Source organism: Azorhizobium sp. AG788 (genome assembly GCF_943371865.1).
In the GTDB taxonomy this organism is placed as follows: domain Bacteria; phylum Pseudomonadota; class Alphaproteobacteria; order Rhizobiales; family Xanthobacteraceae; genus Azorhizobium.
Genome location: NZ_CALRWL010000056.1, coordinates 1 through 41,429 on the forward strand (window position 1 = coordinate 1; position 41,429 = coordinate 41,429).

Sequence of the window (41,429 nt, forward strand, 5' to 3'; positions counted from 1 at the left end):
GGGCGGAGTGGTGCGGCCCCTGCCGCATGGTCGGCCCGATCCTGGACGAACTGTCCGGGGAGATGGGCGAGAAGGTGAAGATTGTGAAGCTGAACGTGGATGAGAATCCCGTGACGGCGTCTAAGTACGGCATCATGTCGATCCCGACCCTTCTGCTGTTCAAGGACGGCAAGATCGCCTCCCGCCAAGTCGGCGCGGCCGCCAAGGCCAAGCTGGTGAGCTGGATCAACACCGCCGCCTGAGCGGCAACGGTCAGCAGATCCAAAGGCGGGCTTCGGCCCGCCTTTTTTCTTGTCCGCCCCTGTGCCCCCGCTCACACCGGAGCGCGGCTTCGCTCTTGATTATATTCATTCTGAATGCATATATTTGCGGATGTCATCCGATTTTATCCGCACTGCCAATCTCGTCGGCGCCCTGGCCCTGGTTCTCACGGATCGGCAGGAGGCCGCCGCGCGTGCGGCGTCCGGACTTGGAGGCAGTGCCTGTGCGGCACTGGTGCTGGTCGGGTTTCATCCCGGCACGACCATCGGCACCGTGGCGCAGGTGGCCGGGGTCACGCACTCCGTGGCCGTGCGGCTGGTGGAGGGGCTGGAGCAGGCGGGGCTGTTGGTGCGCGCACCGGGTGAAGACGACAAGCGTAAGGTGGCGCTGCGCCTCACCCCCGCCGGCACAGCGCTGCGCCGGTCGATCCTGGCCGCACGCGCGGCGGTCCTGTGCGACAGTCTCGCGGCCGTGCCGCCCGACATGGCAGATGCATTTCGCAGTGTCGTGGAAGCCATGCTGGAGCGCGTGACGGTGGGGCGTCAAAGCGCGGATCATATCTGCAGGCTGTGCGATGAAGGGGTGTGTCCCGCTGAGACCTGCCCGGTGGAGTGCGCCGCCGTCCGGCAGGCAGCACCGCAATGACCAGGGCTGCGCAGCGCTCGACCGCTCCGACGGCTGACGTCGCGCCGCATGCAGGTCCGCGGCAGCGGCGCCTGTGCGGGAGCGGGCCGCGCGCCACGCCGTGCCGGCAGTCTCCCGTCCGATGATGCCGCGGCCTGCCCTTGGCGGTCTCGCCGCCGGTGGCGCGCTGGTGCTGGCCGCGGCCTGCTGGGGATTCGCCACCGTGCTGTCGAAGCAGGCATTGGACAGCCTGCCGCCATTTGCCCTCCTCGCCCTTCAGGTCAGCGCCAGCACGGGTTTCCTGTGGATGGCGGCGGCCGTCACGCGCACGCCGGTGCGGCTGAGCGGGAACAACTGGAAGGCGCTGGCCTCGGGCCTGTTGGAGCCGGGGCTGGCCTATGCGGTGGCGCTGCCGGGATTGGCCCTCACCAGTGCCGGCAGTGCCAGCGTCATCGGCGCGGCGGAGCCCGCCTTCATCTGTGCTCTGGTCTGGGCGCTGACCGGCCGGCGGCCGCGCACCGGCGTGCTCCTGGCATTGGGGGCTACCAGCATGGGCGTGGTGCTGGTGACCACATCCGGCCCGGCTGGCGTGGCCGTCGGGAGCCCCAACCCCTTGCTCGGTAACGCCCTGATCTTGTTGGGGACGGGATGCGCCGCCGTCTATGTGGTCGCTTCCCATCGGCTGGTCAGCCACATGGCGCCCCTGCCGCTGGTGGTGCTGCAACAGAGCGCGGGGCTGGTGTTTGCCTTGGGGCTCTGGGCCGCGGCGGTGGCGAGCGGCGTCGAAGCCCGCCCGCCCCCGCTGACCGCCGCACTGCTGGCGGTGGCCGCTCTGTCGGGCATCCTGCAATACGCGCTGGCGTTCTGGCTGTATCTCTACGGGCTGAGGCGGGTGCCGGCGGAAACGGCGGGGGTGTTCCTGGCTTTGGCGCCCCTGTTCGGCCTGAGCGGCGCGGCGCTGGTTCTGGGCGAGATGCCCGGCCAGCTGCAACTGGCCGGCGCTCTGCTGGTCGTGTTCGCCGTGGCCGCCCTGTCACGGTCTGCGAACCAAGCCTGATCAGGGGGCGAGGCGGCGGAAGCCGCGGGACCAATAAAGCAGCGGCTCGGCGTGTTCCGACAGACGGGTGGCAACCACCCGCCCCAGCACGATCATGTGCGAATGGCGCTCGATTACCTCTTCCAGCCGGCAATCAAAGCTGGCCAGCGCATCGTCGAGCACCGGGGCGCCGGTGGCCAGCGTGGTCCAGTGACCGCCGGTGAAACGCGCCGCGCCATGCAAACCGCCCAGGCCGGCAAATTGCTCGGCCAGCGCCTGCTGCTCGGGCCGCAGCACATTCACCGCGAAAACCCCGCCGCGCAGCAGTTCCGGCCGGGCAGATGAACTGCGGTTGATGCAGATCAGCAAGGTCGGTGGGTCTACCGAAAACGAGGTGAGCGAACTGGCGGTGAGGCCGGTGCGGGACTCACCCTCGCCCACGGTGAGAATGCTCACCGCCCCCGCCAGATGCCGCATGGCGTTGCGGTAGTCCTGCGACAGGCCGGCATCGGCTGCTTCGGGATGGATGTTCACGCGGCCCCCAGGAGTTGAAACAGGGAAGGGCGGCGGTGAGGGAGAGGCATGGGGCGTTCCGAAAGAGTGCCGTGGTCGCGGGTCATGCCGCCACTACCAGCCAAATGTAGGCACCGCACTGCGCAATTGCGAGATCGAGCACACGTGAGAGGGCGAACCTTGCCGGGGGGCCTGGGCGTGTGCGCATGATCAGCCGTGCCGAACGGCTTTCGCATCCCTATTCGTGCGAACCGGCAGGCGCGCCAGAAGCGGTATCCTCGCATCTCTGGGGCCGTGCCGGTCCCGGCTGGCGTCCGCAGGCGAGGGAACTTTGATATTGCTGCTATTTTCTGCCATTGGCAGCATCGATGCGGGCCGCTATCACTAGCGCGCTCTTGTGCTTGCGAGGAACATATGTCGACAGTCCGTGGTGTCCGAAACCTGTCGCTCCTGTGCCGCTCTGGCCTTCTGGCAGCGACGCTCGCCGCAGCGGCGGTGACCACCAGCGGCGCCTGGGCCCAGTCGACACCGCCCGCCACTGCTCCCGCCGCCAAGAAGCCCCCTGCCGCGGCCCCCGCCGCAGCCGCGCCCAAGACTCCCGGTCCGGCGCTGGGCACCAACGAGGACAGCGGCCCGACCCGCACCACCGCCACCTATGACGATTGGGTCGTGCGCTGCGAGCGCAGTGACGTGGTCGGCGGCGCCAAGGTGTGCGAAGCCGCCCAGACGCTGCAGATCGGCAATCAGCAGCAGCAATTGGTGGCGCAGGTGGTGTTCGGCCGCCTGACCAAGGAGGCGCCGCTGCGTCTGGTGGTCCAACTGCCGGTGGGCGTGTGGCTGCCGGCGGGCGTGCAGTTCGCCTATGGCGAGAAGCCGCGCACGGTGACGTCGCAATACAAGTTCTGCATCCGCGCCTGCATCGCCGACGTGGAACTGTCCGCCGATGACGTCGCTGCGCTGACCGCGGCGCCGGGACCGGGAAAGCTTGATTTCCTGGATCGCAACCAGCAGCCGGTGTCGCTGCAGATTTCCTTCAAGGGCCTCGCCGCGGCGCTCGCCGCCCGCGACAAGGGCTGACCATACCTCTGCCCATTGCGGCCCACCCGCGCGGGTGGGCCGCCCCAGGAACCGGGCTGATGCCCGGCGCGGTTATGCCCACCCCGGCTGATCCAACGGCCGGGGCGGGGCTTCGTAGCTGATGAGGGATGCCAGGTCGCCGCCCTGGAGCGGCGCGGCCATGGGGCAAGCCATGCCGGGCATGACCACCACGTCGAACAGTTCGCGAATGGCGCCGTCGAGGCGGATCCACTCCACCACGTCGCCAGTGGCCAGATTGATGATCTGCACCCCGCACCACGGCGCGCCGCCACGGCACGCGATCTCCTCATCCAGCGGCAATCCCTTGAAATTCAGATAGCGTGGCAGCGAGAGCGTGACCACCGCATGGCCATTGTGCAGAGCCAGCCCGCGCATGAAGCCGGGGCAGAAGGCGATGTCCTCCCGCGCGCCGGTGGCGGGATCGATCCGCACCAGTGCTCCACGGCCGGAGTCCAGCACATAGAGCTGGCCATCATACAGGCGCGGGGAATGCGGCATGGACAGGCCCTCCGCCACGATCGCATCGTCCGCCACCGCGATCACCACCCCGCCGCCGGTGCGGTGATCGCGCCAGCCGTCCACCACATCGGTGCGGCTGACGGCGGTGACGAAGCGCGGCTGCCCCCCATCCATGCACAGGCCGTTGAGATGGCAACGATCCTCCGCCGCCAGCTTGGAGATGAATTTCGGCTTCCATAGCGGCTGGAAGGAATGCACCAGGCTGAAGGTGGCGAGGCATGAGAATTTGGTGTTCACGAACACCACCCGCCCGCTGCCGTCCACGGCCAGCTCGTGGGCATCGATGTCGCCGGTGATGCGGGCCATGCGCGGCACGAACAGCCGGTCGAAATGCCCGTTGGCGCGCTCGTGGGAGGCGAGGATGTTCTCCAACCGCCACACCTGCAGCATGGAGGCCAGGAACAGCCGGTTCGGCTCGTACCAAAGCCCCATGGCTCGCACGAAGTCGCGCTGGTGAAACGAGACACCGCCCTCGGGCGTGCGCCCGATCAGGAACAATTGTCCGGTCTGGTAGGACGAGAAGGCCAGGCTGGTGTCGTGCAATTCCAGCCATCGGGCAAAGCCCCGCGAGCAGGTCAGTTCAGTCGTCGCCGGCGCCGCAGGCGCGTCCCGCTCGGGGGCGGCATCCTGGGGAGCGAGCGAAGCCAGATCGGGCGTCGGGCCCGGAGACAGTGTGTCGATCATTGCCGGGACAGGGCCATCCGTTCACGCATCATCAGAAATGCACCGCCACCCGGGCCATGCCCATCTGGCTCAGGAAATTATCCGCTGCGCTGAGCCCGTATTCCAGCTTGAATTCCCATTTGCTGTTGGCAACTGCCTGAAGGCCGAAATCCAGATTGCCCACGACGCCGGGCATCACCGTCACGGTGTTGAAAGTCCCCGATCCGGACGGCGCACCGATGAAGCTGGCGGTGGTCATCCAGGTATCGTTGGAGGCGATGGACAATCCGGTGCTCGCATAGGGCCGCAGAACCAGGCCGTTGCCCAGGTCCAGCCGCCCGCCCACTTCGATGGTCGGGGTGAAGATGAACGTCGTCTGGCTGGCGCCCCGGATGTTGAGTTCGGTGCCTGTGGTGCCGCTCTCGCTGTATCCGGGCGCGTTCACATAGGCGATGTCGAGATCCGCATAGGGCCGCAAATACCAATTCTGGAACGGCAGCTCATAGGCGAGACGCAGCCGGCCGGTGGCATTGAACACATTCGTCGTACTCTGCGGTGCGCTCACGGCGCCGGCGATATTGCGCTGATTGTTGGATTGCACCCAGCCAAGGTCCAGGGCGCCCGCGAACAACCAGGGGCCTGCCTGATACTTCAGTGCGGCGCTGACATCGCCGCCATTGCTGGAACTGGTGGTCGTGGAGCCCGATCCGGTGAGCCAGCCTTGGGTATAGGCCATGGACAAAGCGCCGAACCAATTGTGACCCAGTTCCATCTGCACGCCGGACTGCATGGTCAGGCTGTCCTGGGTGAAGCCCTGCGCTTGTGCCGTGGATGTTTCCGTGGTGCGGCCGAGGATCAGCCGGGTCCAGCCGCACTGGTCTTCGTTGAGCTGGGTGCTGTCGGCCACGAACACGGGGCAACTCATCGTGCGGTTCAGAACACCGCGGCTCTCATGGGTGCGATTGGCGGCGGGCGCGGCCACCAGTTCCGGCGAGAGGGCGGTCAAGGCCCGTTGATATTGCGGGCCATTGGAGGTGGTGAGGAAGGAGTTGAACAAGGCGTTGCTGGCGTCGTTCCCGCCCACATTCCACATCTGCTGGAAATGCTGCGCCACCGCCTTGGCATTGCTGGACAGGGTCACACCGGTGGGGGTGAAATTGGCGCTCGGGCTCAGACTGACGCTGCCGCCCGAGGTACTCGCGGTCCATTGATAGACGATGGAATCGTCCTTCACCTCCGCGGTATTGGCGATCAGCGTCCCCGCATTCAACACCGTGAACGCGGTGTTTGGTGCGATGTTGAGGACATTGGCGCGGATGGTGCCGGCGATGGTGGCGGCCCCGGAGATGTTGAGCAGGTCGGAGGCGTTGCGTTTGGCATCCAGATCGAATGCCAATACGCCGGAGGACGACAGCGCTCCGGTCAGGGTGGTGGTGGCAATCTTGCCGGCGCCGCCGGGGTCCACCGTGCCGAAGTTCACCAGGACCCCATTGCCGAGATTGACCACCTGGCCGCTCTCGAACAGGCCGCCGCGGGCATTGGTGAACAGGTTGGTGCCGCCGCCCAGGATCACGCTGCCCACCACGGTGCCGGAATTGGTGACCGTGGTGTTGCCCGGGGCCGCCGCCAGTCCCGTTCCGGTCAGTATGGCGAGGCCACTTTTGGCGCTGACCTGCGCTTTGTCGGCGATGGCGATAGTGTTGTTGGCTCCGCCCGACAGGACGATGCCCGCACCGGCCCCGGTGCCCCCGCTCACGCTGGCTCCGCTATTGAGCGCGATGGCAATAGTTCCGGCTCCAAGCCAGCCGCTGCTGGTGGCGAACACACCGACGGAATCCGTGCCGTCGGCAATGGCGGATCCAGACACGGTCACGCTCACAGCCCCACCGTTGCCGAGGCCGTTCGTGCCGATGATCGCCGTGCTGCCGGACTGGATGATGCCGCCTCCGCCGCCGATGGACTGGGCGTTGACCGCCGCCGTATTGGCGCCAAGGGTGCGCACGGTGCCGTTGACCACGATGGATACAGCCCCGCCGTCGCCGCGGCTGCCGGTGTCGCTGAGCACATTCGCCGTCGGGGAGAATGCCACCGTGGCCGCATTGCCCACGATGCCGCCGCCGCCGCCGATGGATTGAGCCAGGATGCCGCTGGCCCCGGCGCCGGTGGTCAGGATCGCCCCATCGAGGGTGAAGGTGACGGCGCTCGCATTGTTTCCCGTTGCCGCGCCGCTTCCGCCGCCGAACGAGACTGTGCTGATGGTGTCGGTGGCGCTGGAACCGACGATCCCGCCACCGCCGCCAATGGATTGCAGCACGGCGCCATGGGCATTGGTGCCCTGGGTCTGGATCGCCGCGCCGCTGGTCAGTGTCGCCTGCACCGGGCCGCCGGTGGTGGTGGAGGCCGATCCGCCGATGGTCACCGCCAGGGTGGTGGAGGAGGGGCCGGCACTGGTCTCCACCAGGCCGCCACCGCCGCCGATGGACTGGGCCAGCAGGCCGATGGCATTGGCTCCGCTGGTGGCGACCGTTCCGGCGACGGTGAGGGTGACGGCGCCGCCATTGCCGAGGGGGGTGGTCCCCGGCTCCAGCGCGCTGGTGCCGGCCCCCAGGGTGATGGTGCCGCTGGTGGCGCCGTTGGTCTGGGCCTCCAGGGCTGAAAGCTTGCCGCCACCGGCGCCGATGGATTGCGCCACGATGCCATTGGCCGACGCGCCGCTGGTGACGATGCTGCCCTGTTGCGACAGGCTCACGCTGCCGCCATTGCCGCTGACCCTGCCGGCCGCGCCGAGGGTGGCAATCAAGCTGGTGGTGGGCGCCACACTGGCCCCGTTGGCGAGCACCGCCGTGCCGCCGCCGGCCCCGATGGATTGCAGCAGCACGCCGTCGGATCCGGCGCCCGAGGTGCGGATCGCGCCGGCGACGGTGGCGTTCACCGCGCCGCCGCTGCCGCCCGCATTCTGGGTGCCGCCGAGGCTGGCGGAGAGCGTGGCGGTGCCGCCGGCGCTCGACGATCCCAGCATGCCTTTGCCGCCACCGCCGCCGATGGACTGGGCGACGATCCCGGCGGCATCCGCGCCGGTGGTGACGATGCCGGTGGTGCTGGTCACGGTGACGGTGCCGCCGTTCCCGGCCGAGCCGCTGGCGGACGCGCTGGCGCTGCCGCCGCCAATCTTCAGGCTGAGCGAGACACCGCTCGCGCCGGCACCGTCCACCGTATCGGTGCCGGATCCCGCTACGCCGCCGCTGCCGCCGATGGATTGGGCGAGGATGGCATCCGCCATGGCGCCGCCGGTGGAGAGGCTGCCGCTCCCCGTGCTGGTCACGGTGACCGCATTGCCCTGGCCGCTGCCCCCACCGCCGCCCGCCACGGCGCCGCCGATGGCCAGCGTGCCGGTGGCCGCATTCTGTGTCGCTGCCCCCGCACCACCGCCCCCGCCGAGGGACTGGGCGAGAATGGCACTGGCGCCACGGCCGGTGGTCCCGATGCTGCCGGTATTGTTCACCTGCACCTGACCGCCATCGCCGCCGAAACTGTTGGTGCCGCCGAGGGCGAACGACACGGTGGCGCTGCCGCCGCTGCCGGTCGCGCCGGTGAGCGCCGCGCTGCCGCCGCCGCCGCCGACCGATTGCGCCAGGATGCCGGCGCCGAACGCCCCCTGGGTGGTGATGGTGCCGGAATTGGCGACATTCACCAGACCGCCGGTGCTCCCCGCGCCGCCGCTCCCGCCAGGGTCGCCGAGAGGGCCACGTCGGTCTTCTGGTCCTTGGCGAGGCTGGTGGCCACAACCGCTCCGCCGCCGCCGCCGCCGATGGACTGGGCCAGGATGCCGTCCGCATGGTCGCCTGCCACCGCGATGATATTGGCATTGATGACGGTGACCGAGCCGGCGGAATTGCCATTGCCGCCTGTACCGCCAAGGCTCGCGGCCAGCGAAGCCGCGCCGCTGCCGCCGGTCGCCGACGAGGCCGAACCGCTCTTGCCCCCACCGCCACCGATGGATTGCGCCACGATGCCGCTGGCCCCGACGCCCAGCGTGCTGATGGCGATCCCTTGGGAGCCACGGGGGCCGTTGATGACGAGGACGCCGCCGCCGGTGCCACCCGAGCCGCCGCTGCCGCCAAGGCTGGCGCTCAGCGCCACGCCGGTGCCGCCCGCCCCGTCGGCCTTGCCGCTGCCGGCGCCGCCATTGCCGCCCCCGCCGCCGATGGACTGGGCCAGAAGACCGTCGGCCGCATCTCCGGTGGTGGTGATCTTGCCGCTGGTGGCATTGGCCAAGGTCACTGAGACGTTGCCACCGGTGCCGCCATAGCCGCCGGCCGCTCCAAGATTGGCGCCGAGCGCGATCTTGCTGGTGCTGGCGGACGTGGCGCTGCCCGCATTGCCGCCGCCCCCGCCGATGGACTGGGCCAGGATACCCGTGGCCCCTTGGCCCGCGGTATAGATGGAGCCCGCCAGGGTCACATTGACCTGCCCCCCGGCATTGCCGGCGCCGCCGGCACCACCGAGGCTAAAGGCAAGACTTGCATGGCCGCCGGCGCCCGTGGCGCCGGCGATGGCGGCGTTGCCGCCCCCGCCGCCGATGGACTGGGCGATAAGGCCCATGCCGAAGGCGCCGCTGGTGACGATGGTGCCGCTGTCATTGAGCTGAACGCTTCCGCCCATGCCGCCGCCGCCACCGCTGCCGCCCAGGGTGGCGGCGAGGGTGACGTCGCTCTTGGCGCCGTCGCTCAGGCTGCTGGAGACCGCCGCATTGCCGCCGCCGCCGCCGACGGATTGGGCGATGATGCCGCTGGAGTGGCTGCCGGCGGTGACGATCTGCCCGCTATTGTTCACCATGATGTCGCCGCCGGACGACCCTGTGCCGCCGGCGCCGCCGATGGAGGCGGACAGCGAAGCCACGCCCGTACCCCCAGAGGCGGAGGAGGATGCGCCGCCGCGTCCGCCGCCACCGCCGATGGACTGGGCCACGATGCCGTTGGCATTGTCGCCGGCGGTGCGGATGGCGATGCCGCCACTCCCGCCGCCGTTTTGGACGGTCACAAACCCACCGGTGCCGCCGGACCCGCCGCCGCCGCCCACGGCCACGTCGAGGCTGACGCCGTCACCGCCGGCGCCGTCCGCCTTGCCGTTGCCGCTGGAGGCATTGCCGCCGCCGCCGATGGACTGGGCCAGAACCGCGTCGGCACCCACCCCCGTGGTGACGATACTGTCCGAGGGTAAGCTGCTGCTCAACTGCACCTGGACCTGCTGCCCATTGCCGCCGGACCCGCCGCCGCCGCCGATGGATCCACCCAAGGCGATCTTGGCGGTGCTGGCATTGTTGGCGCTGCCGCCATTGCCACCGCCGCCGCCGATGGATTGGGCCACGATGGCGATGGCATTGGCGCCACTGGTGGCAAGGCTGCCTCCCGATTGCACCGTCACCTGGCCCGCGGTGTTGCCAGAGCCACCAGAGCCGCCGAGGCCCAGGGACACGGAGACCTTGCCGCCCTTGCCAGCCTCGCTGCTGGCCGCGGCACTGCCGCCGCCGCCGCCGATGGACTGCGCCAGGATGCCGATGCCCGCTTCGCCCTGGGTGACGATGATGCCCCAGTTGGTCACCTGAACAGTGCCGCCCACGCCGCCGCTGCCACCGGACCCGCCAAGGGTGGCGCCCACGGTGGCGTCGGCCTTCTGGTCCGCCGCCACGCTGCTGGACACGCTGGCATTGCCGCCACCGCCGCCGATGGATTGCGCGATGATGCCGCTGGAATGCGCGCCGGAGGCGACAATGCTGGCGTAGTTGGTCACGCCGACCGTGCCGCCGTTGCCGCCCGCGCCGCCGCTTCCGCCCACCGCGGCGGATAGCGCCGCAATGCCGGTGCCTCCAGAGGACGAGGTGGAGGCTGCACCCTTGCCACCGCCGCCACCGATGGATTGCGCCAGGATGCCCGCAGCACTTTTGCCGGCGGTGGAGATCGTGGCGGTGCTGCCGGAGGTACCGTTGGCAATGGTGACGTTGCCACCATCCCCGGCGGACCCGCCGCCGCCGCCCACGGCCACCGCGAGGCTGACACCGTCCCCTCCCGTGCCATCCGCCTTGCCGGACCCCGCCCCGCCGGCGCCGCCGCCGCCGCCGATGGATTGCGCGAGGATCGCGTCCGCGGTCTCGCCGGTGGTGGTGATGCTGCCGCCGTTGAAGATGTTGATCTGCCCGCCGGTGCCGCCGCCCCCGCCGGCGCCACCCACCGCTGCGCCGACTCCGATCTTGGCATTGGCGCTGTTGGTGGAACTGCCGGCATTGCCGCCGCCGCCGCCAATGGACTGGGCCATGATGGCTGTGCCGCTGGCGCCCGCGGTAAAGATGGTGCCGGTATTGTTGACCATGACGTTGCCGCCGGCATTGCCTGCGCCGCCACTGCCCCCAAGGCCAAGGCTGATGGATGCCGGCCCACCCTTGGCAGTCTCGTTGGTTGCCGCCGCGCTGCCGCCGCCGCCGCCCACCGATTGTGCCAGGATCGCGACGCCGAAAGCGCCCTCTGTGTCCAGGGTGCCGGCGTTCAGCACGACGACGGTGCCGCCGGTGCCCCCATTGCCACCGCTGCCGCCGAGGGTGGCGGCGATGTTCACCTTGCTCTGGGCATCCGTGGCCAGGCTGCTGGAGACCGCGCCATTGCCGCCGCCGCCGCCGATGGACTGGGCCAGGATGGCATCGGAATGCCCCCCCAGCGTCTTGATGAGACCGAAATTGCCCACCGACACCATGCCGCCGGCATTGCCGCTGCCGCCGCTGCCGCCCAGAGACGCGGACAAGGAGGTGATGCCGCCGCCGCTGGAGGTGGAGGAAGAGGCGCCGCCCTTGCCGCCGCCGCCGCCGATGGACTGGGCCACGATGCCGTTGGACATGGTGCCGGTGGTGTAGAGCAAGGCACCGGCCTGGCTGGCGGTGCCATTGGTGATGGTCACCGTCCCACCCACGCCGCCGGAGCCGCCGCTGCCGCCCAGCGCCACGGCCAGGCTGACCCCGTTGGTGCCGGAGCCGCTGGCGGAACCGGACCCCGATGCGCCGTTGCCGCCGCCTCCGCCCACGGACTGGGCCAGGATCGCATCGGCGCCCTTGCCGGTGGTGGTGATGCGGGTCTGGGTGGCGCCGCTATACAGGTTGACGGCAACAGCACCTGCGGCGCCGCCATAGCCGCCACTCCCGCCCAGCGAGCCGCCCAGGCTGATCTTGCTGGTGCTGGCGGACGTGGCGCTGCCCGCATTGCCGCCGCCGCCGCCGATGGACTGGGCCAGGATGGCGATGCCGCCCACGCCGGTGGTGGCGATGCTGGCCGTGCTGGTCACCGAGACGGCGCCGCCAGTGCTGCCATTGCCGCCGGCCCCGCCGAGGCCGAAGGAAACCCCCACCGTGCCGCCGTTGGCAGTCGAGGCAGTGCCTCCCGCCGTGCCGCCGCCCCCGCCCACGGATTGGGCGAGGATACCCATGGACTGATCGCCGCTGACCTGGATCACCCCGGAATTGGCGACGGTGACCGTTCCGCCGGCGACGCCGCTGCCGCCGCCGCCGCCCAGAGATGCGCCGATGCTGTAGGTGCCGCCCTTGGCCGCTGTGGAGGACGCGCCGCCCTTGCCGCCGCCGCCGCCGATGGATTGTGCCAGGATGCCGGTCGCGTGGGCGCCCGCGGTGGTGATGCCGGCGGCGTTGGTGACGTTCACCGTGCCGCCCGCGCCGCCGACGCCGCCGGACCCGCCCAAAGCCAGCGACAGCGAGACCGATTGCTGGCCGCTGGCATGGGCGTCCGCGCCAGCGGTGCCGCCGACGCCGCCCCCTCCACCGATGGATTGGGCCAGAATGCCGTCGGAGAGGTCGCCCAATGTGGCGATGGTTCCGGCGGCGGTGACGGCCACAGCCCCGCCATCGCCACCGGCGCCGCCGGCCTGTGCCACCGCGCCGCCCAGGCTGATCTTGGCGCTGCTGGTGCTATTCGTATTTCCCGCGATGCCGCCGCCGCCGCCCACCGACTGGGCCAGGATCGCCACCGCGTCGGCGCCGCCCGTGCTGAGCGCGCCGAAGCTGGTGACGGTGACCGCGCCGCCCGAGCCGCCGCTGCCGCCGGTGGCACCCAGGGCGAAGCTGAGCCCGACCTTGCCGCCGCTTTCCTTGCCCGCTGCCGCGCCACCTTTGCCGCCGCCGCCGCCCACCGACTGGGCCACGATTGCCGAGGAATGGGCGCCCGTGGTGGCAATGCGCGCCGCCGCCTGGGCGGTGCCGGAATTGGCCGTCACCGTGCCGCCGTTGCCGCCGGACCCGCCCGAGCCGCCGAGGCTGGCGGACAGAGTGAAGCTGGCCGAGCTCGAACCACCCACGGCACTGGTGACGCTGTTGCCGCCGGCGCTGGCCGTGCTGCTGGCGGTGCCGCCCACGCCGCCGCCGCCGCCCACCGATTGCGCCAGGATGCCGTCCGCATCGTCGCCGGCAGTGGTGATGAGGCCCGTATTGACCACGGTCACGGTGCCACCAGCGCCGCCTCCGCCGCCTGCGCCACCGAGGGTGACGGTGAGCCCAACCTGTCCGGCGCTGGCATTGGCCGTGCCGCCCCCCGCATTGCCGCCGCCGCCGCCCACCGACTGGGCGAAGATGCCCCGTGAGCTGGCGCCGACCGTGGCGATGGTGCCGGCATTCGACACGCTGACAGCGGCGCCATTGCCGGCCCCGCCACCACTGCCGCCGCCGCCGGCGGACAGGCTGATGCTCATCTTGCCGGTGAGGTTCGCCGAGGTGGAGCCGGAGGCGCCGACCCCGCCATTGCCGCCACCGCCGCCGATGGACTGGGCTTCGATGGCATCGGCAAAATCACCGCCAGTGCTGATGGTCCCGGTATTGGCGACGGTGACCGCCCCGCCGTCGGCGCCGCTGCCGCCGCTTCCGCCCAGCGACGCGGACAGGCTCACCGCAGCGCCGGCGGAGACCGCCGCCGCCATGGCACTGGAATCGCCGCCATTGCCGCCGCCGCCACCGATGGACTGCGCGAGGATGCCGATGGACCCGTCGTCGCCGGTGGTGATGATCCCCGCATTGGAGACGGTGACCGCACCCGCCACATTGCCGGTGCCGCCGGTGCCGCCCATGCTGGCGGAGACGGAGACCGAAGCCGTATCCAGCGAGAGCGCGGCGCTCTTGGCCGAGGACGTGCCGCCATTGCCGCCACCGCCGCCGATGGACTGGGCCAGGATGCCGAAGGAGTCCAAGCCGGCGGTGGTGATGGTGCCGGAATTGCTCACCGACAGGTTGCCGCCGGTGCCGCCGCCGCCGCCGTTCCCTCCCAGGGAGACGGCGGCGGAGAAATAGGGCCCGGCGCTTTTGGAGACACCGGCTCCTCCCATGCCGCCGCCGCCGCCGATGGCCTGGGCGATGATGCCGGAGGCGCGGTCGCCGGTGGTGGAGATGCCGCTGGCATTGATGACCGTGACGGTGCCGCTGTTGCCGCCGCCGCCGCCGGAGCCGCCGATGGCGAGGCTGACAAAGCCGATGTCGCTGGCGGAGGCATTGCCCCCCGCGCCTCCGCCGCCACCGATGGACTGGGCGAGGATCGCCGCGGAGTTGAGCCCGCTGGAGGAAAGTGTGCCGCGGTTGGCCACATAGACATTGCCGGCATTGCCGCCGCTGCCGCCGCCGCCGCCGATGGCGCCCGCGGCGCCCACGCCCACGCTGAGCGCGCCGCCGCCGCGACCACCGCCGCCGCCGATGGACTGGGCGGAAATGGCAAAGGCGTTCGCCCCGCTGGTGGCGATGGTGCCGGTGTTCACCACCGTGGTGCCGGCGGCATTCCCGCCCGATGCGCCTTGGCCGCCGAGGGATGCGACACCGCTGGCGCCGCCGCCATTGCCGCCGCCGCCGCCGATGGACTGGGCCAGGATGCCATCGGAATAGGCGCCCCGTGTGATGATGGTGCCGGTATTGGTGGCAACGGTGTTGCCGCCGCCGCCGGTGCCGCTCTGCGTCGCCGAGCCGCCAATGGCCAGGGCATTGGCGCCGCTGCTGCCGATAAAGCTGCCGCCGCCGCCCACCGCCTGGACCATCATCCCGTGGGAATAGGCGCCGGTGGTGGTGACGCTGCCGGAATTGATGCCGGTGGCCTGGGCGGCATCACCGCTGGCGGCGCCGTTGCCGCCCAGGGACGAGAATACCGAATTGGAGCCGCCGCCATTGCCACCGCCGCCCGCCACCGACTGGACCACAATGGCCACCGAGCCTCCGCCGGACGTGACGATGGTACCGGCTGTGTTCACATAGGCATTGCCCGCCGCGCCGCCGGGGCTGCCATTGCCGCCGCTGCCGCTGAACAGGCCGCCGGCGGTGCCGCCGCTGGCGCCCGCGCCGCCCAGGCTCTGGGCCACCACGGCATTGGAGGCATAGCCGGAGGTGGTGACAGTGACGCCGCCCTGGATAATCACGGAGGCCGCGGCACTGGCGGTGGATGCAGCGCCGCCGACACCGCCGGAACCTCCGACCTCGTTAAAGGAATCGTTGGGCGTGGCGCCATTGCCGCCGGCGCCACCATTGGCCGTGACCACGATGGCCGCGGCGTTGGCGCCTCCGGTCCAGATGTTGCCACCGGATTGCACCACCACGCTGGCCGTGCCGCCGGTGCCGCCGGTTCCGCCATTGCCGCCATAGGCATGGTCGTCGGCACGGGCATCGCCGCCGGCGCCCGCCGCCCCGCCATTGGCGGTGACCAGGATGGCACTGGCTTCGGCCGCACCGGTGGAAATAACCGTGTTGGCCGCCACCGTGACGGCGATGGTACCGCCCGCGCCGCCCGCGCCGCCTGTCCCGCCCCAGGCGTTGGAGAAGCCGCCATAGCCATAGCCGCCGCCGCCGCCATTGCCACCATTGGCATTGACCACGACCCCGGCACCCCAGGGTTGGACTGCGCCGGACACGATGACGTTCAGGAGGCCGCCGTTGCCGCCATTGCCGCCGTTGCCCCCGGTGCCATTGGCCAGGGTGGAGTTGCCCTCGCCGCCAAATCCACCTGCGCCCCCATTGGAGGTGATGACGGTGGGAGAGTACGTGGCAATGTTCGCAAATCCGCCGCCGGCGCCGCTCCCGCCCGCATAACCGGTCGCGGAGTCAAAATGATAGTGGACGTAGCCGCCGTTGCCGCCATTCCAACCGGATACATTGACCACGCATGGTGCGCCACAGGCCGTCTGTGCATGGGCAGGCGCGAGGGGTAGGGCGGCGGTGACGATGGCAAGGCCGCACAGGCTGGTCGAGAGGGCGGTGGACAGTCTCAGCCGCGCACTGGAGGCGCCGTATACGCCGCCGCGGACCGCCGTGCTGCTCTGGCCAGGAAGACAATCGCCCATGATCCACCACGCGCGCAAGACGTACCGTCGGGACTGGACGACAAGGGCGCCGCCACCTTCTGCGAGGTAGCATGAGGTGGCGTAGAGGTAAATCCGGAAAGAGAGGACAGTTGGGGAACGGTGATCCCACCCCTTCGCGGTCCCGCGTTACCGTGCGCGGCGCGGGGTTGCCCGCCCGCTGAGGGCGCGGACCAGACCGGTCTTCACACTGGCCACATGCTCGCGCATGAGCATCTCCGCGCGATAGGCGTCGCAGAGCAGGATGGCGTCATAGATGCGGTGATGGTCATCGTGCCGGCGCCGGACATCCATGTGGTCGAACGACACCACATTGCGATGCGAGGACTGCGGTACGCTTTGGCACAGGCGCACCATGTCGCCCAGCATGCGGCAGCGGGCGGCGGTGTGGATGGTGTCGTGGAAGGCGAAGTTCACCGCGCCATAGGCGATGCGTTCTTCTTCCCCCAATTCATCCCGCGCCAGAAGCCGATCGCCCTCTTCAAGGGCCTGTTCGATGATCGCGCGCTCATCGTCCGTCAGGCCACGCTCGGCGGCAAAGCGTGCCGCCAGCGACTCCAGCATGGCGCGGATCTCGTAGGCGTCCACGATCTCTGAGGTGCGGAAGCGGCGCACCGAATAGCCCCGGTTGGGGGCATAGTCCAACAGCCCCTCGCTGGCGAGGGATTGCAAAGCGGAGCGGATCGGGGTGCGCGAGACGCCGAGGCGCTCGGACAGACGCACCTCATGCATGCGCGCGCCAGGCTCGAAATCCCCCGACAGCACCGAGGCACGGATCCGGTCGGTGACCGAGAGCGACCGCGTCGCGGTGCCGGACCGCGGCGGTTCGATGGGGTCCAGGGCAATATCGTCCATGCGGGTCCAGGGGGTGATGATCCTCACGAAGGGTACCCGGCATTCCACCGAATGGGCAAGCATACAATTCGCAGATGCGAACAGATGAGGGCTTTGGTGCATTGCACATTGCAGAGGTTACATTTAGATGCGCGTCCCGCTCAATCAGCAGGCAATCAGAGGCGCGAATTGCAGCAAAAAATGTATACATAATTCCTTGACGGAGCGCTTATTGTATTCAAACCTACATCGCTGCCGGCCGCGGTCCGGTTGTACGCGAGGAGGGTGGGTTCATGGTGGATGCGGTCGATGGCGCCATCGAGCAGATTACCCAGAACCGGTTGCCTCATTACGAGCCCTATGGCTGGCACCATTGGCCCGAGCATCCTTGGCTCGCCTACCAGTTTCGCCGTGGTCTCGGCGAGACCCAGGAGGGCGGCGGCGCGGTGTCTGAAGTATTTCAGGCCGCATCGCGCATGATCCCCGGCGATCTGGAAAGCTGGTATGCGGAATGGAAGCGCATCGGCGACCGCAACTGGACCCGTGGTCTGGCGGCTGAGGCGGCCGGCCATATCCGCACCGCCATGAATTGCATGTTGCGTGCCGCTGATTACTATCGGCAGGCGGAATTCCATCTGGAACCGACCGATCCGCGGCGCCTGCCCACCTTCGAGGCCATGGAAGCCTGCTCCAAAAAGTTCATCTCCTATCTCAATCCGCCCGGCTTTCCGGTGGACATCCCCTATGAGGACGGCAAGCCGATCTGCGGCTATTTCGTCCGTGCGCCGTTCCCCGGCGACAAGATGCCGGTGCTGATCTGCATGGGCGGTCTCGACAGCATCAAGGACGAGATGTGGTTCATGCAGGCGCACGGCGCCCTGCAGCGGGGCATTTCCGTTTTGATGATCGACGGTCCGGGCCAGGGCGGCACCTTGCGCCGCCATGGCGTGGTGGCCCGCCCCGATACCGAGGTGGCCATCGGCAAATGCATTGACTGGCTGCTCACCCGCGACGATGTGGATCCCGCCCGCATCGCACTGTGCGGCTCCTCCCTCGGCGGCTATTACGCGGCCCGCGCCGGCTGCTACGAACACCGCCTCGCCGCTGTCATCTCCCACGGCGCCATCTGGGATGTGCATGACATGTGGGGCGGAAAGGGCGAGGATTTTGGCCTTGCCATGCACATCAAATGGGTGATGGGCGCCCCCACCATGGCGGCGGCCATGGAGAAGGCCAAGGCCTTTACCCTGGATGGGCATTTGCAGAACATGCGCTGCCCCTATCTGATCCTGCACGGCGGCTATGACGTGCTCACCGTGAGCGCGGCGACCCAGACCCGCGATTATGCGCAGAAGCACGGCGTCAACGTCACCTTCCGCATTGTCGATCCCGACGAGACGGGTGCCGAGCACTGCCAGCACGACAACCCCACCATGGGCCAGGAGTTACTCACCGACTGGCTGGCCGACATCTTCGGCATCGACCAGAAGGCCTTGCTGAAGACCGGCTGGAATCCTCTGATCTGAAAGGGGTAATGCCCATGACCCAGGCTGCGCATCCGGTCCGTCTCGGCGTCGATACCATTCGGGCCGCGGTGGTGGCCATCGATCTGCATCGTGGCCATCTCGACATGGCCGTCGCCACCATGCCGACTTCCCCGGAGGTGGCGCAGAAGGTGATCGCCGCCAACCTGCGCCTGTTCACCTGGGCGCGGGCTTTGGGCGTGCCCATCATTCATCTGGTGACCACCTATCGGGATGCGCAGGAGATTGCCGCCAATCCGTTCTGGCGCACCCGCGCGGAAGATCCCGCCGCCACGCGCAAGAATGTCATGCGCCACAATATCAAGGGCAGCCCCGGCTGTACGGTGATGCCGGAATTGTTTGCGCCCGGTGACTTCGTGGTGGATACCAAGAAGCGCTACGACTGCTTCCTCGCAACCGATCTGGACTTCCTGCTCAAAAGCCGGGGCATCAACTCGCTGCTGATCACCGGCGTGAATACCAATTCCTGCGTGCTGGCCACCACCACCGCCGCCAATGTGCGCGATTATGCGGTGATCGTGGTGGAAGATTGCGTGGAGAGCATGGACGGCCCGGCGCTGCATGAGGCCGGGCTGTTGTGCATCCGCACCGCGTTCGGTGCGGTGCTGGACACCGATGCGGTGATGGCGCTTGACGCGTTCGCCCCGCCGGCGTCGCTGCCGGGGGCCTCGGCATGACGATGCGCGCCAAGGCGGCCATTGCCCAGGGGCGGGTGATCCTAGCGGTGAACCCCGGCGGGGTGGCGTTTCCCACCGTGGAGGCGCTGGCCGCCTGCGGCGCGGACTGCCTGTTCATCGATTGCGAGCGCACAGCGGTCTCCATCGAAAGCGTACCGACGCTGGCGCGCACCGCCCAGGCGCTGGGCATGAGTGCAGTGGTGCGGGTGCCCACGAAGGACCCGGCCTTCCTCACCCGGTATCTGGACTGCAAGGTGGATGGCATCGTGCTGCCCCAGGCTGAGAGCCCTGCGGACTGTCGGATGCTGGTGGAGACGGCGCGCACCGCCACCAAAGGTCGGGAATCCGAGCTTTTGCTCATCGCGCAGATTGAAAGCATTGCCGGCCATCGAAACCTGGAGGACATTGCTCAGGTGCCGGGCATTGACCTCATTCTGATTGGTCCCAACGATCTGTCCCATTCCATGGGCTTTCTCGGCGACACCTCCCGCCCGGAACTGACGGCGGCGGTGGACGACATCATGGCGCGATTGTCCGCGCTGGGGCGGCCGTTCGGGCTGCCGGCCACTGCCGCGACCGCGCCGGATCTGGTGCGGCGCGGGGCCACGTTTCTGTACGCCACCCTCGAAGGGCTGCTGCGCCCCGGGGTTCTGGACTTGCGCCGGGGCATGGGGGCCATGCCCGGCGCGTCATAACAGGGAGGACATCATGAGCATGCTGCCGCGCGAACGCGCCCCTTATTCCGCCATCGTCGACCGGCCGCCGCTCAAGCTGCCCGGCAAGACCCGGGTGGTGCTGTGGACCATCGTGAATCTGGAAGTGTGGGACATAGGCCGGCCCATGGCGCGCCAGGTCATTCCCGCACCCACCGGGCAGGCCTTGCTGCCGGATGTGCCGAACTGGAGCTGGCACGAATACGGCATGCGGGTGGGCGTGTGGCGCTTCTTCAAGCTCTACGAGAAACTGGGCATCCGCCCGACGCTGTCCATCAATGCCCGCGTCTGCGAGGATTATGAGCGGGTTGCTGCCCAGGCGCGCGATGCCGGCTGGGAGTTCATGGGCCATGTCTATGACCAGATGCCCATCCACAAGCTGGACGACCAGCGCGCCACCATCCATCGGTCCATGGACATATTGGAGCAGTTCACCGGCAAGCGGCCCAAGGGCTGGCTGGGACCAGGCCTGACCCAGACCCTGGACACGCCGGAATATCTGGCCGAAGCCGGCGTCAAATATATCGGCGACTGGGTGTGGGACGACGAGCCCTCGGAGATCACCACTGCCAAGGGGCCACTGGTGACGCTGCCTTATACGGTGGAGAATAACGACATCCCGATGATGGCGGTCGCCAATCACGAGTCGCCTTATTGGCTGCAGCGTTTCAAGGACAGTCTCGACCGTCTGCATGCGGAGGGCGAGGAGCGGGCGAAGATCATGGCGGTGGCGATCCACCCCTATATTTCCGGCCAGCCACACCGCATCAAATATCTGGAAGAAATCTACGACTATGCCGCCAGCCTGGGCGACGTGGCGTTCTGGAACGGCGAAGAGATCCTCGACTGGTACACTGCCAGCAAGACCAAGGCGTGAGCATCCATGGGCATGACGGCTGATCTTGGTCATGGCTTTGTCGTTCCTGCGCCGGCGGTGGTCTCGCTGCCGGTGGTGGGGCGCGCGGCGCGGTTTCCGGTGCGGCGGATATATTGTGTCGGCCGCAATTATCTCGCTCATATCCGGGAGATGAAGGAAGCCGAGGACGAGCGCGATCCGCCGTTCTTCTTTCAGAAGCCGCGGGATGCCATCGTTCCCGATGGCGCCACCGTCGCCTATCCCGCCGATACGGACGATTATCAGTTCGAGATCGAATTGATGGTGGCCATTGGCGCGCCCGCGCGGAACGTCCCGGTGGCCGAGGCTGACAGCGTAATCTTCGGCTATGGGGTGTGCCTCGACATGACCCGCCGCGATCGTCAGCGCGAGTGCGGTGCCAAGCGCCTGCCGTGGGAGCGGGGCAAGGCATTCGATGCCTCCGCGCCCTGTGGCGCGGTCTATCCCAAGGGGACGGGCGGTAATCCCGCCAAGGGCGCCATCACGCTCGCGGTGAACGGGGTGGAGACGCAGCGCGGCGATCTGGATCAACTGATCTGGAATGTGCCGGAGATCGTGTCCAACCTCTCGGCCTCCTACCAGCTGGAGCCGGGCGACATCATCATGACCGGAACGCCGGCCGGTGTCGGCCCGGTGCGGCCCGGCGACGTCATCATCGGCGCCGTGGAAGGCTTCGGCCGCCTCACCCTCACCATCGGTGCCCCGGAGGCCTGACCATGCTGCCCACCGAACGGATCTCCTATTCCGCCATCTCGCAGCGACCAAAGCTGACCTTGCCGGGCGGGGCGCGCATGGCGGTGTGGGTCATCGTCAATGTGGAGGAATGGAACCCGCGCGAGACCATGCCGCGCACGGTGCTCACTCCGCCCGCCGGCGGCTCGCCCAGCCCGGACATTCCCAACTGGGCCTGGCATGAATATGGCAACCGGGTGGGCTTCTGGCGCCTGCTGGACGTGTTCGACGACAATCGCATTCCCGCTGTTCTGGCGATCAATGGCACTGCCATTCCCAGCTACGAGCCCATCGCCCGCGCGGCGCTGGATCGCGAGTGGGAGTTCATGGGCCATGGCTTCACCCAGAAGAACATGCAGAAGGTGGAGAACGAGCGCGAGGACATCGCCCGCACCGCGCAGGCGATCCAGTCGTTCACCGGCAAGCGCCCGCGCGGCTGGCTGGGCCCGGGCCTCACCGAGACCTGGGAGACCCCGGACCTGCTGGTGGAGGCGGGCTATGATTATGTTTGCGACTGGGTGCTGGACGACCAGCCGGTGGTGCTGAAGACCCGCACCACGCCCATCGTCAACATCCCTTACACTCAGGAATGCAACGACGTGGCCATGATGCTGATCCAGCATCATCCGGCGCGGGAATACTACCAGCGCGCCCACGACCAGTTCGAGCAGCTCTACCGGGATTCCCGCGACACCGCTCGCATCATGGCGCTGGTGGTGCATCCCTACATCATGGGCGCGCCGCATCGGCTCACCTATTTCCGCCAGATCATCGAGGAAATCCGCGCCAAGGACGATGTGGCCTTCATGACCGGCGAGCAGATTTTCGACTGGTATTTGCGCGAGCGTCCCGACGCCTTGGCTGCGGGGGGCGCCGGATGAGCGGGCTCAACACCTTCCAACTGCTGAACGGGCTGACATTCGCCGCGCTCTTGTTCATCGTGGCCTCGGGCTTCACTTTGATCTTCGGCCTGCTGCGCATCGTCAATCTGGCCCATGGCGCGCTCTATCTGCTGGGCGGCTATGCGGGCTATGTGGCGGCCAGCACCACGGGCAGTTTTCTGGTGGGAATCCTTGCCGCTATGGCCTGCGTCGCCCTGGCCGGGCTGGCGCTGGACCAGGGCCTGCTGCGCTTCGTGCGCGGCTACGAACTGCGCCAGGTGCTGCTCACTTTGGGCGTGGCCTTCGTGCTCAACGACATGACCTTGGTGATCTTCGGCGGCGACACCTACACCGTGCCCACCCCGGACTTCCTGCGCGGCGCAGTGCGGTTCTGGGGCCTGTTCTATCCCAAATATCGCCTGTTCGTCCTGGCCCTGGGCGTGGTCGTGTTCATCGCGCTGTGGCTGCTGCTCAACAAGACCCGGCTGGGGGCGCTGATCCGCGCCGGTGTGGATGATCCGGAAATGATCGCTGCCATGGGCATCAATATCCGCCGGGTGTTCCTGCTCACCTTCATGCTGGGGGCGGCGCTGGCGGGGCTGGGCGGGGCGGTGGGCGGGGCGTTCCTCACCCTCTATCCCAGCGCCGATGCGGAGATCCTGGTGTTCTCGCTCGCGGTGGTGATCATCGGCGGGCGCGGCAGCCTGGTGGGGGCGGCGGTGGGAGCGCTGATCGTCGGCTTGCTCAATACGGTGGGGCAGGTGATGTTTCCCGAGTTCGCCTATTTCGTCATCTTCGGCCCCATGGCGGCGATCCTCGCCTTCTGCCCCCTGGGCCTGTTCGGAAGGGCGGCGTGATGAGCCTGTCGTCTCCTGCATCCACCGACGGCCCCAAGGTGACGCTGGCGCGCGTCGCCATCACCATCGGCGCGCTGGCGTTCGCGCTGCTGCCGCTGGTGGTGCCGATCTATCAGGTGAGCATCCTCACCGAGATCTTGATCTTCGCCGTGCTGGCCATGGCGGTGGATGTGCTCGCCGGCTACACCGGCCGCACGCCTTTGTGCCATGGCGCCATCTTTGGGGTGGCCACCTATGTGGTGGTCTATTGGAGCCAGATGGGCGGCTCGCCGTATGTGGGCGTTCTGCTGGGCGTGATGGCGGCAACCTTGGTCGCGGCCATCTTCGGCCTGCTGGCGATCCGCACCTCCGGGGTCTATTTCCTCCTGTTGACGCTGGCTTTGGGCATGATCGTGTGGGGCGTGTGTTTGCGCTGGACGTCGGTCACCGGCGGCGAGAATGGCCTCCGCGGCACGGTGCGGCCGGAGGCCTTGGCCGGGCATCTGCCGTTCTATTATGCGGTATTCGCGGTGGTGGGGCTGATCACCATTGTCATGTGGCGTTTCGTGCGCTCGCCGTTTGGTCTCACCTTGCGCGGCATCCGCGACAGCGAGAGCCGGATGCGGGCGCTGGGCTATGATGTCTCGCTGCATTTGTTCCTGGCCTTCACCATCTCCGGTTTCTTCGCCGGTCTGGCGGGCGCGCTCTACGCCATGTTCAACGATTTCGTCAGCCCGTCCACGGTGGCGCTGTCGCAGTCGGTTGAGGGGCTGCTCATGGCCATCACCGGCGGCGTGGGCACTCTGTTTGGCGCCTTCATCGGCGCCGCGGCCATCATCGGCCTGGAAAACCTCGTCAGCCTCTACACCGAGCGCTGGCAGAGCGTGCTGGGGCTGATGTTCATCGCCATCATGATCTTCGCCCCGGAAGGGGTGATCGGGCGGGTGCGGGATCTCCTCACCCGCCGCCGCTGACCCAATAAAAAAAGCAACCGACCAACCAGACCGAACCGAACCGACAGGAGTGGGACCATGGATCGCCGGACCTTTCTGAAGACGAGTGCCGCTGCTGCCGCCGTGGGCGTGGTGGCCAAGCCCTATATCGCCAGGGCGCAGGGCGGGCCGATCCGCATCGGCCTCCTGGCCCCGCTCACCGGCGTGGTGGCCGCCGGCGGTCGCGAGATGGTGGACGGCTTTAACATGTATTGGGAAGAGCGCGGCAACGAGATCGCTGGCCGCAAGGTGGAGGTGATCGTCGAGGACGACGCCGCCAACCCCGACACCGCGCTTCAGAAGGCCCGCCGGCTTGTGGAGCAGTCGAACGTCAACATGCTGTTCGGCAATCTCCTGGCCAATACAGGACTGGCGGTGGCCAATTATGTGAAGGGCAACGGCATGCCCTATTTCATCCCCATCATCGCCGCCGACGATCTCACCCAGCGCAACCGGATCAAAAACGTCGTCCGTGTCGCCGGCTATACCGCCAGCCAGTTCCCCCGTCCCCTGGCGGATTGGGCGCTGAAGCAGGGCTACAAGAAGGTCGCCACCATCAGCCAAGACTATACGTTCGGCCATGAGCAGTGCGGCGGCTTCTGCCAGACCTTCACCGAGGGCGGCGGCCAGGTGCTGGGCCAGTTCTGGCACCCGCTGAATACCTCGGACTTCAGCCCCTATCTCGGCCAACTGGCCAATCTCGGCGTGGACGTGGTGTTCGCCATGGAGACCGGCGCGGACGCCACTCGCTTCATGCAGCAATATGCTGCCTTCGGCCTGAAGGGGCAGATCCCGCTGGTGGGGGCCATGAACATGACCGACCAGTCGGTGATCCGCACCATGGGCGACGAGGTGGACGGCGTGGTCGTCGCCGCGCACTTCGCCGAGGGCTCGCCGGACCCGGTGACGCAGGCGTTTGTGGCCGCCTATGTGAAGAAGTTCAACAAGCTGCCTTCCCTCTACGGCTTCTCCATGTATTCCGGCGCCATGTGGGTGGATGAGGCGCTCAAGACCATCAAGGGCAATGCGGAGGATCGCGACGCCTTCCTCGCCAGCGTATCGAAGACAGATCTCACCGGCTCGCCCTTGGGCCAGACGGTGAAGCTGGATAGCTACGGCAACCCGATCTATGACGTCCATATCCGCAAAGTGGTGAAGAACAAGGACGGAAAATACTGGAACGCGCCCATCGCCAATTATCCGAACGTGTCGCAGTTCTGGAAGTATGATCCGGTCACCTACATGAAGCAGCCGCCCTATTCCCGCGAGTTCCAGGGCATCAAGAAGGGCTGATCGCGCACCGCCCCGGCCCATCGCTCCCGCGCGCGCGGGGATGGGCCGGGGCCTTTGTCACCACGCCGCCCATCGACCCGGCCCGTGCCGGTTCGCCTTCCCGTTCATAACCGAGGCGCCATGCCCCGTGACTGATCTGCTGCACCTCGACCATATCACCGTCCAGTTCGGCGGCCTCAAGGCCGTGGACGACGTGAGCATCCGCGTGCCGCGCGGCGAGCGGCGGGCGATCATCGGCCCCAACGGCGCCGGCAAGACCACGCTGTTCAATGCGGTCACCGGCGTGGTGCGGGCCACCGCGGGGCAGGTGATGTTCGACGGCGCCGACGTCACCCGCGCGCCGATCCATGCCCGCGCCAAGAGTGGCATGAGCCGCACCTTCCAGATCACCAATCTGTTTCCCAACCTCACGGTCGCGGACAACATGCGCCTCGCCTTGCGCGGTCTCTCGCCGCGCAAGTTCTCGCTGCTGGGCGGCAGTGCGCTGGATGGGGACGAGCGCGATCGCGCCGATGATGCGCTGGGCATCTCGCGCCTCCATGCCCGCCGCACGTCCACGGTGAAGGAACTGTCCTATGGCGAGCAGCGCCAGCTGGAACTGGCCATGGCCTTGGTGGCGCGCCCGAAGCTGCTGCTCCTGGACGAGCCCGCCGCCGGCCTGTCGCCCACCGAGCGGGTGATCGTGTCCGACATCATCCGCGCTTTGCCGCGCGAGCTCACTTTGGTGCTGATCGAGCACGACATGGATCTGGTGCTGTCGCTGGTGGATTACGTGACCTGCCTCAACAACGGGAAAATGCTGGTGGAGGCCCCGCCGGCGGAGATCCGCACCAACGCCCTGGTGCAGGAAGTCTATCTGGGAAAGGCGCGGCACCATGCTTGAGGTCGCGGACCTGCACAGCTTCTATGGCGAGGCCCATGTGCTGCATGGCGCCAGCCTGACGGTGCAGCCCCGGGAAGTGGTGGCGCTGCTGGGGCGCAACGGCATGGGCAAGACCACGCTGATCCGCTCCATCATGGGCCTCACCCCGCCGCATGTGCGCGAGGGTGCAGTGCGCTGGAAAGGCGCAGATCTCAAGGGCGTTCCCTCCCATGAGATCGCCAAGCGCGGCATCGCCATCGTTCCCCAGGGCCGGCGGCTGTTTCCCTCGCTCACCGTCACCGAGCATCTCACCGTGCTGAAGCCCGCCGGTTCCACCCAAGGCTGGACCGTGGCCAAGGCGTTCGAATTCTTTCCCCGCCTTGGGGAGCGGCGACACCACCGCGGCAATCAGCTTTCCGGCGGCGAGCGCCAGATGCTGGCGGTGGCCCGCGCGCTGATGATCGATCCGGAGCTGATCCTGATGGATGAGCCCTCCGAGGGCCTGGCGCCAGTGATGGTGCAGCATCTGGAGGAGATCATCCTGGAGTTGAAGCGCGCCGGGCTTGGCATCCTGCTGGTGGAGCAGAACCTCTACAGTGCATTGGCGGTGGCCGACCGGGTCTATATCCTGGAGACCGGGCGGGTGGTGCATGAGGCGCTGGCCGCCGACATCGCCACGGATCCCTCGACGCTGACCCGCTTCCTTGGCGTCCACTGAACGAGGCCCCATGTCCGAGACCGACATTGCCGCGCTGTTGCGCACCCAGGATGCCATTGCCGTCACCCCGCAGGAGGCCGAGGGGCTGGCCCGGCTGCTGGCACTATTGAACGACACGGTGGCCGCCGGGGCCGCGGTGCGGGTCACCATCGACAGCGCTCCGAGCAGCTTCGAGACCTTGCGCGCCGGCATCGCCGAGCGCGGGGAGGAGGAGGCGTGAGCGCGCTGTTCGACCTTGGGCTGGTGGAGACGGCGCAGGCCATTGCCGACGGCGCCGTCACCTCCGAGGCGGTCACCGCCGTGGCGCTGGACCGGCTGGAGACGCTCGGGCCGCGCTACAATGCCGTCATGGCCCTCGACCGTTCGGGCGCGCTGGAAGCGGCGCGGGCGGTGGATAGGGCCCGGGCGAAGGGCGAGGACATCGGCGCCTTGGGCGGTGTGCCGCTGGCGCATAAGGATCTGCTCTATCGCGCCGGCCGCGTGTGCACCGGCGGCTCGCTGATCCGCAAGGATTTTGTGCCGGATATCACCGCCTCCGTGCTGGAGCGGCTGGACGGCGCCGGTGCGCTAGATCTGGGCACGCTGCATCTGGCGGAATTCGCCCTCTCGCCCACCGGCTTCAATGCCCATTACGGCCACGGCAAGAGCCCGTGGAACCCGGCCTATGGCTCCGGCGGCTCGTCCTCCGGCTCGGGGGCGGCGGTGGCGGCGCGGCTGGTGAGCGGGGCGCTGGGGTCAGACACCGGCGGGTCCATTCGCCATCCCTCCGCCATGTGCGGCGTCACCGGGCTGAAGCCCACCCACGGCCTGGTGCCGCTTTATGGCGCCATGCCCATGGCCCCGAGCCTCGATACCATCGGCCCCTTGACCCGCAGCGCGCGGGATGCGGCCCGTATGCTCTCGGTGATCGCCGGCCCGGATGTGCGCGACGCGATCACGCTGTCGGCCCCCGACCGGGATTATGAGAGCGGCCTCACCGGGGATGTGCGGGGGCTCACCATCGCCGTGCCCCAGGGCTATTACCGCACGGCGGCGGAGAGCGAGATCCTCGCCTTGATGGACGCCAGCCTGGATGTGCTGCAAGAGGCCGGCGCCCGTATCGTGGAAACCACGGTTCCTGACATGATGCTCATCAACGCGCTGATGCAGGTGGTGATGACCAGCGAGGCGGCGGCGCTCCATCGCCAGTGGCTTTCGGCGCGGCCGCAGGACTATGGCGCCCAGGTGCGGGCCCGCATCCTGCCGGGCTTCGCGGTGCCGGCCATCCGCTATGTGGAGGCCATGATGATGCGGGCGCAGATGGCGCGCGAGTGGCTGACCGCTGCCATGGGCGCGGCGGATCTGGTGCATGTGCCGACCCTGGCAGTGCCTGTGCCGAGCATCGCGGAAACGACGGAGGGGGCGCCCGAGGACGTGGCGGCGGCCATCGCGCGGGTCACCCATTGCACCCGGGGCATCAGCTATCTCGGGCTGCCGTCTCTGTCGGTGCCGTGTGGCTTCACCGCCAACGGACTGCCGGCGGCGTTCCAACTGGTAGGGCGGCCCTATGGCGAGCCGGTGCTGCTGCGCGCGGGCGATGCGTATCAGCGCCGCACCGATTTCCACACCCGCCTGCCGCCGGAGTGCGGCGCGCTTTAAGCGGCGAGGCAATAGCGGAACCACCCGCCCGCAGGGAATGCGGGCCCCGGCAGGACCGGGGCCCGTTGCCTCAGGCGGCGCGGATGGTGCGCAGGAACTGGTTCATCTCATCGCTGAGGCGTGCCGCCTGGCGGGACAATTCCCCGGCGGAGGAGAGCACCTGGCCCGCCGCGGCCCCGGCATCGTTGGCCGCGGCCGACACGGTCTCGATATTGGAAGACACCTCCTGCGTGCCGGTGGAGGCCTGCTGCACATTACGGGCGATTTCCGCCGTGGCGGAGCTTTGCTCCTCGATGGCGCCGGCCACCACGCCGGCGATGTCGTTGATGTCGGAGATGGAGCTGTTCACCATCGCCATGGCGGTGCTGAAGGCCTCGGTGGAGGCCTGGATTGCCGCCACCTGCTGGGAGATGCGCTGGGTCGCCTGGGAGGTCTGTTCCGCCAGCCCCTTCACCTCGGAGGCCACCACGGCAAAGCCCTTGCCGGCATCGCCGGCGCGGGCGGCTTCGATGGTGGCGTTCAGCGCCAGCAAGTTGGTCTGGCCGGCAATGGCGCTGATGAGGCCGACGACCTCGCCGATGTCATTGGCGGCCTGTGCCAGCTCGGTCATTTTCTCCACGGCGCCTGAGGCATTGCTGGCAGCGGTGCTGGCCATGCGGGCGGTCTGTTCCACCTGGCTGCCGATCTGGCGCACGGAGGCGGCCAGTTCTTCCGCGGCACTGGCGACGGTCTGGACGTTGGTGGAGGCTTCCTCGGAGGCGGCGGCCACGACGGTGCTCTGCTGCGAGGTGCGGCTGGCCGAATGCGTCATGGTGCGCGCGGCCGCCTCCAATTCCGCCGCGGCGGAGGACACCACCGCCACGATGCCGCCGACGGAGTTTTCGAACGTATCCGCCAGGGAGTGCATGGCGGCCTTCTTCTCGGCATCGGCCCTCAGCTTGAGGCTTTCGGCTTCCTGCTCGGCGCGGATCTTCGCGCGGCCGGCCTCCTGGAACACCAAGGCGGTGCGGGCCACTTCACCCACTTCATCGCGGCGGTCGGCGCCGGCAATGGTGATGTCGAATTGGCCGCCGGCCAGGGTCTGGAGGGTCGTGACCGCCGAGCCGATGGGCCGGGCGATGCCGAACTGGCCGATGAGGAATGCCAGCACCAGGCCGACGCCGATGCCGCCGACGGCGATCAGGATCATCTTCAGGCGGGTCGCCTCATACTCAGCCGTCGCGGCGTCAGAAACCGTGGCCACTTCCTTTTCAAGATCGGCGGCGAAGTTCCGCAACACGACAGTCATGTTCTGCGCAGCCTTCCAGCTTTCCTCCGCCCGGATGCGGATGGCTGCGCCATTGGCGTTGGTCTCGGCGGTGGACAGCGTGTTGGCCAGTTCCTTCAGATACGCCGCATACAGGCTCTCCACCTGCGTAAGGCGGTCGCGGTTGGCGCCGGTCATGGTGGATTGCAGCAGTTGCATACGTTGATTGAACAGGCCCTTGTTGGTCTCAAGCTGGCGCAGCGCCTTGGCGCGATTGGTTGCGCTCGGGTCGCTGGCAAGGTCAAACTCAACTCTGCTCATGCCGACGACCGCCGTAGCCAGGCCTTGGGCGCGCACCCCTTGGGCCGCCGTCTGCTCCATGATGTCGGTGGCTTTGTTCAAGGATGACAGCGATTGAACGCCGATCACCGTGATGACGATGGCCACGGCCGACAACAGGCCGAGGACCATCAATATTTTCGTCAGAATCTTGAAATTCGACAACATGGCAGCACTCTTCTCTGGATCATCTGATCAGAAGCGGGGAGCGATTGACGCGAGCATAGCCCACCACGCGCGATGACCTGAGTGACGCCGGACATTGCTGGCGCGAAGCTTGTGCCGCTCCGCGGGTAAGAAGCCCGTATGACAGCCGCATGCGTTCAGCGCGGGGCGCTGCGGCGCGTTGCCCGTGGCCGGCACCACGCGCAAGTGCGGCGTGTGCGGTGGAGACAGCCCGTTAGGCGCGTTAGGCGTTGAAACGAAAGGAAACCCGTAGGGCTGCGCCGTGCGCGCCTGCTCCGCGCTACCCGCGCAGGTATCCTTGCGTAAGGTTGACAAGACGGTATTCCGCCAGCGCATGGCTGTCGGTACGGGGTGGAGGCCCTTGTCAAAGGGTTTCTGATGATTTATGAAAATCGTCAGAATTATAAAAATGAGTGTGCGTGCATGGCGATCAAGCCGAAGGAAACCGCCGACGAGACCCGCGAGCGGATTTCCGTGGTGGCGGAGGGATTGTTCCGCCGCTTGGGGTTCGCCAAGACCGCAGTGGCCGATATCGCAGCGGAACTGGGGATGTCCGCGGCCAATGTCTATCGTTTCTTCCCGTCCAAGACGGCCATCGTGGAGACCATCTGCAATCGCTGTCTGGCCGAGGTAGAGCGCGAGGCGGAGGTGATCGCCCGGGCCTCCGGTCCGGCGCGGCAGCGGATCATGGAGATGATCGTTGCCGTGATGCGCTACCACCGAGACAACTTCCTGGTGGAGCGGCGGGTACACGACATGGTCCTGGTGGCCATGGAGCACAATTGGGGGGCCATCGAGGCCCATAAGATGCAACTGTGCAATGCCATCCAGCGGATGCTGGAGCAGGGGATCACAGAGGGTGCTTTCCTGCCCCACGATACCGGCCAGGTTGCGCAAATCGTGATGGGAGCCTGTGTGCGCTTCTGCCATCCGGTACTGATCGCGCAGTGCATCGACGAGGACCTGGAGGCTGAGGCGATGGTCGCCACGGGCTTCCTGCTGCGGGCCATCGAGGTTGAGCGCTTGCCGCTCTGAGAAACAGCGTTTGCATGCGTTCGTGCGTCAACTTTCTGATGAAAACCAAATATCATCACTCTTAAAGGTTCAGGAATAGCCATGCCGACCGCCATTCCGTCCATGATGACCGCTCCGGGTCGCCTGCGCTTTGGCGGTCTCGGCCTTCTCCTCCTGACCCTGACCGGGTGCGGTGACAGCGCCCCGGCCCAGAACGCCGGGCCGCCGCCCCGCCCGGTGCAGGTGACCACCGTCGCCTTTCGTCCCAGCGAGGCGGATCGCACCTTTGTGGGGGTGATCCGCGCCCGGCGGGAGAGCGACCTGTCGTTCCGCGTGGGCGGCAAGGTGGTGCAGCGTCTGGTGGATGTGGGCGACCGGGTGAAGGCCGGGCAGGTGATCGCCCGCATGGATCCGGAGGACCTGCGGCTGGAATTGCAGAGCGCGGAAGCCGAGTTCTCCGCCGCCAGGGCCAACCTCGCCCAGACCACCTCCGAGGATAAGCGCTACAGCACCCTGACCCAGCGCGGCTTTGCCTCGACGGCGGACCAGGAGCGCAAGGGACTGGCCAAGGAGGAAGCGGTCGGCCGGCTGGATCGCGCCCAGCGCGCGCTGGATCTGGCCCGCAACAAGCTGGCCTATGCCGACCTCGTCTCCACGGTCGATGGGGTGGTGGTGTCCACCTCGGCGGAGCCGGGCCAGGTGGTCAGTTCCGGCCAGACGGTGGCCCGCGTCGCGCCTTTGGATGAGAAGGAAGCGGTGGTCGCGCTGCCGGAAACCGCGCTCGCTTTGGCCCGCGCTTCGGAGGCTCGCGTCACCTTGTGGGCGGAGCCCGGACGGGGCATTCCCGCGAAATTGCGCGAACTCTCGCCCCAGGCGGATGCCACCACCCGCACTTACGCCGCCCGCTTCTCTCTGGAGGGCGCCGATGACACCGTGGCCCTGGGCATGACCGCCACCGTCACCCTGCGTCCCGCCGGCACCGCCCAGGTGGCGAGCCTGCCGCTCTCGGCGGTGTTCGACAAGGGCCTCGGGCCGCATGTGTTCGTGGTCGATCCGGCCAGCAAGGCCATCGCCGCCCGTCCGGTGGCCGTGGTGGGATATACCGACCGTGCGGTGCTGGTGGCCGGCGGCCTCTCGACTGGCGAAAGCGTGGTGGCCATGGGCGCCCAGACCCTTGAGCCGGGGCGCGTCGTGCGCACCGTCTCGGCCCAGTGAGGCAAGCATCATGGACCGCTTCAACCTCTCGCAATGGGCCATCACCCACCGCGCACTCACCCTGTTCATGATCCTGCTGATCGCGGGCTCAGGATTCTACGCTTATGAGAAGCTCGGCCGTGCGGAAGATCCCAATTTCACCATCAAGGTGATGGTGGTGAGCGCCGCTTGGCCCGGCGCCACCGCCACCCAGATGCAGGAGCAGGTGGCCGACCCCATTGAGAAAAAGCTCCAGTCCCTGCCGCATCTGGACCGGGTGGAGAGCTATTCGCGCCCGGGCGTCAGCTACATTCAGGTGATCCTGAAGGATTCCACCGCTGCCTCCGCGGTCAAGGATCTCTGGTATCAGGTGCGCAAGAAGGTCGGCGACATCAAGGGCGATCTGCCCCAGGGCGTCATCGGCCCCGGCTTCGACGATGAATATGGCGACGTCTATTCCGCCCTTTATATGCTGAACGGGCAAGGCGTTGGCCCTGCGGAGTTGAAGAAGCAGGGCGAGATCATCCGTCAGGCGCTCTTGCGGGTGCCCGATGTGGAGAAGGTGGATCTCATCGGCGTGCGTCCCGAGAAGATCTATATCGAGTTCAGCCACGCGCGCCTCGCCACTCTGGGCGTTACGCCGTCGGAAATCTTCGACAGCGTCGCCCGGCAGAATGCGGTGGTGGCGGGCGGGGCCATCGATACCAAGGCCGATCGCATCAATCTGCGCCTCACCGGCGCGTTCACCGGCGAAGAGGCCATCGCCTCGGTGCCCATCGCGGCGGGCGGGGCGGTGTTCCGCCTCGGCGACATCGCCACCATTCATCGTGCTTATGAGGATCCGCCCGGCTTCGTCATCCGCCAGAACGGGAATCCCGCGCTGGGCATCGGTGTCGCCATGTCGTCGGGGGCTAACATTCTCACCCTGGGCGAGCATCTGAAGACCGCCATGGCCAAGGTGGTGGCGGAACTGCCCGTGGGCATCGACGTGACGCAGGTGGCCGACCAGCCGCACATCGTCACCGAGAGCGTGGGCGAGTTCCTCCACACTTTCGGCGAAGCCCTGGTGATCGTGCTGGTGGTGAGCTTCCTGTCGCTGGGACTGCGCACCGGCATCGTGGTGGCGCTCTCGGTGCCCCTGGTGCTGGCGATCGTGTTCGTCATCATGTTCGCCAGCGGCATGGACCTGCACCGCATCACGCTGGGGGCGCTGATCATCGCGCTGGGCCTGCTGGTGGACGACGCCATCATCGCCATCGAGATGATGGTGGTGAAGATGGAGGAGGGCTATGATCGCGCCAGCGCCGCCACCTTCGCTTGGTCCTCCACCGCCTTCCCCATGCTCACCGGGACCCTGGTGACGGCGGCTGGATTTTTGCCGGTGGGTTTTGCCAAGTCCAGCGCCGGCGAATATGCCGGCGGCATCTTCTGGGTGGTGGGCATCGCGCTGATCGCGTCCTGGTTCGTGGCGGTGATCTTCACTCCTTATCTGGGCTTCATGCTCCTGCCCAAGATCAAGCCCCATGCCCATGGGGATGCGCACAATGGCCGGCTCTATCGCATGCTGCGCAGCGCCATCGAGGCGTGCCTGCGCCATCGCTTCCTGGTCATGGGAGCCACGCTCGGCCTGTTCGTGCTGTCCATCGCCGGCTTTGGCTTCGTGCAGCAGCAATTCTTCCCCACCTCCACGCGGCCGGAGCTGTTCCTGGAGATGCGGCTGCCGGAAGGCACCTCCATCACCGTCACCCAGGCCACGGCGGCCAAGGGCGAGGCGATGATCAAGGACGATCCGGATGTCGCCACCGCCACCACCTATGTGGGGCAGGGCGCGCCGCGCTTCTGGTTGGGGCTCAACCCGGTGCTGCCGAACCCTAATTTCGCGCAGATCGTCATCGTGGCCAAGGATGTGGAAGCCCGCGAGCGCATCAAGGCGCGGCTGGAGAAGGACGTAGCCGAGGGCGCCCTGGCGGAGGCGCGGGTGCGGGTGGATCGCTTCACCTTCGGCCCGCCGGTGGGCTTCCCGGTCAATTTCCGGGTGGTCGGTCCGGACCCGATGAAGGTGCGCGAGATCGCCGAGAAGGTGCGCCTGGTCATGGCCGCCGACCCGGCGGTTCTTGATCCCCATCTCAATTGGGGCGAGCAGGTCAAGTCGGTGACCTTGCAGGTGGACCAGGACCGGGCACGCGCCATCGGCACCACCCCGCGCGATGTGGCAGAGACGTTGCAGACGCTGCTGTCCGGCTACACCGTGACCCAGCACCGGGAAGGCAATCTGCTGATCGACGTGATGGCCCGCGCGGTGCCCGAGGAGCGGGTGGACCTGGCCCAATTGGGCGGGCTCACCATCACCACCCGCAACGGCGTTGCGGTGCCGCTGGGACAGATCGCGCGGCTGGTCTATGGCTCGGAGGAGCCGATCCTATGGCGGCGCGACCGGGACCTGGTGCTCACCGTGCGCGGCGACGTGGCGGATGGCATCCAGCCCCCCGACGTGACCACCCGCCTGCTGCCGAAGCTGGAGGCTATCAAGGCCGAGCTGCCGCCGCTCTATCGCATCGAGACCGGCGGGGCGATCGAGGAGAGCGCCAAGGCCAATACCGCTTTGTTTGCGGTGTTCCCGATCATGGGCCTAGTGATGCTCACGTTGCTGATGATCCAGTTGCAGAGCTTCTCCCGCCTGGCCCTGGTTCTGGTCACCGCGCCATTGGGTCTGATCGGGGCGACGGCCGCGCTCTTGATCGCCCACAAGCCGTTCGGCTTCGTGGCGCTGCTGGGCCTGATCGCCCTGGCCGGCATGATCATGCGCAACACGGTCATTCTGGTGGACCAGATCGACACCGACATCGCCGCTGGCCATGCGCCGCGGCAGGCCATCGTGGACGCCACCTTGCGGCGGGCACGGCCGGTGGTGCTGACCGCGCTGGCCGCCATCCTGGGCATGATCCCATTGGCCACCAGCGTGTTCTGGGGGCCGATGGCCATCACCATCATGGGTGGCCTGCTGGTGGCGACCGTGCTGACCTTGCTGGTGGTGCCGGCGCTCTACGCCACCTGGTTCCGGGTCAAGGTGAAGGATGATGTGAGGAATACGGACGAGGCGGCGCACGGTGCGACGCCTCCACGCGCCGAAGGCACCGCCCCCGCCTGAGGCGCGTCCCCGCCGCGCGCAAGCGCGGCGGGGCTTCTTTTTCAAACGCTCAACGAAACAGGTTGCGCTTGGCAAGTTCGAGGAGTTCGTCGCCGCGGCCATTGATGATGGCGCGGGCGGCATAGAGCGAAAAGCCCAGCGCCTGCTCGGCCTTGATGGCGGGGGGCATCACCAGTTCCATCTTGTCGGTGACCACGTCCACCACCGCCGGCCCGTCATGGGCGAAGGCCTTTTCCAGTGCGCCCTTCACGTCGGCAGGGTCTTCCACCCTTATGCCCAGGATGCCGATGGCATTGGCCATGGCGGCGAAGTCCGGGTTCTGCAGGTCGGTGCCCACATTGAGGAAGCCGGCTGCCTTCATCTCCATGTCCACGAAGCCCAGCAGGCCGTTGTTGAAGATCACGATCTTCACCGGCAGCTGCAATTGGCGCAGGGACAGGATGTCGCCCATGAGCATGGAGAAGCCGCCGTCGCCGGACAGCGAGATCACCTGCCGGCCCGGATAGGCGCCCTGGGCGCCGATGGCCTGGGGCATGGCATTGGCCATGGAGCCGTGGAGCAGCGAGCCGATCAGGCGCCGCTGGCCGTTCATGGCGATGTAGCGCGCTGCCCACACGGTGGTCTCGCCCACGTCGACGCTGAACACGGCGTCGGGCGCCGCCACTTCATTGATGATCTTGGCCAGATATTGCGGGTGGATGGGTGTGTCGCCGGGCTTGCCCACCGCCAGCGCATCCAGATCCTGGCGGGAGGTCTTGTAATGCTCCTGCACCTTCTTGAGGAAGCTGTCGTCGGTGCGCGGCTTCAGGCGCGCCAGCAGAGCGGTGAGGGTGGGCTTCACATCGCCCACCAAGCCGAGGTCGAGGCGGGTGCGGCGGCCGAGATTCTCGGGGCGAATGTCGATCTGCACCACCTTGGCGTCGGTGGGGTAGAATTGCCGATAGGGGAAATCGGTGCCCACCATCACCAGCACTTCGGCATCCAGCATGGCGTGGTAGCCGGAGGGAAAGCCGATGAAGCCGGTCATGCCCACGTCGTAGGGATTGTCATATTCCACGAACGGCTTGCCGCGCAGGGTATGGACCACCGGTGCCTTCAGGGCCGCGGCCAGCGCCACCACTTCGTCATGGGCGCCCTCGCAGCCGCCGCCAGCCAGGATGGTGATGCGCGAGGCGCCGTTGGCCAGGGCGCACAGCTTGTCCAGTTCCGCCTCGGGGGGCACCACGGTCGGGAAGGCCACATCGGTCCAGGCGCCGTCGGTGCGGCCTTCGGCCATTTGTAGGGCCACGTCGCCGGGGATGACGATCACCGCCACCCCCTGCTTCTGGATCGCCGTACGCATGGCGATCTCCAGGACGCGCGGCATCTGCGCCGGGCTGGAGACCATTTCGCAATAATGGCTGCATTCCTTGAACAGGCTTTCCGGGTGGGTTTCCTGGAAATAGCCGGAGCCGATCTCAGGGCTCGGGATATGCGCGGCGATGGCCAGCACCGGCGTGCGGGTGCGGTGGCAGTCGAACAGGCCGTTGATGAGATGGAGATTGCCGGGGCCGCAGGAGCCGGCGCACACTGCCAGCTTGCCGGTCAGTTGGGCTTCGGCGCCGGCGGCAAACGCGGCCACTTCCTCATGGCGCACATGCATCCATTTGACTTGCGGGGTGGCGCGCAGGGCATCGGTGAAGCCGTTGAGGCTGTCGCCGACCACCCCCCAGACCCGTTCCACTCCGGCGGATGCCAAAGTCCGAGCCATGACGTCCGCTACGCGAGTTCCGGCCATGTGGTTCTCCTCAGTCAAATTTGGGTTCTGCGCCCATGCCCCGCTGGTCGCGGGTGAAGTCTGCGGGTGAGAGTGTCTCAGTCCTCAACCTATGTGGTGGCGTACCCGGTAACGGCATGATGACGATGCCGCTTCGGCATCTTGATCGCTGAGCCTTGATTTGCGCTGGTGCATCATGGCCTTGCCGTCCGCCGACGCAAGAGGGGTGAATGGGGCTCCGGGCACAGTGGATTGGGGCGACCGCACCGGTCTTGTCGCTTTTGCATCTGGCGCCGGAGCGTGACAGGGATGCGCACGGGGCGCCATCATGAGATATGGCGCAATGCAGCAGGGGGCGGTCGGCATGAGGGCGCGGCGAAGCTTTCGCAGGCGGCTGGAACTGAGGGCCGCAGCCCTGTTCCGTCCGCCGTTGCGGGTGGCAGAGCGCTATGAGGTGTCGGCGGTGGACGACCTCAAGGCGTTCACCCTGACCGGTGCGCGGGCGCAGGTGGCGCTGCGGGTGACCTTGGGCATCCTGCTGGCCATCGCCATCGCCCACGCCTTACGGCTGGAAATGCCGGTCTGGGCGGCCATCAGCGTGCTGCGGGTGTTCCAGAACGACCGCACCGCCACCGTGCGCCGGGGGCTGGAGCGGGTGGCGGGCACGGTGGCGGGCGGGGCCATCGCCTATGGCATCATGCTGGAAGGCCAGGTGCATGCCTGGGTCTATATCGCCACCGGATTGACCTGCGCGTTTGCGGTCTATGCCCAGGCGGTGAGCCGCTACAGTTATGCCTTCGTGCTGGTGGGCTTCACCGTGCCGCTGATGACCTATCATGCGCTGGTGTCCAGCGAGCCCATCGGGCAGGTCATCGTGATGCGCGGCCTGGAGGTGCTGGTGGGGGTGTTCGTGGCCACCGCCATCGACCTGCTGACGTCGGCCCGCCACGGCTCGCACGCCACCTCGAAGCCCTGGTTCGCCGCCACCGACGAGGTGTTCCTGGGCCACGCCCTCACGGTGGGCATTGCGGTGAGCCTGGTGCCGGTGGTGTGGACCACCTTCCATCTGCCGGGCTTCGACCAGACCCCCATCACCGCCTTCATCGTGGTGGGCGCGGCGCGGGAGGGGATCGGCTGGAAGTCCCTCAACCGCTGCATCGGCTGCCTGCTGGGCGCGCTGCTGGGGTTTCTCGGGGTGATGCTGCTGGACGGCGGCCTGCTGACCTGGCTGGCGTTCGTCTTCGCCGGCCTGTTCGTGTTCACCCAGATCTGCTTCGGCGGCAGCGTGGTGGCCTATACGGGAGCGCAGGCGGCCATCGCCTTCCTGCTGGTGGTGGTCATGGAGCCCATCCCGCATCTGGATCTTGATGCCGGCATCGGCCGGATGTGGGGCATCTTCGGCGGCATCTGCATGGTGGTGCTGGTGGGGCTGGCCACCTGGCCGATCCGCCGGCGGATTGCCGAGCACCTCAGTGCGCGCAAACGCGCGGCACACGAAATGGCCCATTAATGCCAGCGCGCCTGGGGCCAGATCGCGGCCATTTCCCTTGAGGGTTGCGTTAAAACTGAAGCACTATCCGGCAATAATAGAAGATCGGCGCCCGTTGGCGGCGGGTCGCCCCATCGGGCCTGACCCGTCGGGCGTTACCTGGGAGGCTCAAAGTGCATAGTCATATCAGCGGCACCATCTCCACCCCCTTGCGCGGCTTCGATCTGATCGACACGCCGCTGCTGAACAAGGGCAGCGCCTTCACCGCCGAGGAGCGGTCCGCGCTGGATCTGGATGGCCTGCTGCCGCCCTCGGTGGAGACGCTGGAGACCCAGGTGATCCGGGTCGCCGCCGCTTATGCGCGCAAGACCGTGGATCTGGAGCGCCACATCTATCTGCGGGCGCTGCAGGACACCAATGAGACGCTGTTCTACGCCTTCCTGGTCTCCAATCTCACCGAACTGATGCCCATCGTCTACACCCCGGTGGTGGGGCTGGGGTGCCAGTATTTCAGCGAGATCTATCGCCGGCCGCGCGGCCTGTTCCTGTCCTATCCGCTGCGCGAGCGCATGGATGCGATGCTGGACGCGGTGGGCGACGTGGATGTGGAGGTGATCGTGGTCACCGATGGCGAGCGCATCCTGGGCCTCGGCGACCAAGGCGCGGGCGGCATGGGCATCCCCATCGGCAAGCTCTCCCTCTACACGGCCTGCGGCGGCATCGCCCCGGACACCACCTTGCCCATCGTGCTGGACGTGGGCACCAACAACAAGGAGCGCCTGGCCGATCCGCTCTATATCGGCTGGCGCCACGAGCGCATCACCGGGGCGGATTATGACGCCTTCGTGGACCAGTTCGTCCAAGCGGTGAAGCGCAAATGGCCCAAGGTGCTGCTGCAGTTCGAGGATTTCGCCCAGAGCCATGCCACCGCGCTGCTGGAGCGCTATCGCGATCAGCTCTGCACCTTCAATGACGACATCCAGGGCACCGCCGCCGTGGTGGTGGGGGCGGCGCTTGCCGCGGTGAAGGCGGCCGGCTCGCGTATCGCCGACCAGCGGGTGGTGATCGTGGGCGCCGGATCGGCGGGCTGCGGCATTGCCGAGCAGATGATCCGCGCCGCGGTGCTGGACGGCGCCAATGAAGCGGAGGCCCGCGCCAATTACTACATGGTGGACCGCGAGGGGCTGGTCCATGACGGGCTCACCGGCCTGTTCCCGTTCCAGCACAAGCTGGCCCAGGACCGCACCCGTCTCGCCGGCTGGACCGGCGCGATGCCGGATCGGTTCTCGCTGGCGGAAGTGATCGCCCACGCCAAGCCGACCATGCTGGTGGGGGTGTCCGGTCAGCCGGGTCTGTTCACGGAGGATCTGGTGCAGCAGATGGCGCAGACCACGGCGCGACCCATCATCTTCCCGTTGTCCAACCCCACCTCGCGCTGCGAGGCGCTGCCCAGCGATCTCATCGCCTGGACCGAGGGCCGCGCCATCGTCGCCACCGGCAGCCCGTTCGATCCGGTGGACTATGCCGGCCAGAAATATCCGGTGGCCCAATCCAACAATTCCTACATCTTCCCCGGCCTGGGCCTGGGCATTCGCGCCCTGGACATTCCCCGCGTCAGCGACGGCATGTTCATGGCCTGCGCGCGGGCCTTGGCGGAAACCTCGCCGGCGGCGAAGGACGGCGTGGGGGCGTTGCTGCCGGCTCTTGCCGACATCCGCGCCGTATCGCGCCACATCGCCCTGGAGGTCGGCCGCGTGGCCATGGCCGAAGGGTTGGTGCCCACCCTGTCCGAGGATGACTTGGTGGCCCGGGTGGATGCCCATATGTGGACGCCGGTGTATCGGCCCATCGTCGGCGCCTGAGGCTGGTTCGGCACCGGCGCCGGACCTGACACATCAGCCGTGCCGGATGCAAATCCGGCACGGCTGATGTCGCTGGAATGGTATGGCGTGCGGTGTCGTCTCAGGCGGCGCGCACGGTGTCCAGGAAGCGCTGCATCTCGCTTTCCAGGCGCTTGGCCTGGTCGGTGAGGGCGGCGGCGGCGCCGAGCACCTGTCCGGCAGCGACTCCGGTCTCGTCGGCGGTCTTGGCCACGTCGGAGATATGCGAGGTCACCGAATTGGTGCCGGTGGCCGCCTGATCCACATTGCGCACGATCTCGCGGGTGGCGATGCCCTGCTCCTCCACCGCGGCGGAGATGCCGGAAGCCACGTCGCTCATCTGGCGGATCTGGGCGCCGACGCCTTCGATCACCGCCACCGCCTGCTGGGTGGTGGACTGGATGGCGCTGATCTGGCTCTCGATCTCCTCGGTGGCCTTGGCGGTCTGGGTGGCCAGGGCCTTGACCTCGGAGGC

Annotated in this window: 29 protein-coding genes and 1 pseudogene; 22 read left to right on the forward strand and 8 right to left on the reverse strand. The window is 67.7% G+C overall.

Annotation, left to right across the window (positions count from 1 at the left end):
- From trxA to AAG816_RS23520, 3 genes are all read left to right on the forward strand, one after another.
- Nucleotides 1–242: thioredoxin (gene trxA / locus AAG816_RS23510; RefSeq protein ID WP_341992125.1), on the forward strand; the 242-nt coding region annotated here is incomplete at its 5' end.
- Between the two features lie 130 nt (nucleotides 243–372).
- On the forward strand, nucleotides 373–906 hold the full coding sequence (locus AAG816_RS23515; RefSeq protein WP_341992126.1) for a MarR family transcriptional regulator: 534 nt from the start codon (nucleotides 373–375) through the stop codon (nucleotides 904–906).
- A 121-nt stretch (nucleotides 907–1,027) separates the two neighbouring features.
- Nucleotides 1,028–1,942 (forward strand): DMT family transporter, encoded by a 915-nt coding sequence (locus AAG816_RS23520; protein ID WP_341992127.1) that lies wholly within the window; start codon nucleotides 1,028–1,030, stop codon nucleotides 1,940–1,942.
- Here the strand turns inward: AAG816_RS23520 and AAG816_RS23525 are convergent, their stop codons facing one another.
- A complete protein-coding gene (locus AAG816_RS23525) occupies nucleotides 1,943–2,455 on the reverse strand; it encodes a flavin reductase family protein (RefSeq protein WP_341992128.1) in 513 nt (170 codons plus the stop codon).
- A 393-nt stretch (nucleotides 2,456–2,848) separates the two neighbouring features.
- Here AAG816_RS23525 and AAG816_RS23530 point away from each other — a divergent pair, with 393 nt between their 5' ends.
- A complete protein-coding gene (locus tag AAG816_RS23530; RefSeq protein WP_341992129.1) occupies nucleotides 2,849–3,511 on the forward strand; it encodes an invasion associated locus B family protein in 663 nt (220 codons plus the stop codon).
- A 72-nt stretch (nucleotides 3,512–3,583) separates the two neighbouring features.
- Here AAG816_RS23530 and AAG816_RS23535 read toward each other — a convergent pair whose 3' ends face one another.
- From AAG816_RS23535 to AAG816_RS23550, 4 genes are all read right to left on the reverse strand, one after another.
- Nucleotides 3,584–4,735 carry a TIGR03032 family protein gene (locus AAG816_RS23535; RefSeq protein ID WP_341992130.1) on the reverse strand — a complete coding sequence of 384 codons (1,152 nt, stop codon included), beginning with the start codon at nucleotides 4,733–4,735 and terminating at the stop codon, nucleotides 3,584–3,586.
- A 31-nt stretch (nucleotides 4,736–4,766) separates the two neighbouring features.
- On the reverse strand, nucleotides 4,767–8,405 hold the full coding sequence (locus AAG816_RS23540) for an autotransporter domain-containing protein (RefSeq protein WP_341992131.1): 3,639 nt from the start codon (nucleotides 8,403–8,405) through the stop codon (nucleotides 4,767–4,769).
- Complete coding sequence (locus AAG816_RS23545; protein ID WP_341992132.1) at nucleotides 8,402–16,069, reverse strand: hypothetical protein; 7,668 nt, start codon at nucleotides 16,067–16,069, stop codon at nucleotides 8,402–8,404. Before AAG816_RS23545 ends, AAG816_RS23540 begins: the two co-directional genes overlap by 4 nt.
- Nucleotides 16,070–16,216: 147 nt before the next feature.
- Entirely contained in the window at nucleotides 16,217–16,969 is a 753-nt protein-coding gene (locus AAG816_RS23550; protein WP_341992133.1) for a GntR family transcriptional regulator, read from the reverse strand.
- Nucleotides 16,970–17,214: 245 nt separating this feature from the next.
- On the opposite strand from AAG816_RS23550, the gene AAG816_RS23555 reads away from it, so the two are divergent.
- From AAG816_RS23555 to AAG816_RS23615, 13 genes are all read left to right on the forward strand, one after another.
- Nucleotides 17,215–18,447: an alpha/beta hydrolase gene (locus tag AAG816_RS23555; protein ID WP_341992134.1), complete on the forward strand. Its 1,233-nt coding sequence runs from the start codon at nucleotides 17,215–17,217 to the stop codon at nucleotides 18,445–18,447.
- Between the two features lie 14 nt (nucleotides 18,448–18,461).
- On the forward strand, nucleotides 18,462–19,142 hold the full coding sequence (locus AAG816_RS23560) for a cysteine hydrolase (protein WP_341992135.1): 681 nt from the start codon (nucleotides 18,462–18,464) through the stop codon (nucleotides 19,140–19,142).
- Nucleotides 19,139–19,837, forward strand: a complete 699-nt coding sequence (locus AAG816_RS23565; protein ID WP_341992136.1) for an aldolase/citrate lyase family protein — start codon at nucleotides 19,139–19,141, stop codon at nucleotides 19,835–19,837. The genes AAG816_RS23560 and AAG816_RS23565 overlap by 4 nt, the downstream gene beginning before the upstream one ends.
- A gap of 13 nt (nucleotides 19,838–19,850) precedes the next feature.
- Nucleotides 19,851–20,732, forward strand: coding sequence for a polysaccharide deacetylase family protein (locus tag AAG816_RS23570; protein WP_341992137.1), 882 nt, complete (start codon nucleotides 19,851–19,853; stop codon nucleotides 20,730–20,732).
- A gap of 12 nt (nucleotides 20,733–20,744) precedes the next feature.
- Nucleotides 20,745–21,464 (forward strand): fumarylacetoacetate hydrolase family protein, encoded by a 720-nt coding sequence (locus AAG816_RS23575; RefSeq protein ID WP_341992138.1) that lies wholly within the window; start codon nucleotides 20,745–20,747, stop codon nucleotides 21,462–21,464.
- Between the two features lie 2 nt (nucleotides 21,465–21,466).
- Entirely contained in the window at nucleotides 21,467–22,363 is an 897-nt protein-coding gene (locus AAG816_RS23580) for a polysaccharide deacetylase family protein (RefSeq protein WP_341992140.1), read from the forward strand.
- The gene (locus AAG816_RS23585; protein ID WP_341992142.1) at nucleotides 22,360–23,220 is read left to right on the forward strand and encodes a branched-chain amino acid ABC transporter permease; all 861 of its coding nucleotides are present in this window, start codon (nucleotides 22,360–22,362) and stop codon (nucleotides 23,218–23,220) included. Before AAG816_RS23580 ends, AAG816_RS23585 begins: the two co-directional genes overlap by 4 nt.
- A complete protein-coding gene (locus AAG816_RS23590) occupies nucleotides 23,220–24,173 on the forward strand; it encodes a branched-chain amino acid ABC transporter permease (RefSeq protein WP_341992143.1) in 954 nt (317 codons plus the stop codon). Before AAG816_RS23585 ends, AAG816_RS23590 begins: the two co-directional genes overlap by 1 nt.
- Nucleotides 24,174–24,230: 57 nt before the next feature.
- Nucleotides 24,231–25,484, forward strand: a complete 1,254-nt coding sequence (locus AAG816_RS23595; RefSeq protein ID WP_341992144.1) for an ABC transporter substrate-binding protein — start codon at nucleotides 24,231–24,233, stop codon at nucleotides 25,482–25,484.
- Nucleotides 25,485–25,611: 127 nt separating this feature from the next.
- Nucleotides 25,612–26,367 (forward strand): ABC transporter ATP-binding protein, encoded by a 756-nt coding sequence (locus AAG816_RS23600; RefSeq protein WP_341992145.1) that lies wholly within the window; start codon nucleotides 25,612–25,614, stop codon nucleotides 26,365–26,367.
- Nucleotides 26,360–27,064, forward strand: coding sequence for an ABC transporter ATP-binding protein (locus AAG816_RS23605; protein ID WP_341992146.1), 705 nt, complete (start codon nucleotides 26,360–26,362; stop codon nucleotides 27,062–27,064). The genes AAG816_RS23600 and AAG816_RS23605 overlap by 8 nt, the downstream gene beginning before the upstream one ends.
- A gap of 10 nt (nucleotides 27,065–27,074) precedes the next feature.
- Entirely contained in the window at nucleotides 27,075–27,284 is a 210-nt protein-coding gene (locus AAG816_RS23610) for a hypothetical protein (protein WP_341992147.1), read from the forward strand.
- Nucleotides 27,281–28,702, forward strand: a complete 1,422-nt coding sequence (locus AAG816_RS23615; protein ID WP_341992148.1) for an amidase — start codon at nucleotides 27,281–27,283, stop codon at nucleotides 28,700–28,702. Before AAG816_RS23610 ends, AAG816_RS23615 begins: the two co-directional genes overlap by 4 nt.
- A 70-nt stretch (nucleotides 28,703–28,772) precedes the next feature.
- On the opposite strand, the gene AAG816_RS23620 is transcribed toward AAG816_RS23615, so the two are convergent.
- Nucleotides 28,773–30,455 carry a methyl-accepting chemotaxis protein gene (locus AAG816_RS23620; protein WP_341992149.1) on the reverse strand — a complete coding sequence of 561 codons (1,683 nt, stop codon included), beginning with the start codon at nucleotides 30,453–30,455 and terminating at the stop codon, nucleotides 28,773–28,775.
- Nucleotides 30,456–30,896: 441 nt separating this feature from the next.
- Between AAG816_RS23620 and AAG816_RS23625 the strand changes: the two genes are divergently transcribed.
- The 3 genes from AAG816_RS23625 (at nucleotide 30,897) to AAG816_RS23635 (ending at nucleotide 35,829) form a co-directional block, all read left to right on the forward strand.
- Entirely contained in the window at nucleotides 30,897–31,508 is a 612-nt protein-coding gene (locus AAG816_RS23625; RefSeq protein WP_341992150.1) for a TetR family transcriptional regulator, read from the forward strand.
- 81 nt (nucleotides 31,509–31,589) lie between these two features.
- Complete coding sequence (locus AAG816_RS23630) at nucleotides 31,590–32,702, forward strand: efflux RND transporter periplasmic adaptor subunit (RefSeq protein ID WP_341992152.1); 1,113 nt, start codon at nucleotides 31,590–31,592, stop codon at nucleotides 32,700–32,702.
- Between the two features lie 10 nt (nucleotides 32,703–32,712).
- Nucleotides 32,713–35,829: an efflux RND transporter permease subunit gene (locus AAG816_RS23635; protein ID WP_341992153.1), complete on the forward strand. Its 3,117-nt coding sequence runs from the start codon at nucleotides 32,713–32,715 to the stop codon at nucleotides 35,827–35,829.
- A gap of 49 nt (nucleotides 35,830–35,878) precedes the next feature.
- Here AAG816_RS23635 and poxB read toward each other — a convergent pair whose 3' ends face one another.
- Nucleotides 35,879–37,606 (reverse strand): ubiquinone-dependent pyruvate dehydrogenase, encoded by a 1,728-nt coding sequence (poxB, locus tag AAG816_RS23640; protein ID WP_341992155.1) that lies wholly within the window; start codon nucleotides 37,604–37,606, stop codon nucleotides 35,879–35,881.
- Between the two features lie 343 nt (nucleotides 37,607–37,949).
- Here poxB and AAG816_RS23645 point away from each other — a divergent pair, with 343 nt between their 5' ends.
- Both AAG816_RS23645 and AAG816_RS23650 read left to right on the forward strand, forming a co-directional pair.
- Nucleotides 37,950–39,095 carry an FUSC family protein gene (locus AAG816_RS23645; protein ID WP_341992157.1) on the forward strand — a complete coding sequence of 382 codons (1,146 nt, stop codon included), beginning with the start codon at nucleotides 37,950–37,952 and terminating at the stop codon, nucleotides 39,093–39,095.
- 152 nt (nucleotides 39,096–39,247) lie between these two features.
- A complete protein-coding gene (locus AAG816_RS23650) occupies nucleotides 39,248–40,936 on the forward strand; it encodes an NAD-dependent malic enzyme (protein ID WP_341992158.1) in 1,689 nt (562 codons plus the stop codon).
- A gap of 100 nt (nucleotides 40,937–41,036) precedes the next feature.
- Here AAG816_RS23650 and AAG816_RS23655 read toward each other — a convergent pair.
- Nucleotides 41,037–41,429 (reverse strand): annotated as a pseudogene (locus AAG816_RS23655) (methyl-accepting chemotaxis protein); the annotation flags it as partial.

What these genes read in the sequence shown, in the direction of transcription:
- AAG816_RS23515 (WP_341992126.1), top strand. Translation starts at nt 373, where the DNA reads ATGTCATCCGATTTTATCCGCACTGCCAATCTCGTCGGCGCCCTGGCC.
- AAG816_RS23545 (WP_341992132.1), bottom strand. Translation starts at nt 16,069, where the DNA reads ATGGGCGATTGTCTTCCTGGCCAGAGCAGCACGGCGGTCCGCGGCGGC.
- AAG816_RS23575 (WP_341992138.1), top strand. Translation starts at nt 20,745, where the DNA reads ATGACGGCTGATCTTGGTCATGGCTTTGTCGTTCCTGCGCCGGCGGTG.
- AAG816_RS23645 (WP_341992157.1), top strand. Translation starts at nt 37,950, where the DNA reads ATGAGGGCGCGGCGAAGCTTTCGCAGGCGGCTGGAACTGAGGGCCGCA.
- AAG816_RS23570 (WP_341992137.1), top strand. Translation starts at nt 19,851, where the DNA reads ATGAGCATGCTGCCGCGCGAACGCGCCCCTTATTCCGCCATCGTCGAC.
- AAG816_RS23590 (WP_341992143.1), top strand. Translation starts at nt 23,220, where the DNA reads ATGAGCCTGTCGTCTCCTGCATCCACCGACGGCCCCAAGGTGACGCTG.
- AAG816_RS23630 (WP_341992152.1), top strand. Translation starts at nt 31,590, where the DNA reads ATGCCGACCGCCATTCCGTCCATGATGACCGCTCCGGGTCGCCTGCGC.
- AAG816_RS23595 (WP_341992144.1), top strand. Translation starts at nt 24,231, where the DNA reads ATGGATCGCCGGACCTTTCTGAAGACGAGTGCCGCTGCTGCCGCCGTG.
- AAG816_RS23625 (WP_341992150.1), top strand. Translation starts at nt 30,897, where the DNA reads ATGGCGATCAAGCCGAAGGAAACCGCCGACGAGACCCGCGAGCGGATT.
- AAG816_RS23530 (WP_341992129.1), top strand. Translation starts at nt 2,849, where the DNA reads ATGTCGACAGTCCGTGGTGTCCGAAACCTGTCGCTCCTGTGCCGCTCT.
- AAG816_RS23580 (WP_341992140.1), top strand. Translation starts at nt 21,467, where the DNA reads ATGCTGCCCACCGAACGGATCTCCTATTCCGCCATCTCGCAGCGACCA.
- AAG816_RS23560 (WP_341992135.1), top strand. Translation starts at nt 18,462, where the DNA reads ATGACCCAGGCTGCGCATCCGGTCCGTCTCGGCGTCGATACCATTCGG.
- AAG816_RS23620 (WP_341992149.1), bottom strand. Translation starts at nt 30,455, where the DNA reads ATGTTGTCGAATTTCAAGATTCTGACGAAAATATTGATGGTCCTCGGC.
- AAG816_RS23605 (WP_341992146.1), top strand. Translation starts at nt 26,360, where the DNA reads ATGCTTGAGGTCGCGGACCTGCACAGCTTCTATGGCGAGGCCCATGTG.
- AAG816_RS23565 (WP_341992136.1), top strand. Translation starts at nt 19,139, where the DNA reads ATGACGATGCGCGCCAAGGCGGCCATTGCCCAGGGGCGGGTGATCCTA.
- poxB (WP_341992155.1), bottom strand. Translation starts at nt 37,606, where the DNA reads ATGGCCGGAACTCGCGTAGCGGACGTCATGGCTCGGACTTTGGCATCC.
- AAG816_RS23535 (WP_341992130.1), bottom strand. Translation starts at nt 4,735, where the DNA reads ATGATCGACACACTGTCTCCGGGCCCGACGCCCGATCTGGCTTCGCTC.
- AAG816_RS23520 (WP_341992127.1), top strand. Translation starts at nt 1,028, where the DNA reads ATGATGCCGCGGCCTGCCCTTGGCGGTCTCGCCGCCGGTGGCGCGCTG.
- AAG816_RS23635 (WP_341992153.1), top strand. Translation starts at nt 32,713, where the DNA reads ATGGACCGCTTCAACCTCTCGCAATGGGCCATCACCCACCGCGCACTC.
- AAG816_RS23610 (WP_341992147.1), top strand. Translation starts at nt 27,075, where the DNA reads ATGTCCGAGACCGACATTGCCGCGCTGTTGCGCACCCAGGATGCCATT.
- AAG816_RS23555 (WP_341992134.1), top strand. Translation starts at nt 17,215, where the DNA reads ATGGTGGATGCGGTCGATGGCGCCATCGAGCAGATTACCCAGAACCGG.
- AAG816_RS23585 (WP_341992142.1), top strand. Translation starts at nt 22,360, where the DNA reads ATGAGCGGGCTCAACACCTTCCAACTGCTGAACGGGCTGACATTCGCC.